Source organism: Microbacterium sp. SORGH_AS_0862, assembly GCF_030818795.1.
GTDB lineage: Bacteria > Actinomycetota > Actinomycetes > Actinomycetales > Microbacteriaceae > Microbacterium.
This window is the reverse complement of the sequence record NZ_JAUTAY010000001.1, coordinates 1,208,303-1,263,991: the sequence shown is the minus strand read 5'-3', so window position 1 is coordinate 1,263,991 and position 55,689 is coordinate 1,208,303. Positions and strand designations below refer to the sequence as shown.

Here is a 55,689-nt window from a genome sequence, read left to right as displayed (position 1 = left end):
GAGCGAGACGCCGAGCTGCGCACCCCCGCGGTGCGTTCCGCGATCGCGTGGTTCGATGCCAACGAGGAGAACCTGGCGGCCGCCACCCGCTGGAGCGGCGCGCGGACGCAGATGAGCGAGACGGCCGTCGAGCTCGTGCGGGCGCAGATCTGGGCGTGGATCATGCGCGAGCGCCTGGAGGCCTTGCGCGCCGCCCTCGACCTGGTCGGCGCCGATGCCACCCTCGGCTCCGAGGCGGGCGTGGTGATCACGGGAGTGCAGCTCATCTTCGCCTCCGCCGACGCACAGATCTCGGGAGGCTTCACCGCCGAGGACGCCGACCGGATCGCCGAGGCCGCGGCGGCGCATCCGTCCGAGCTGTCGCTGATCCTGCCCGTCCTGCTGAGAGCCCAGGCGCGAGCCATCGGCGACGGCCGTCCCGGGACGCCCTGGCTGCCGAACTTCCGCCTGGACCCTGCCGACCTCGAGGGCGCACCGACGTGGTCCCGTGGCGTCGTGGCCGCGATCGAGGCGGCCATCGCGCAGAACGGCGGCGACATCGAGCGCCTCGACCGCCAGAGCGAGGAGGCGCTGCGCCTGCTGCGCGAGGTGGGCGACACGTGGGGGATCGCGCTCGCGAGTCAGATGCGCTCCGAATGGCTCATGCTGCATGGCCGTCTCGAAGAGGCGCTGGAGATCACCGATGCGGCCAGCAGCGCGCTCGAGGGGCTGACCTCCGTCTCCGATCAGCTGCAACAGCAGGCCTTCGCCATCGTGCTGCTGGTGCGGCTCGGCCGCATCCGCGAGGCGCGGGAGCGCCTGGCGGGGATGCAGGACGCCGCGCGCCGTGACGGATCCGACCGCGCGGTGCTTCAGGCATCCCTCACGGCGGTGACCTTCGAGGTGATCGTCGGAGACGGGGACGCGGCGCTGGCCATCCTCGAAACGATGCCGCCCGCGCTGCGGGACGGATCCCTGCCAGGGATTCCCCCGCAGATCCACGCGTGGATGTCCTCGCGTCATGCCCAGGCGCTCGTGCTTGCGGACCGCTTCGACGAGGCGCGCGACGAGGTGCGCGTCGGCATCGAGCTCGCGATCGGATCGGGCGACCAGCCGATCATGGCGGATGCGGCGCTCGCCGCCGCGGAGCTGTTCGCCGCGACTGACCGCCCCGATGACGCGCGGCGCGCTCTGGCGCTCGCGGCGGTGCTGCGGGGCCGGTCCGACGAGACGGATCCCGTCGTGCAGCGCGTGCGGGCGAAGATCGGAACGGATGCGGGGCCGGACGCTTCCGCATCCGGCCCCGCAGATCTCGCCGACCTGGTGGCGCTGCTCTGAGTCAGGCCTTGCGCATGTAGGCGCGCACGGTCAGCGGGGCGAAGATCACCACGATGACGGCGGCTCCCGCGAGCGAGACGAACAGGTCGCCGCCCACGACGCCGGAGTTCGCGAGGTCGCGCACGGCGGTGATGAGGTGGGAGATCGGGTTGATCTCCGCGAACCACCGCAGCACGTCGGGCAGCGTGTCGACCGGGACGAAGGCGTTCGAGAGGAACGTCAGCGGGAACAGTGCCAGCATCGAGATGCCCTGCACGCTGGCCGCGGTGCGGGCGATCACGCCGAAGAACGCGAAGATCCAGCTCATCGCCCACGACGAGACGATCACGAGCAGGCCCGCGCCGATGACGGCGAGCACGCCGCCGCCGGGCCGGTAGCCCATGACGAAGCCCATCCCGAAGGTGAGGGTGGTGGCGATCGTGTAGCGCAGAGTGTCGGCCAGCAACGCGCCCGACAGGGGCGCGATGCGGGCGATCGGCAGGGAGCGGAAGCGGTCGAACACGCCCTTGTCCATGTCCTCGCGCAGCTGTGTGCCGGTGACGACGGAGGTGGTCACGACCGTCTGCACGAGGATCCCGGGGATCAGCAGCGGCAGGTAGTTCTGCACGTCGCCGGAGATCGCGCCGCCGAAGATGTACGCGAACATCAGGGTGAAGATGATCGGCTGCAGCGTCACATCGACGAGCTGCTCCGGTGTGCGCCGGATCTTCACGAGGCCGCGGTACGCCATCGTGAGGGTGTTGCTCACCGTCTGCGACAGGCTCGTGCGGTTCTTCAGTGTCCGCTCGGTCGCGGGCACGATGCGGTGGGGTGCGAGGGTGGTCATGCGCTCACCATCTCTTTCGTCTCGGTCTCGTCTGCGGTGCCCGCACCGGTGTCGTGTCCGGTGATGGTGAGGAACACCTCGTCGAGGGTGGGTTTCTGCACGCTCATCTCGGCCAGACGCACGCCGCCGGTGCGCAGGGCCAGGAGCAGGTCGGTGACGCGGTCCGCATCCGCCATGGGAGCCGTGATGCGGGAGGCCTCGGGGGAGAGCGTGGCGCGGACCCCGAGCACGGTCTCGACGATCTCGAGAGCGGATGCGGTGTCCGCCGTCTCCGAGACGCGCAGCTGCAGGCTCGCGGTCCCCACCGATGCCTTGAGCTCGTCCGAGGTGCCCTCTGCAACGACGCGGCCGTGGTCGATCACCGCGATGCGGTCGGCGAGCTGGTCGGCCTCGTCGAGGTACTGCGTGGTCAGCAGGACGGTGGAGCCGCCGGCGACGAGCTCGCGGATCGTGTCCCACATCTGCCCGCGGGTGCGGGGATCGAGGCCCGTCGTCGGCTCGTCGAGGAAGATGAGCGGGGGCTGGGCGATGAGCGAGGCCGCGAGGTCGAGGCGCCGCCGCATCCCGCCGGAGAACTTCTTCAGCGGGCGGCGGGCGGCGTCGGTGAGGCCGAAGCGCTCGAGCAGGTCGGTGGACTTCGCGCGTGCGTCGGCACGGCTGAGTCCCAGCAGGCGCGCGAAGATCATGAGGTTCTCGGTTGCCGAGAGGGTCTCGTCGACGGAGGCGAACTGGCCCGTGACGCCGATGAGCTGGCGCACGACCTGCGGCTCGGCGGTGACGTCGTGGCCGAAGATCTCGGCGCGACCCGCATCCGGACGCATGAGCGTGGCGAGCATGTTGATGGTGGTGGTCTTGCCGGCGCCGTTGGGGCCGAGCACGCCGTAGACGGTGCCGGTGGGAACGAGCAGGTCGACGCCGTCGACCGCGCGGTTGTCGCCGAACACCTTGACGAGGCCTTCGGCCCGGACGGCGGGAGGGAGTGAGTTGGTCATGGGGAGCCTTTCTGCTGGCGTGCTCCCAGAGTGCGCCGCTCCCGCCGTCATGCCGCTGTCACGTCGTCCCCGCCGCTGTCACCGCGCTGTCACGCCGCTAGCGCCTCCCGCGAGACTGCATTTCCGTCACGAGATCACGGGTAATGACAGTGATCTCGTGCTCCGAATGCAGTCTCGCGGGGGAGGGGAGGGGAGGGGGAGAGGGAGCGTGGGAGAGGGGGGATGCGCCGGCGTAGGGTGGCGGGATGGACCCGGACTGGACCCCGCACCGCCGCGACGACGGCGAACTGCTCGGCTGGATCCGGCCGGAGGGATCCGGCTGGGTCGCCGTCGACCTCCTCGGCCACGACATGACCGAGGCGATCGAGTGGCTCGACGCGGAGGAAGCCCTCGAAGCGCGCGGGCTCGGCTGGCTCGCCGACAAGTGGATGCTGGAACGCGAGGGCGCAGCGCCTCTGGCGGTGCGACTCGTGGAGGTGACGCCGGAGCGCATCGTGGTCAAGAGCGAGGACTTCGGCGCGATCGACGCGCCGCTTCGCACCTACGAGCTCGGTTGGCCGGCGCCGGCCGCGCTCCGCCCCCGTGTGCCCGGGGACACACCGCTCATTTTCTGACCACGCGGCGGCAGCACCGCGATGGCGACGCCGATCAGCAGCACGGCGCCGCCGACGAGCTCGGCGGGTGCGGGCGTCTCACCGAGCGCGAGCCATGCCGCCGCGATACCCACCGGCGGCACCAGCATCGTGAACGGGACGACGGCGGATGCGGTATGCCGGGCCAGCAGGGTGTTCCAGATGCCGTAGCCCACCAGGCTCGCCAGCCACGCCGTGTAGGCGGTGGACAGCAGCTGCGCCGGGCCGAGGTGGGTGAGCGCGGTGCCGACCGCATCCGGTCCGTCGAGCGCGACGGCGAGCAGCACCATCGGCACGGGGACGACGAGCGCCGACCAGACGGTGACCGAGAGACCCCCGAGCGCGCCTCCCCGGCCCGCGCCGCCGAGCCGGCGTGCGATGACGTTGCCGATCGCCCACGAAGCGGCCGCCGCGAGGGTGACCAGCAGGGCGAGTGCGGGGGTGGCCGCATCCCGCCCGGCGGCGACGATCCCGACTCCGGCGGCGCCGACGACCACGCCGACGACCTGCGCCCGACGGGGAGCTTCGCGCAGGGCCAGCGCGGCGAAGACGATCGTGAAGGCCACCTGAGCCTGCAGCACGAGGGAGGCGAGTCCCGGCGGCATCCCCATCGCCAGGGCCGTGTACAGCAGGCCGAACTGGCCGAGGCTCATGAAGAGCCCGATGAGCAGGACGTCCCGCATCCGACCGCGCGGCCGCGGGACGAAGAAGATCGCGGGCACGAGGACGGCCGCGAAGCGCAGTGCGACGAACAGTGCGGGCGGCATGCCGTCGAGCCCCGCGTCGATGACGACGAAGTTCACGCCCCAGATCACGGCGACGAGGGTGGCGAGGAGAGAGGAGCGAAGGGGCACCCGCCCATCGTGACCGAGTGCCTTCGTGCAGCACCAGCGCACAGTTCTGCACGGATCCGTGAAGCCTGGTGATACGGTCGACGCCATGATCGATCTGGCCGCCGTGGATGCGCTGCTCGCTCTCGCCCGCACCGGCACGGTCCACGCCGCGGCGGCCGAGCTCGACTACACGCCGTCCGCGGTGTCGCAGCAGATCAAGCGGCTCGAGCGCGACCTCGGGGCCCGACTCATCGATCGGCAGGGGCGGGGTGTGGTGCTCACGGCGGCGGGGCGTCGCCTGGTGGAGGAGGGGGCGCAGCTGCGGACCCAGGTGGAGCAGCTGCGGTCGCGGCTGCACGACGCCGGCGCCCGGCCCACGGGCACGTTGCGTCTCGGGGTGTTCTCGACCGCTGTGCGCGGCGTCGTCCCCGGCCTCGTGACACGAGCCGCGGCGGAGGCGCCTGACCTCCGCCTGACCGTCACGGAGATCGACCCGTGGGATGCGGTCGCGGCGGTCACCGCCGGCACGCTGGATCTCGCGATCGTGCACCACTGGGAGGGCGTCACGCTCACGCTGCCGCCGAGCGTGCGCAGCGCCGAGTTCCTCCGCGACACGGCGGACCTGCTCGTCCACCGGGACGACCCGCTCGCGTCGAGGGATGCGGTGAGCCCCGCCGACGTGCGCGATCGCGTGTGGTCCAGCACCCCCGACGGGACCATCTGCTACGAGTGGTTCTGCCACATGTTCCGCGGCGAGCCGCATCCGCCGCGCATCGACTTCTGGTGCTTGGAGTTCGCCTCGCAGATCGAACTCGTCGCCCACGGGCTCGCGGTCGCGCTGGTGCCGAAACTGGGGCGCGGGCGGCTCCCGGACGACGTCGTCGCGGTGCCGGTGCGCGACCCCGAACCGACGCGTCCTGTCGCCCTGGTGTGGCGCGCCAGCATGACCGACTCGCCCGCGGTGCGGCTCATTCGCGAGCTCCTGCCCGCATCCTGAGCCTGCCCGCGTCGCCGCCCTCCCCCTCTCCACGCCCGCGAGACTGCATCTCCGCCACGAGATCACGGGTAATGACAGTGATCTCGTGCGGGAAATGCAGTCTCGCGGGAAAAGTGCTGCGCGGAAATGGAGTGCCGCGAGGGCGACGCCGAGGGCTCAGTGGGTCGAGGGGGAGAAAGCGAGCTGGGCGGAGAGCAGACCCTGCTCGCGGCTCACGATCTGCGCGCGACCCGGTGCCGCAGGAGCGGCCTTGACGCGACCGATCAGCGGGCCCTCCTCCGGGTTTCCGCCGAGCAGGATGCCGGTGACACCCAGATCGGTGAAGCGCTGGATGATCGGGTCGTAGGCTGCGCGGCTCGCACCGCCGGTGCGTCGGGTCAGGATCACGTGCAGGCCCAGGTCGCCGGCTTGCGCCAGCAGCGGCTGCAGCACGGCGAGAGGGTTGCCCTGGCTCGTCGCGACGAGGTCGTAGTCGTCGACCAGCACGAAGCCCTCGGCGCCCTTCCACCAGCTGCGCTCCCGCAACTGTTCGGGGGTCACGTCCGGCCCGGGGATGCGGCTCGAGAAGAACTGGGCGAGCTCGGCGAGACCGCTCGTGGCGGGCTCGTGCGAGGTGAGGTAGGCGCCCAGGTACTCCTGCGGGATCTCACCGAGCAGCGAGCGACGGTAGTCGACCGCGAAGATCTTCGCCTCGGTCGGACCGTACTTGCGCATGATCTCCTGCGCGATGCCCCGCAGGAACGACGACTTGCCCATACCCGAGTCTCCGTAGAGGAACAGGTGGGCTTCCTTGCGGGGGTCGATGCCGAAGGGCGCGAGCTGCGCTTCATCGACGCCGAGCAGGATGCGGGCGTCGTCCGGCGTGGTCTGCGCGCGCACCTCGTCGAGGGTGATCATCTCCGGCAGCAGCCGCAGCTTCGGACCCGCCGGGCCCTGCCAGGCGGCGCCCACGCGGGCGACCATGTCGTCGACGCCGTCGACGAGGGCCGCCACATCCGAGGATCCGTCGATACGCGGCAGCGCGGCGAGCATCTGCAGACGCTTGGCGCTGAGGCCTCGCCCGGGCTGGCCGGCGGGCACGTTGGCCGCCTGCTTGCGGTCGATCTCGGAGTCCGTCGGGTCTCCCAGGCGCAGCTCGAGGCGGGTCTGGATCAGGTCCTTGAGGCTCGCACGGATCTCGAGCCAGCGGTTGGCTGTCACGATCACGTGCACGCCGAAGCTGAGGCCTCGTGCCGCGATGGTCTGCACGCGCGTCTCGAGCGCCTCGTAGTCGGCACGTAGCGTCGCCCAGCCGTCGACCACGAGGAACACGTCGCCGTAGCCGTCGTCGACGACGCCCTGGCTACGGCGCAGGCGGTAGGTGTCGATCGAGTCGATGCCGTTCTGGCGGAAGTAGCGCTCGCGGTCGTCGATGATCGACTCCACCTCCGCGACCGTGCGGCGGATGGCCTCCGCCTCGGTGCGCGTGGCGACGCCGGCGACGTGCGGATGGCGCTGCAGACCCGTGAAGGTACCGCCGCCGAAGTCGAGCACGTAGAACTGCAGCTCCAGCGGTGTCGCCGTCAGCGCGAGGGCCGAGACGAGCGTGCGCGCCAGCGTCGACTTGCCGCTCAGCGGGCTTCCGACGATCGCGACGTGACCGGCCGCGCCGCCGAGCGAGACCACGAGATTCTCGCGGCGCTGTTCCAGCGGAACGTCGACGATCCCGAGCGGGACCGTGAGGGCGCCGGCCGCACGCCAGGCGGGGGAGTGGAGCCCCATCCGCGGGTCGACGACCAGGTCGGGCATGAGCTCGTCCAGCGACGAGGGCTCCTCGAGCGGCGGCAGCCACACCTGGTGGGCGGCGGGGCCGCGACCCTTCATCCGCTCGACCGCGATCTGGAAGGTGGAGCGCTCCTCGACCGGCTGCGACACGATGTCGCGCGAGGTGTCGACGGGCTCCTCGATGAGCTCGAGCGGCTGAGGTGCAGCGGTGAAGACCTCGATGCGCGCGGCCTCACCGGATGTGTCGGCCGACTCGCTGGAGCGCCCCCCGGTGAGTTTCGTCTTGGGCGTTCCCGAGACGTAGGCGGCGCGGAACTGCACGAGGTTGTCGGTGTCGGCCTTGAGGTAACCCACCCCGGGTTCCTGCGGCAGGGTGTACGCGTCGGGGGTTCCGATGATCGTGCGCGACTCGGCGGCCGAGAAGGTGCGCAGACCGATGCGGTACGAAAGGTAGGTGTCGAGGCCGCGGAGCTTGCCCTCCTCCAGACGTTGCGACGCCAGCAGCAGGTGCACCTGAAGCGATCGGCCGACGCGGCCGATGTTGATGAAGCTCTCGACGAACTCCGGCTTCGCCGCCAGGAGCTCGCTGAACTCGTCGGCCACGATCAGCAGTGCCGGAAGCGGCGCGAGGTCGGTACGCCCGCCGCGGCGGGCCTTCTCGTAGTCCGACACGTTGGCGAAGTTGCCGGCGGCGCGCAGCAGTTCCTGGCGGCGCACGATCTCACCCTGCAGGGCGTCCTGGAAGCGGTCGACGAGGGCGAGCTCGCTGCCGAGGTTGGTGATGATCGCCGAGACGTGGGGCATCCCCGCCATGCCGGCGAAGGTCGCGCCACCCTTGAAGTCGACGAGCACGAAGTTCAGCTGCTCGGGCGAATGCGTCAGCGCGAGGGCGAGCACGAGCGTGCGCAGCACCTCGGACTTACCGGAACCCGTGGCGCCGATCATCACGCCGTGCGGACCCATACCCTGCTGGGCGGCTTCCTTGAGGTCGAGCACGAGCGGGGCGCCGGTGGTGTCCTGACCGATCGGGACGCGGAGGCGGTCGCGTTCCAGGCGTCCTGACCAGGTGCGGTCGAAGTCGATCTCGCGCACGTCGGGCATGCCGAGCAGCTCGACGAGCTCGCGCTGACCCTGCTGGGCGCCGGGCGTCTCGGCGAGCGCCGCCGGGTTCGAGTAGAGCGGCATGAGCCGACGCGCGGTGGCCTCGGCCACGGCGATCGAGGTCGTGTCGGGGGTGAAGGTGCGCGATCCCGAGACCACGTCGATGAGCTCGGCGTGACGGTCGGATGCGGCCGCCTCCGGCATGACGATGCGGAGGACGTCCGGGTTCTCGAGCTCGCCCCAGCGTCCGGGGAGCTCCACGACGGTCACGCCCAGCATCCCGTCGCCGCCGACGACGGGGTCGCCCATCGGCAGCTGCACGCCGTCGACCACGAGGACCACGTGCGGGCCGGCGCCGCCGCCGCGGGCGAAGCGCGCACGTTCGCGGAGTCCTGCAGGCAGAAGGTCTTCGAGGTCGTCCAGCGACGAGGCGATCATGCGGGCGGGGCCCAGCTTGTCGCTGGAGCGCGACGACAGCGCGTGCGGCAGCCACTTGGCCCACTCCCACGCGGGCAGCTGGTCGGGACCGGCGAGGATCGCGACGACGACGTCCTCGGGATCCTGCAGGGTCGCGGCGCCCACGACCATGGCGCGGGCGAGGGAGCGCACCGCATTCTCGTCGGGGCCGACGATCTCGATGCGCGCGTAGTCGGTCAGAGTCACGCCGAGGGGCAGATCCGGCTGGATCTCGTGCGTGAGCATGAAGCGGTGGGCCGCGGATGCGGCGACCGGGTCGAGCTGGGCGAGCGGCGGAAGGTCGGGGGCTTCGAGCGAGATGCACAACGGCTGATCGCACGCGCCGATGCGCGTGAGCAGGAAGTTCTCGTCCCCGGGCTGGCGCTCCCAGACGCGGGTGCGCTCCTCGGCGATGAACGGCAGTGCCGAGGGGGACGGTGTCACCCACGCGCCGTGGCGGCGCTGCTTGCGGGCGGCCGTGCGGACGGTCTCACGGAGATCGCTGAGATAGGCGAGGTACTCGCGGCGGTTGCCGAGCACCTGGGCGTTGCGCTGCGCGCGCTGGCGCCATCCGTTGACGGCGACGAAGCCGAGGGAGGACAGCAGGAACATGCCGCCGGTGATGAAGCCGGTCGGGCCCGCGTTGGAGATCGTCACCATGACGATCGCGCCCACACTGCCGAGCATCGGCAGCAGGGAGGTGAGCATGCTGCTGCCGCCCTCGTTCGGAACCAGCTCCGGCGGCGGCTGCACGACGATGCGACCACTCGGCACGGACGGCGGGGCCAGGCGTGGTCCCTTGCTCACGAAGCGGCTCCGATCAGTCGGCTGACGGTGAAGATGCGGTTCCCGATCCGGATGCGGGTGTCGTCGTCGACGAAGGTGCGCGCGTGGGGCGCGAGCGGCACCACCTGGCCGTCATCCTCGATGAGCTCGGTCCCGTTGGTCGAACCCGTGTCGGTGACCCACAGGCCCGCGTGATCGAACTCGAGGCGCAGGTGGGTCTTGGAGACGCTGGAGTCGGGGTCCGTCACCGTCACCAGCAGATCGGTCTGCTCGGTCTGCTCGGGGCTGCGGCCGAGGTTGACGGCGACGGGCAGCGGCAGGCGGGCGCGCTGACCGGTGTCGAAGATCAGCAGCAGCTCACCGGTGGGGCGCTCGCCCGACTCGGGCTGGTCGACGACCGGCACCGCGGCTGCGGGGCCCGCCCAGCCGGCGACCGCTGCGGCCGGAGCGGGAACCTCGGGAGCCGCGCCGGCGGCGACCGGTGCCGCGGGCGGCTCGGCGGGTGCCGGTGGGGCGATCGGTCCCCGAGCCCTGCCGGATTCGACGGGTGCGGGCGACCAGGGGCGCGCGATGACGGTCGGGGAGGGGACGGCGACGATCTCGTCGGCGGAGCGCCGTCTGCTCCGCCGCTCGGCCGCGGGGCGGCGGGGAACGGCGACGACGACGGTCTGCGCGGCGCGGTCGGCCCAGGAGCGGCGCAGGCCCGAACGGTCGGCGGATGCGGACCCCTCGACGACCCATGCTCCGGCGCCGAACACGAGCGAGCCGATCCCGACCAGCAGACCGCGCACGAAGCTCCGCCCCGCGCCGGGTGAGTACGGGGCGTCCAGGCGTGCGACGCGCAGCCCGAGCAGGGCTTTCCCGGGGCCGGACCCGGTGCGCGCTTGCAGGATCCACAGAGCCAGGATCGCCTCGGCGCCCACGAGCAGGCCGAAGACGGCCGACCCGCTCACGAGGGACACGGTGACGCTCAGCGCGACGACGATGGCGACGTCGATCGTGAAGGCGGCGAGTCGTGCTCCGACTCCGGCGGGTTCGCCCGTGAACTGCGGCGGCAGACTCATGCGCCCATCATTCCACGCAGGATATCGATGGTATCGGCGGCGAGCAGGCCGGCGGGGAGAGACAACGCGATCGCGATCCATTCGATGACGTCCCCGAACCGCGACCAACGCAGAGACTGCGCGCCGCGGCTCGTGGGGATGATGACCAGCGCGGCGATGGCGCCGACGGCCAGGAGGATGCCTGCCAGTACGGTCAGCAGCATGGCGTTCGCCTCACGGGTCGCGGTCAGCACCATGACGACGGCCACCGCGCCCGCGGCGAGCCGCGGCAACCACCGCAGCAGCGGGACCGAGAAGCGGCGAGCGCCCAGCAGGAGTGCCAAGACGACCGTGATCGCCAGGGCGATGCGCCCCGAGAGCACGAGCGGGTCGAAATCGTCCATGCCCGGCAGCGCGAAGGGGGCACTGAGAGCCACGGCGAGCGTCAGCACGAACGTCCCGGCGACGAGACGCCCGGTCGAGCGCGCCACGAGGTCGCGGGCGTCGGCGGCGCCGATGGAGTGGATCTCCTCGGGCAGCTGCTGGCGCACGCTCCATCGCGTGGTCTGGTAGCGCTCGTAGTCGATGAAGATGCCGGGCGGAACGTCCACGAGGGTGGCCAGCAGGATGCGCAGCGCCACGGGCGCAAGACCCAGCGTGAGGGCCGTGGGCGCAGCCAGGGGCAGCGAGAGGATGAGCGAGAAACCCCACACCCCGGCCAGTACGAGCAGCAGCGTCGTGGCGGCCGACAGCCGCGCGTGCAGCCCCGCGGGGCGTCCGACGAGCGCCAGCATTCCCGCCAGCACCGCTGCCGAGAGCAGGCCGACGAACACCTGCAGTGTGGAGGTTGCGGCGGGGAACGCGGGCACGATGCCGGCACCCGCGGCGAAGGCCAGTGTCAGGACCGCGACGAGAGCCGCATCGGTGCCGTTCGCGACACCCGTCGTCCGCACGGCGAGCGCCATTCCGGCGGTGACGGCGAAGACACCCATGGCGACCGCCAGCGGAAGACGCAGTGACTCGCGGACGGCGTCGGGGGCGATGAGTGAGAACACCGCGAGCACGAGAGCGATGCCGCCCAGCACCCACCAGGCTCCGGGCGCCTCGCCACGCGAGGGGTCGCGGCGTCTGCGACGGTCGTGCTTCACCTTCTGAGACAGGTCGACGAGCGCGAGCACGGTGCCGTCGCTGAGGTCGTCGACCCGCAGCAGCGGGCTCACCTCGCGGCCGTCGAGCTCGAGCAGGACGTCGCGGCCGACCTTCTGCCGGATTCCGATACTCGCGAGGGCATCGGCGATGCTGGCCGCCGGAGGGATGAGCAGATCGTGCCGCGCCGCCCCGTCGACGATGGCGATCCGACGGCGTTCCTCGGTGTCGGCGGGCGTCGTCACTGCCGCCCCCCAGCCGCGGTGTCTCGCCGCAGCGCCCCGTGTGCGCCTGCCATCGTCGTGCCGCCCCCACTTCTCACGTCTCGACAGCGTAACGTCCGGTGTCGCCCTGCGACGCCCGCGCGCGGATTCTCCACAGAACCGCTACGATTCCGCGCCCGCATCGATCAGGCGCTCAGCGCCGCCGCGGCGATCGCCCGGGTGGCCTCGACATCGCGCATCCACAGGGGCGCGACGACCGGCCGGATGCCGAGAGCCTCCACGGATGCGGCGGATGCCGCGTCTTCCTCCGCCAGCAGCCACGCATCGAGCACGCCGCCGGCACTGCGGCCGCGGTAGTGGGCGGCCACCGCCGCGGCGGAGGTCTCGACGCCGATCGCGGTGAGGCAGACGTCGGCCATGCCGCGCACGACGCGTCCGCCGATGATGGGAGAGACGCCGACGATGCGTGCCGAGGTCGCGGCCAGTGCCTCGCGGATGCCGGGGACGGCGAGCACGGGCCCGATCGAGACCACGGGGTTGGAGGGGGCGAGCACGACGACATCGGCCTGCGCGATGGCTTCGACAACCCCCGGCGCGGGAGCGGCCGCATCCATCCCCGGGTTCTCGAAGGCACGGGGTGCGAGGGTGGCGCGGTGGCGCGTCCACCATTCCTGGAAGTGGAGTCGGCCGCCGTCTTCGAGGAGCACATGGGTGTCGACCTCGGCGTCGGTCATCGGCAGCAGACGCACCCCGAGCGGCCACCGCTCCGACAGCCGAGCCACCACCTCGGACACCGTCGCGCCCTCGCGCAGCCAGCCGGTGCGTGCGAGGTGCGTCCCGAGATCCAGGTCGCCGAGGGTGAACCACGGCCAGCCGGCCCCCCACGCCTGCAGCTCGGCGTTGACCCGCTCGCTGTCGCCGGCGCGACCCCAGCCGCGGACCATGTCGTTCTGGCCGGCGAGGCGGTAGAGCACGGAGTCGATGTCCGGCTGCAGGCGCACGCCCGACAGCCACAGGTCGTCGCCGGTGTTGACGACGATCGTCGCGGGGCCTGCGCCGCGGCGGCCCAGCTCCTCCCGCATCCCTTCGCTGAACGTGGATCCGCCCACGCCGCCCGCGATGACGACGACGCGGGGCTGCTCGTTCTGTGCCATCCGACAAGTCTTCCAGAGCCGGTGACGCGGCGACGCTGCCCACATGCTGTTCGGGAGGAAGACCCGCGAGGCCGAGGCCGAACTCCGCAGGCTCTTCCCGCCGGATCGGGCGGGGCCGCTGTGCGGCCACGTAGCGCGACAGTGGCGAGCACGCCCGCCTCGGGCGGCTCCGTCGAATCGTGGCCCAGCCCATAGGTGCCCCAGAACCTGTCACGTACCCGACCGGGCGCGGTTACGCTGAGCGCATGCTGCCGTTCGGTTCCAAACGTCGTGAGGCGGATGCCGCCGCACGACGGGCCACGCGTCCGGAGTTCGAGGCTCGCGGGTGGCACTGGGAGGACGCCGCGCCGCCCCCGTCGATCGAGATCGCGGAGGCCGCCTTCCGCGCCACCCCGGCGAAGGAGATCTGGCCGACGGGGATGAGCGAAGTGGTCACCGGTCAGGCGCACGGTCACGACGTCACGGTCGCACGCCTGGTCGGCTATCTGCAGCGTCGCGGCAACAAGGGCAACGCGTGGGGTGACCGTTACGAGACGAACCTGATCTGGATGCGGCTGCCCGCGTCGTTGCCCGAGATCCGTTTCGGGGATCAGTCGCTGCGTGCCCGCGACGACTACGGCATCAAGCTGCCGCCGATCCCGCCCCTCGGCCCGGTCTGGCCGAGCACGCGCTGGAGCGTGGAGGGCTTCATCCCCGCCTTTGCGCAGGACCTGCTCACTCACGAGTTCGTGGCAGCCCTCGAAGCCGCCCCCGAGAGATCGCCGGTCGTGATCCGGGCGGGCGTCATCCTCACCTACGGCGCCGAAGCGCTCGACGCCGCCTCCGTCGACACCCGAATCACCCTGCTCGCCCGCCTCGTGGACGCCGTGCCCGCTGCTGCGTGGGGCCGGGCCGATGCTCTCGTCGCGGGCACGGGCGTCTTTCCTATCGTCATGAAGGACGGTGCGGCGCTCCGACTCGACGATCGGCTGATCGCGCGCGACTGGAAGGGCTACGGTCTACAGAAGGTCGACTGGCGGGACACGCCGACGGCCGAGGGCATGGTCTCGTTGAAGCTGGGCGAGGCTCGCGACGTGTGGGACGACGAACCGCCGAATGCCGCGCCCACCGGGCTGACCGTCCGGTTCGGTCGCACCCTGCTGGCGGGCGGACCGATCGACCGCGGCATCCCGACCGTGAAGTCGACGCTTCATCAACAGTGATGTCCAGCCCCCTGCGTGCGCGCACGCCGTTTGCCATGATGGTGTGCGTCCGTATCCTTCGTCATGACCAGGGAGTCGCGAATGTCTGATCACATCACCATCGACTTCGACCGGGTCGCGCAGTCGGTACAGGCGATCCAGCAGTCGTCGGCGGAGATTCGCAGAGTGCTCGACGAGATGGACGCACAACTCTCGCACCTCGACTCGGCGTGGCAGGGTCGCGCGTATCAGGCATACGTCGGGATGCGGGTGCACTGGGAAGCCCAGATGCGTGCCATGCAGCGCCAGCTCGACGCGTACGCGCGGGTGATGGAAGAGGCCGGCGGCGCCTTCGCCGAACAGGAGCGCTCGCTGGCCCGCTCGTTCTGATCTGCGGCCTCAGCGCTCGCGGATCTCCGACCCGTCGTCGTCCAACGAGGCGATCGGTGCGGCGAGACCGGCCCGGATCTCTGCGAGCATGGCGGAGCCGACCGCGCCACCATCGGCCTCGACGACGCTCTCGGCAGCGGCTTCCTCCAGGTTCAGAAGGGCCTGACGCAGCGTCGAGGTCAACAGCCGCGAGAGTCCGGCGGCCCCGAGGTCCAGTCCCCGCTGCTGGATGCGAACATCCTCCAGCAGCCCGGATGAGGCCACTCGCACGGTGACCTCTCCGCGAAGTGACGTGGCGGATGCGCCGCCACGAGCGGCCAACGACTCCTGCACCCGCTCCGCGGCGGCACCCTGCTCGACGGCACGGGCGTACTGGGCCTGATGGTCGGCGACCAGACGCCGGACGTCTTCGGGAACCCCGCTGAAATCGACAGAAGGATCCAGCATCACTTCTCTCCGTTGTTGTTCTCGGCCGACGTGCGTACGGCATCGACGATTCCCGGCAGATTGACGGTGATCTCCAGCGGTTCGGCGGCGCTGAGCACCTGAGAGATCGCCTTGCCGTTGATCTCGAACTCGTGCTGGAACATCGTCAGCTTGTCGACGATGTCGCTGATCTTCTTCATGACCTCCTGGATCTTCTCGACCCACTTGGCCACCTGAGGCACCCGCGTAGCGATCTTGCTGGAGCACTGCGCGACGACGGCGGGGAGGCCGACGCCCACCGTCGCCATGGCGATGACGACCGCTTGGATCAGCTGGCCGACGAGGTCGGAGATGATGGACTTCACGATCTCGTAGACGATCTCCACGATCATCGCGGCATTGCGCAGACCGTTCGCGACGCCGTGGCTCGCCTGTGCGACCGACTCGACGATCTGCGTGAGCCCCTCTGCCAACTTCGCGTAGGCATCGGCCGCGACGCCGGTCCAGCTCGCCAGGAGCGCCTGCACTGCGGGGCCCCGTGCGCTGGCCACCTCCTCCAGGGCGCCCCCCAGGTTGTCCCACGTCTCGCCCAACGCGCGCACCATCTCGGGGCTGCCGGTGAGCAGCTCGAGTGCTTGATGGAGTGGCGGCATGTAGTCGAGCAGGAACGATGCGCAGGAAGAGGCGAGGGTCGCGATGGGGTTCACCATCATGTCCACCACGTCCAGTGCGGTGCCGGCGACGTCGAGGATCCCACCGCCGATGTCCCCGCTGCCGAAGCTCTCCGCGGCGGATGCGATGTTGCCCGCGACGGGGACGGCGTCGAGCACGGCGGCGCCGCTGACTCCCTCATAGGACGGTGCGACGAACAGGTCTGCCATCTCAGCTCTCCATGCCGATCAAGCGGCGGATCTGATCCGCCAGCTCGGAGTCGGCCGCCCGATAACCCAGCGCTGCGGCCTTCATCGCCATCGACTCCGCCTTCACGGCTCCCGAGAGAGCCGCCATTCCGGCCAGCGCGCTCACCTGCTGCATCGAGACGATCGGAACGAGGAACGAGCACAGCAGCCCGAATGCGGCCGGCTGCAGGGCCACCGCGGTCAGCGCCGTGGAAGACACCTCTCCGATCCGCCCGCCGGCCTCATCGATCTTCGCCGCGTGCGTCTCCAGTGCCTGCGCCTGGACATCCAGTCTGGTCATCCCCGCTGCCCCCCGTTGTCGTCGTCGGCCGCCTCGTCGCCGCTGATGGTTCCGCGTTCGTACTCCTCGATGCGCTCGAAGAGCTCTTGGATCCGATCGCCCAGATCTTCCCGCATCGGCGTCGCCGTGTGCGGTTGCAACAGCGCGAGCCGAAGAGGCTCTGCCTTCTCCTGCACGTCCCGGATGGCGCGTTGGGTCGCTTCGAGCACCATCGCCGACACCTGTGCGCCGTCGTGGGCCAGCGCGTCGTCGTGCACGGTGATGTCGAGAGGGATGCCGTGATGGTCGACCGTGACCGTCACGCCCCCCTCCTCGCTCGATCCGACGCCCTGGAGTCGGGCGATCTCCGCCCCGACTTCCTCCGCTACCGCCGACAGCTGCGCAGCCTGCGCCAGCTGCGCCGTGATGGCCGTGATGATCTGTGCGGCAGTTTCCACGCAGAGCCCCTCCTGGACGCGATTTCCAGAGGGAGCCTACCCAGCTTCACGAAACGCCGTCGGGCCCTTGTGGATGCGGCCTCGCATGCGGCATATGACCCGATCGTCGCGGCGGGTCGGCGTGGCGTCGCGCGTGGGTCAGCCCTGCGGCGTGGCTTCGGCGGCCGCACGCGCGGCGGCGGGGAGCGCCGCCAGTACGGCGGCGAGGGCGTCGTCGTCGTGAGCGGCGGTGAGGAACCACGCCTCGTACACGCTGGGCGGCAGCGAGACGTCTGCATCCAGCATCGCGTGGAAGAACGCCGGGTACCGCCACGCCTCCTGCGTCTGCGCGGCCGCGTACGACAGCGGTGCCTCCGCGAGGAAGGCCACCCCGAACAGTGAACCCGCCCGCGGCACGGCGTGCGTCACGCCCGCCTGCTCCAAAGCGCCCGACAGCGCCGTCGCGATGGTGGATGCGGCGGCGTCCACCCGGGCATACACCTCGCCGGTGGCCAAGCGCAGCGTCGCGATGCCGGCGGCGACCGAGAGCGGGTTCCCCGACAGAGTGCCCGCCTGGTACACCGGCCCCACCGGAGCGAGAGTGTCCATCACCTCGGCGCGACCGCCGAGTGCGGCCAACGGCATCCCGCCGCCGACGACCTTGCCGAACGTGAAGATGTCGGGGGTGTAGCGCTCGCCCGCATCCTGCTGCAGCCCCCAGAACCCCGCCGGATGCACGCGGAAGCCCGTCAGCACCTCGTCGAGGATGAGGAGGGCGCCGTGCCGGTGGGCGATCTCGGCGAGCGCGGCGTTGAAGCCCGGCGCGGGAGGCACGACGCCCATGTTGGCCGCCGCGGCCTCGACGATGACGGCGGCGATGCGGTCGCCGTGCACCGAGAACACCTCACGCACCTGCGCGAGGTCGTTGTAGTCGATGACGAGCGTCTGCGCCGCGATGGGCGCGGGCACACCGGCGGAGCCGGGAAGCGCGAGCGTAGCGACGCCGGAGCCCGCCGCCGCGAGGAGCCCGTCGGAGTGGCCGTGGTAGTGGCCGGAGAACTTCACGAGCAGGTCGCGGCCGGTGTAGCCGCGGGCGAGCCGGATGGCGGTCATCGTCGCCTCGGTGCCGGTGGAGACCAGGCGTACGCGGTCGATCGGTGCGGCGTCGCCCACACGCACGCGGTCGGCGATCAGGGCGGCCAACTCGACCTCGGCCTCCGTCGGCGCACCGAAGGAGAGCCCGCGTGCGGCAGCCTCCTGCACCGCCTGGACGACCTCGGGATGCGCGTGGCCGAGCAGCGCCGGGCCCCACGACGCCACGAGGTCCACATACCGGCGCCCCGCCGCATCCGTCACGTACGGCCCCGAGGCCGACGCGAGGAAGCGCGGCGATCCGCCCACCGATCCGTAGGCGCGCACGGGGGAGTTGACGCCGCCCGGGATGACGTCGCGGGCGTGTGCGAAGAGTTCGTCGTTGCGGTCGGTCATGACTCGTCCTTCCGAGGATCTCGCCGCGCCCGGTGCGGTCCGGTCCGCGGCGGATGCGGACGCGTCGGGTGCGGTCTCAGAGGCTCTCGCGCAGCCACGCGGCCGCCTCGAGCGCCCAATAGGTGAGGATGGCGTCGGCGCCGGCACGGCGGATGCCGAGCAGAGATTCGGTGATCGCGCCTCGGCGGTCGATCCAGCCGTGCGCGGCAGCAGCCTCGATCATCGCGTACTCGCCCGACACCTGATACGCCCACACCGGGACCTCGACGGATGCGCGCACCTCGGCGAGCACGTCGAGGTAGGGCAGAGCGGGCTTGACCATGACGATGTCGGCGCCCTCGGCGACGTCCACGACGGCCTCGCGCACGCCCTCGCGGCCGTTGCCGGGGTCGAGCTGGTAGGTGCGGCGATCGCCCTTCAGCTGCGAGTCGACGGCCTCGCGGAACGGGCCGTAGAAGGCGCCCGCGTACTTGGCCGCGTAGGCGAGGAGGATGGTGTCGGTGAAGCCTTCCGCGTCGAGTGCGGCGCGCACGTGCGCGACCTGGCCGTCCATCATCCCCGACAGTCCCAGCAGGTGGCTGCCGGCGGAGGCCTGCGCGATGGCCATCGCGGCGTAGCGCTCGAGGGTCGCGTCGTTGTCGACCGCGCCCTGCGGGGTGAGCACGCCGCAGTGGCCGTGATCCGTGAACTCGTCGAGGCACAGGTCGCTCTGGACGACGAGGGCGTCGCCGACCTCCGCGACGAGTGCGGCCGTGGCGACGTTCAGGATGCCGTCCGGGGCGTCCGCCCCGGAGCCCACGGCGTCGCGCACGGTCGGCACGCCGAACAGCATCACGCCGCCGACACCGGCCGCCGCCGCATCCGTCGCCGCGCGACGCAGCGAGTCGAGCGAGTGCTGCACGACGCCCGGCATGGAGCCGATCGGCTGCGGCTCACGCAGTCCCTCGCGCACGAACATCGGCAGCACCAGCTGCGACGGTGCCAGATGCGTCTCGCGGACCAGGCGCCGGACAGCGGGCGACTGGCGGAGCCTGCGCAGGCGATGGGCGGGAAAGCTCACGGCTGGAACTCGTCGGCCGCGTGCGGGAGCGCGAAGTGCGAGACCGCTTCGATCAGCGCGTCGACGGTCTGACGGTCGGCGACGACCGAGACGCCGAGTCCCGCACGGCGCGCGTCGTTCGCGGTCTGCGGACCGATCGCGGCGATGACGGTCGATTCGGGGATGTCGGGGAACTGCAGCTGCACCTGCTCGGCGACCGACCCGCTCGTGACGAGGATCGCGTTGATGCGGCCCGACGCCACATCGTGGGCGATGCGCTCGGTGACGGGCACGCCGACCGTGCGGTACGCGACGACGCTGCGCACATCGTGCCCGGCCTCGGTGAGCTTGCGGGTCAGCACAGGCTTGGCGATCTCGCTGCGCAGCGTCAGGATGCGGCGCGGCTCGGGCTCGAGCGCGATCATCTGCTCGGCCATCCCGGCGGCGGAGTTGTCGCGGTCGGGAACCAGATCGACGCGGTAGCCGGCGGCCTGCAGCGCCGCCGCGGTGGTCTCGCCGACGGCGGCGACCTTGGTGGAGGGGGGGATCACGGCGCGGTACGCGAAGAGCACGTCGACCGTCGTGGCGCTGGTCATGGTGACCCAGTCGAAGCGGCCGGCGGCCAGGTCGGCGAGGGCCGCTTCGAGCGTCTGCTCGTCATTGGTCGGAGCGAAGTTGATGAGCGGCGCGACGACGGGCACAGCACCCTGCGAACGCAACGTCGCCGCCACCCCGTCGCCCCAGGGACCGCCGCGGGGCACGAGCACGCGCCAGCCCGTCAGGGGCTTGGCGGCTTCGTGCCGTCGGGGCTCTTCGTGCATGGCTTCGGCTTTCATGGTGAGACCTCGGCTGCTCCATGCTCGAGCAGCTCGCGTGCGACGTCACTCCCGGTTTCGCGTGCACCTGCGATCGGGTCGTCATCGCCGGCAGCTCTCGCACCATCGCTGCTGCCCGTCGGCCCAGCATACCCGTCCCTCACACACAGGTTTCTCTCAGCTTCGATCGTGCGGCTTCCGTCGGCGGCGTACACCGCGGCGCGCACGTGCAACCGATCCCCCTCGACCACGGCGTGCACCCCGACCGGTGCCGAGCAGCCCGCGTCCAGGCCCGCGAGCACCGCCCGTTCGATCGTCACCGCGACGCGGGTCGCGGCGTCGTCGAGGCGGCCGATCGCCGCGAGCAGGTCGGCGGGTGCGTCCTGACGTGCCTCGACGGCGAGCGATCCCTGCCCGGGAGCAGTGGGCCACTGTGCGAGCTCGAGCGGCTCGGTGAACAGGTCGGTGGCGACGCCTCCGAGGCGGGCGAGTCCCGCCGCGGCGAGGACGACCGCATCCAGCTCGCCGTCGCGCACGCGCGACAGACGCGAGTCGACATTGCCGCGCAGGTCCTGCGCCACGAGGCCGGGGTTGCGCCGCCGCAGCTGAGCGATGCGGCGAGGGGAGCCGGTGCCGATGACGCTGCCGGCGGCCATCTCGGCGATCGGGGTGCCGTCGCGGGTGATCACGACGTCGCGGGCGTCCTCGCGTCGCGGCGTGGCGGCGATCACGAGCCCCGGCGCGTCTGCGGTGGGGAGGTCCTTGAGGGAATGCACGAGCAGGTCGCATTCGTCCGCCAGCAGCGCCTCGCGCAGACGCGTCGCGAACACGCCGCGACCGCCCAGCTGCGACAGGGAGGCGCGCGAGACGTCGCCCTCCGAGGTGATGGGAACGAGCACGACCTCGCGCCCGGATACCGCCGCCAACAGGTCGGCGATCTGCTGCGACTGCGCGGTCGCGAGGGCGCTGCGCCGAGTACCCAGGCGCAGTGGTGCGCTCACACCCCGCTCCGGTGGTGATATTCGCGGGTCACGACAGAACCTCGGCGATGGCCGAGGTCGGGATGAGGCGCCCCGTGAAGAAGGGGACTTCCTCGCGCACGTGGCGACGCGCCTCGGTGTAGCGGAGCGCCCGCATCATGTCGACCAGATCGCTCAGTTCGTCCGCCTCCATGGGAAGCAGCCACTCGTAGTCGCCGAGGGCGAATGAGGCGACGGTGTTCGCGACGACGTTCGTGTACGCGGCGCCCTTCCGGCCGTGGTCGGCCAGCATGGCGCGGCGCTCCTCCTCCGGCAGCAGGTACCACTCGTAGCTGCGCACGAAGGGGTAGACCGTGAGCCACTCGCGGGCGTGCTCGCCGCGGAGGAATCCGGGCACGTGCGAGCGGTTGAACTCGGCGTCGCGGTGCACGCCCATCGCGTTCCACACCGGGAGCAGGTCCTGCAGGAGGTCGGTGCGTCGCAAGCGCCGCAGGTCGCGCTGCAGGTCCTCGGCGACCGGCCCGTGCATCCAGACCATCAGGTCGGCGTCGGCGCGCAGTCCGCTGACGTCGTAGAACCCGCGGATGGTGACGCCGCCCGCCTCGATCAGCTCGACGAGTGCGGCGAGCTCGGCGTCGTCCGTCGCCGTGACGGGCTTCGCGGGGTCGCGGCGGAAGACCGCCCAGAGGGTGAACTGCGTGGACGTCGACTCGGGTGCGGAGCTCATGACCTCCAGTCTCACCCCGTCGTCGTCAGACGCCAAACGGCTACCGTCGGTGCTATCCGCGATGCGTCGGTGCGGGGGAGGAGATCAGCGCACGTAGGCGCGGATGGCGCCCCACACGATGACGCCGACGGCAGCCGCCGTGCCGATGACAGCGAGCGTCGCCGCAGCCGGCTCCTCCCGCGCGAAGCGGCGGAACTGGGCGATGCGACGCTCGGCCGCCGTACCCACGCGGCGCGGGACGTTGGCCTTCTCCTCGATCGCGGCCAGCGTCGCCTTGAGCTCCGCACGCGCCTTCTCGACGGGATCGGTGATGCCCAGGGGGACACCGGTGCGGGGGACGGGAACCGGAGCGGTCATTCGCCTGCCTCCTTCACGACGCGCACGTCTTCGGCGATGTGGGATGCGGGGTTGTCCTTGCCGATCCTGCGGAAGCGCAGGTACCCGAGCAGGGCCAGGACGACGGCGATGAGCAGCATCGCGCCGAACAGCACCAGGGCGGCGACCCACGGCTGCCACCAGGACGAGAGCCCGATGATGATGAACGCGCCGAGCGCGGGGATCGACCAGAACAAGACGATCAGGGCGCCGAGCATGAGGCCGCCGCCGATGCCCGCGTTCTTGGCAGCCTTGCCGAGCCACTTCTTCGCGGAGTCGATCTCCGCCGTCACGAGGTTGCGGACGAGCTCGGGGACCTCGCCGACCAGGGTCAGCAGGCTCTTCTCCGACTTGTCACGGAAGCCGCGGGGGGTGGTCATGTCACTTCCCGCCCGACGAGGAGCTGCCCGTGCTGCGCTTGGCGGCGGGGCGCTTCGCGGTCGTGGAGGTCGTGGACTTCTTCGCGGCCGTCGCGGTGGTCTCGGCGGCGTCCGCGACATCCTCCGCCGCGTCGGCACCGGCGTCGAGCGCCGCATCCAGACGCTGACCGGGGGTGCCGTCGGTCGTGACGGCCTTGGTGATCTTCACCGCGCCGTTGAACAGGGCGCTGGGCACGGCGAGCAGCGCGGACTTGCCCACCTCCTGCAGCTTGCCGACCTGCTTCTGCACAGGCGCCAGGTTCCACACCTTCTGCGCCTGCGTCTTGATCTGTTCGTAGCGCTCACGGCCTGCGCGCGTTCCGAGCACGTAGCCCGCTGCCAGTCCGATGACGAGTCCAGCTTTGCCCCTCATGGGGTCTCCTCACGTTCGGGGTGGGTCAAGCGAGTGTGCGCCCAGCGTAGCGCTGTATGCCGTTCGGGTTATCCGGTTGACATGAGCGCTCACTCCTGAGAACGCGGCGACCCCCACAGCGCCGAACGGCGCAGTCGATCCGTCTCTTCGCGAGCGTCGGGGACGACCTGGGCGAGCCCGGTCCCCGACAGCCACGCACCGACCGCGCCGAGGCCGGGCACGGCCCGGATGGCGCCGCGCGCGGCCGCCGTGTGTTCCGCGCGCCCGATGACGGATGCGGGCTGCGACTGCACCCAGCGGGCGCGGTGCGAACCCCGGACCGAAGCCGGGTCCAGACGGACGCCGAGCAGGGCGGACGCCTCTTCGAGCGCGAGCGCCGCGGCGGCATCGTCGCTGAGCGCGGCCGTCGCCGGATCTTCTCCCTGGGCGCCGAACGAGACGCGGACGACGTGCACGCCGGGGCCGGCCGCCTCCGCGATCCACTGCCACTTCGCGCTCGCGTGCGTGAGGGCTTTCGCGCGGTGGGAGCCCGGCACCGTGAGCACGCCGGTTCCTCGCGGCGGGATGTCCAGCCCGGGCTCGCGGACGACCAGGGTGATGATCTCGACCACGGGCGGCGCGGTCGTCATCGGCTCGAGGGCCGGCACGACCGGCACGAGCAGGCGGCGCGCCTCGTCCTCGGTGGTCGCGACGACCACGAGGTCGGCGTCGAGGCGTTCCTCGTCCAGGTGCAGGGACCACAGGTCCCCGTCACGCTCGAGTGCGGTGACGGCCGCATCCGTGCGCACGTCGACGCCCAGCTCCTCGACGCGGGCGACGAGCGCCCGCACGAGGCGGGTCATGCCGCCGCGAAGCCCGGCGACGGCGCTCCCGGGGGTGCCGGTGCTGCGGCCGCGCAGGTCGCCGACGGCGCCGCTGAGCGAACCCGCGCGGGTGAGAGCGGCATTCAGGCCGGGGGCTGCGAGGTCCACGTCGATGTCGTCGGGGCGCGCCGAGTAGACGCCGCTGGTGACGGGGGCGACGAGGCGGTCGAGCACGGCCTCGCCCATGCGGCTGCGCACGAGGTGACCGAGGCTGCGGTCGTGGCCGATCGTCAGCGGCGGGCGCAGGCGATCCAGGTAGGCGCGCCAGGCGCCCGGCCAGCCGATGACGCGCCGCACGCTCGGATCGAACGGGTTCTCCGGAATGCCCAGCACGCCGCCGCGCGGCAGGGGCGCGGCCCGGCCACCGGGAAGGCCCGCGACCCAGGCGCCGCCGGCGGCCGGGGTCACCACCTCGTCACCGATGCCGAGCTCGTCGATCAGGGCGCGTACGGTACCTCCGCGCGTCGCGTAGCTCTCCGCTCCCACATCCACCGGGAGTCCTGCGACCTCGGCACCGCGCAGCACGCCGCCGGGCTGCGCGGATGCTTCGAGCACCATGACGCGGAAGCCGAGCTTCGCGAAGTCGAGGGCTGCGACGAGGCCGGCGACGCCGCCGCCGACGACCGCGACACGGGTGGATTCCGCCCGTGCGGCGAGATCGTCGAGATCCGCCGCGCTCACACCTGCTCCTCGTGCGCCAACTCCACGATGCGTGTCAGCACGTCGGGGTCCGTCTCGGGCGGGACGCCGTGCCCCAGGTTGAGGATGTGGGCGCGCGCCGCACGCCCGCGCGCGATCACGTCGCGCACGTGCTCCTCCACGATCTGCCACGGCGCCTGCAGCAGGGCAGGGTCGATGTTGCCCTGCACGGTGACGCCCTGTCCGAGGATCGCGGCCGCGTCGTCGAGCGGCGTGCGCCAGTCGACGCCCACCGCATCCGTCGTGCCGTCCAGCCGCATGTCGGTGAGCAGATGTCCCGTGCCGACGCCGAAGTGGATGCGGGGTGCGTCCGCACCGGCCAGGGCCGCCCGCGAGTGGGGGGCGACGTAGGTGCGGTAGTCGGCGACCGACAGTGAGCCGGCCCACGAGTCGAACAGCTGTACGGCGGAAGCGCCCGCATCCGTCTGCGCGGCGAGGAAGGTGCGCGAGACCTCCGCGAGCCAGCCGGCCAGCGCGTGCCACGATGCCGGATCGGCGTGCATGAGCGCCCGGGCGCGCAGGTGCTCCTTCGACGGGCCGCCTTCGACGAGGTACGCGGCGAGGGTGAAGGGTGCGCCCGCGAAGCCGATGAGCGGGGTGCCGCCGAGCTCGTCCACGACGATGCGCACGGCCTCGCGCACCGGTTCCGCCGCGGCGGCGACCGCCTGCGGGTCGATGTCCACGATGCGGGCGACATCGGATGCGGTGCGCACCGGGTCGGGGAACACCGGGCCGCGTCCGGGTTCGATCTCCACGGCGATGCCGGCCAGGCGCAGCGGCACCACGATGTCGCTGAAGAAGATGCCCGCATCCACGCCGTGGCGGCGCACGGGCTGGAGGGTGATCTCGGCCGCGAGGTCAGGGGTCAGGCAGGCGTCGAGCATGCGGGTTCCCACGCGCAGGTCGCGGTACTCGGGCAGCGACCGCCCCGCCTGACGCATGAACCAGACCGGGAGGCGGTCGGTGCGCTCACCCTTGAGGGCGCGGATGAGGGGGGAGGAAGCGGGTCCGGTGGAGCTCACCCCGACATCCTCGCATCCGGCGGGTGAGCGCCACATGTCGAGCACCTGCACGTTCGTGCGCAAGCTCCCGCGGCCGGTGATTTCGACGCGGCGTACAATCGACATGTGCTGTTGTGTGTCAGCGCGAGTCACAAGACCGCGTCCTTCGAGCTCCTCGAGCGACTCAGCATCCACACCACCCGCGTCGCACCTCTGATCGCCGAGCACGACGAGTGCGTGCAGGGTGCCGTGGTCGTGGCCACCTGCAACCGCTTCGAGGCGTACGTCGACATGGACGAGCCGGTGACCGCGGCCGAGGCCGTGGGGCTCGAGGCGGCGCTGGCGGCGATCGAGTCTGCGACGGGCGTCTCGGCCGAGGAGTTCTCCGGATCGTACGAGGTCATCTCCGGCCCTCGCGTCGCCCAGCACCTGTTCGCGGTCGCGTCCGGTCTCGAATCGGTCGTCGTCGGTGAGGGCGAGATCGCCGGTCAGGTGCGCCGCGCGCTGACCGAGGCGCGGGGCGACGGCACGACCTCGCCCGAGCTCGAGCGTCTGTTCCAGCGCGCGTCCGAGACGCAGCGCGGCGTCAAGAACGGCACGGCTCTCGGTCGCGCCGGCCGCTCGCTCGTGCGTCTCTCCCTGGATCTCGCGTCGGCACGCTTCGCCGATTGGGCGACGTTGCGCGTCCTGCTCGTGGGCACCGGTTCGTACGCGGCCGCCACCCTCGCCGCCCTGCGCGAGCGCGGCGTCACCGACATCACGGTGCACTCGCCGTCGGGTCGCGGTGAGCGCTTCGCGCGCAAGCACGGCCTCGCCGTCGCGGATGCGGCGGGCTTCGCCACGGCCGCCAAGCTGTCGGACCTCATCATCACGTGCACCAGCGTCGAGCACCCCGTGCTCAGCGCCGCGACGTTCGGTGACGAGGCGTCCGTCGCGCGGACGGCTCCCGGTCACGACCGGCACCGTCGCCTCGTGATCGACCTGGGGCTGCCGCGCAACGTCGACCCCGACGTGGCGACCGTCAGCGGCACCGACCTGCTCGATCTCGAGACCATCCGCGTGCACGCGCCGCTGGAGGAGCTGCAGGCGACGGATGCGGCGCGCGCCCTCGTGGCCGACGCCGCCCAGCGCTTCGCGGTCGTCGGCGAGCGCCGCACGGTCGCGCCGGCCGTCGTCGCCCTGCGCACGCACATGTTCGAGCTCCTCGAGGCGGAGATCGCTCGCGGACGCCGCCGCGGGGACGACGAGCGCACCGAGCAGGCGCTGCGCCACCTGGTGGGTCGCCTGCTGCACACCCCCACGACCCGCGCGCACGCGCTCGCCGAGCGGGGCCGCGCCGACGAGGTCTTCGCCGCGCTCGAGGTGCTCTACGGTCTCGCGCCGGAGGATGCCGCAGCCGAGGACGACGGCGACGACTCCGCATCCGAGCTCGCCGGCTGACCCACCCGCGCATTGCGGGGTCACCCGCCCGCCCAGCACCCGATCCTGCCCGCACGTCCCCGTCCCACCCGTCCCCGTCCCGCCGGCCGCCCGGTCGGCCTGGCTAGCGCGGCCCACCTGATCAGCTCGCCTGTCAGAGATCGACGCTTCGGCGTCGATCTCTGACAGGCGAGCGTGGCGGGCTGATGTTCCCCTGTCGCAGATCGACGCGTTGGCGTCGATCTGCGACAGGGGAACAGGTCGGGGGTGCACCCGGAGCGCCCCGGCATTCGTCCCCAGCCCCACGCGCCCATTCCTGCCGCCGCGGCCCGGGGGCTGGCACCATGGAGGCATGAGCGCCGAACCGCCCGCCGCCTGGGCGCCGGATGTCCGCGAAGCCATGAAGGGCGTCGCGAACTTCAGGGTGAGTGCGCCGATCACGCTGATCGCGGGGTGCCTGTGGGACTTCGGGGAGGACGAGCTCGCCGAACGTGCCCTCGCCATGAGCGCCGACGATCACGCCGCCATCCTCCGGATCGCCGCGGTCTACGAGAACCCGCGCTACCCGCTTCCCGTGGTGGGGCGGAACATCACCCATGGCCATGTGGATGCCCTGGCGGCGATCGCCTACTTCGAGGGCGCATTGCGGCCGCTCGCGCAGAACCGGCGCCGGCCGCAGAAGAACCGGCCGGATCGCTTCCGCACGCCTCTCCCTGTCCGCGATCACGAAGGAGACGCATGAGCGCCGACCTGCACATCACCGCCGACGAGAACGCCGACGCGCTGCTGACGCGCGACCCCTTCGCCCTGCTGATCGGGATGCTGCTCGACCAGCAGGTGGCGATGGAGACCGCCTTCGCCGGCCCGCTGAAGATCCTCGACCGCGTCGGCACGCTCGACCCGGCGTCGCTCGCGGCGTACGACCCGGAGGCCTTCGCCGCGGCGTTCGGGCAGACCCCCGCCGTGCACCGGTTCCCCGGGTCGATGGCGGAACGTGTGCAGAAGCTCAGCGCCGAGGTCGCCGACCGGTGGCACGGCGATGCGGCAGCCATCTGGACCGACGGCGAACCCGACGGCCGTGAGGTGCTGAAGCGGCTCAAGGCCCTCCCGGGCTTCGGCGAGCAGAAGGCGAAGATCTTCCTCGCGCTGCTGGGCAAGCAACGCGGCTTCACCGGCGCCGGGTGGCGCGAGGCGTCCGCTCCGTACGGCGAGGAAGGCTCGTTCCGCTCGGTCGCCGACATCACGAGCCCCGAGTCCCTCGCGAAGGTCCGCGAGACCAAGCGGGCCGCGAAAGCCGCCGCCAAGAGCTGAGCGCTCAGGGAAGCCATAGGCACCCCCCGGATACAGTGCAGGTATGCCGAATGGGGGAGATGCCGCGTCCGCGAGGCCCGGGCGCCGTGGGGCGGCGCGCACGGGGGCGACGGCAGCGGCGCTGCTCATCGGGGCTCTCGCGCTCGCCGGATGCGGCGCGCAGCCTCGACCGGCGCCCAGCGCTACGGCGCTTCCCTCCGGAATCACCGCGACCCTCCTGCCGGCGACACCCGCTCAGAGCGCCGACGAAGTGCGACTGTGGGTCGAGAACACGACCGACGAGAATCTCGCGCTCACCCGCATCCGCATCGACGCTCCTGGCTTCGCCGGCATCGGCCGCAAGGTCGGCTCCGGGAGCATCGAGGTCGAGGCGGGGCAGAGCGCGGAGATCGTGGTCTCGCTGCCGCAGATCCGTTGCGAGGCGGACGCGAGTGCGCCCGCGGGGGCGGATGCGGCGCCGCTGCCCACTCCCTCGCCGTCGGCGAGTGGTGCGAGCGAAGACCCCACCGCGACGATCGGGTTCGCCCTCGGTGCGGCCATCGGCGTCGCCGTGACGCCGCTCGCCGACCCCGAGGGCGTCGTGGCGGCGCGGATCGCCGCCGCGTGCGCGGCCGCGCCCGCCGGCTGACCCTCGCAGAACACGCGGCGGAGCGCCGCACCGGCGCGGATAGAATCGGATGATCCCGCGCCGCATCCCCTATGCGTCCGCGCGCCCTTCGCACAGCGACCATTGGAGCCACCGTGGCCGAGCAGTCCCGTCTCGACAAAGTCATCGCCCTCGCCCGCCATCGCGGGTTCGTCTTCCAGGCGGGCGAGATCTACGGCGGATCGCGTTCCGCCTGGGACTACGGCCCTCTCGGCACGGAGCTCAAGGAGAACATCCGCCGCGAGTGGTGGCAGACCTTCGTCCGCGGTCGCGGCGACATGGTGGGCCTGGACTCGTCGATCATCCTTCCCAAGCGCGTGTGGGAGGCATCCGGCCACGTCGCGACCTTCACCGACCCGCTGGTGGAGTGCCTGCACTGTCACAAGCGGTTCCGCGCCGACAACCTCATCGAGGACTTCGAAGCGCGCAAGGGACGTCCGGCGGAGAACGGGCTGGCCGACATCCCGTGCCCGAACTGCGGCACCAAGGGGCAGTACACCGAGCCGAAGGCCTTCTCGGGCCTCGTGAAGACCTACCTCGGCGTCGTCGACGACGAGTCGGGGCTGTACTTCCTGCGCCCGGAGACCGCGCAGGGCATCTTCATCAACTTCTCGAACGTGCTCACGGCGAGCCGCAAGAAGCCGCCGTTCGGCGTCGGCCAGGTGGGCAAGGCGTTCCGCAACGAGATCACACCCGGCAACTTCATCTTCCGTACGCGCGAGTTCGAGCAGATGGAGATCGAGTACTTCACGCCGCCGGCCGAGGCGAACGAGTGGTTCGAGCACTGGGTCGAGGCCTGCTGGAACTGGTTCATCGGCCTCGGCATCGATGCCGACAACATGCGTCGCCTGGATGTCCCCGAGGAGGACCGCGCGCACTACTCCGCCGGAACGATCGACGTCGAGTACCGCTTCGGCTTCCAGGGCAAGGAGTGGGGCGAGCTCATGGGTGTCGCCAACCGCACCGATTACGACCTGTCGAGCCACGCCGAGGCTTCGGGCACGAAGCTCGCGTACTTCGACCAGTCGTCGAACACCACGTACACGCCGTACGTCATCGAGCCCTCGTTCGGCCTCACCCGCGCGATGATGGCCTTCCTCGTCGACGCCTACCGCGAAGAAGAGGTGCCGAACGCGAAGGGCGGCGTCGATACCCGCACGGTGCTCAAGCTCGACCCGCGTCTCGCCCCCGTTAAGGTCGCGGTGCTGCCGCTGAGCCGGAACGAAAACCTGTCGCCCCTGGCTCGGCGTGTGGCGGATGAGCTGCGCGGACGCTGGAACGTCGACTTCGACGATGCGGGCGCCATCGGCCGCCGCTACCGCCGCCAGGACGAGATCGGCACTCCGTTCTGCGTCACCGTCGACTTCGACTCGCTCGAAGACGACGCCGTCACAGTGCGCGACCGCGACACCATGACGCAGGAACGCGTGCCGTTGGAGACGCTGCACGGCTATCTGGCGGAGCGTCTGCGGGGCGCCTGACGGGGGCTGTGCAAGACTCCCGGCGTCTTTTCGCGTCTGTGGCTACCATGGCCATTCACGCGCGGATGCGGAGAGATCCCCCGCGGATCGAAGGGAGTCTCGGTGACAGCAGTGGCGGTCAGCTATGTCCAACTCAGTCAGGCATCGACGCTCCTGCAGCGGCAGAGAGCGCACACCGACCAGATGGCGACGTATCTCGAATCCCACTGTCGCCTGACCGCCGGAGATCTCGGACTCGTCCTTCGCGTGATGCAGCCCATCACCGACCTGATCACGGATGCGGGTGCCTTGGCCATCCGCACGGTCGGTCAGGTGTCCGACTGGGCGGCTGAGACCGCGACCCGGACTCTCGACGACTACGTGCGAAGCGATCAGGAGGCGTACGAAGCCGCGCGCGCCCTTCTCGCATCCCTCGGCGGAGGATCGCTCCCGCCGTTCTCCGACCCGCGCGGCAGCATTCCCGCGCTCGGCGGGCCGACCGGGTCGGCCGATGCCGGCTACGGCAACGACCCGAGCGAGTACAACGGCCTGGCCGACGCGATCGTGACCAGCGGCAACGTGCTGGGCAGCGGGTACGACCTCATCTCGGGCACCGTCGAGACCGCTGTGGACCGGCTGTCCACGCTCACCTCGCGGGGCGGGGTCGAGGAACGCACCGACCCGACGAGCTACCTGGTGACGCCTTCGTCGGACGTCAACATGATGGAGGATCTCCGCTGGAAAGCCGGCCTCATCCTCGGCAGTGTCGACTACGTCGCCGAACTGATCCTCGGCTTCAGCATCCTCCAGGAGTACGTGTACAAGCCGCTCGCCGGCGATTGGAAGCGCATCGACGGGGCATCTCAGGCGTGGACGCACGAGGGGCGGGCGATGATGGAGCTCGCCTCGAACTTCTCCGGTCTGCCGGGACAGATGGACCAGTGGGAAGGCGAGGCGTCGCTGCGGTTCGGCGCCACGGCCGGGCTCGTCAGCGGGGGAGCGGTCGGGCTGAGCTATGCGTTCGATGCGATCAGCGGCCTCATCGACAAGGTGGCCCTCGCCTCCAACCTGGCCGCGTCGGGCATCGGGGCGGCGCTGCAGTGGATCGCGAACAAGCTGACGCGGCTGCTGATCGAGAGTTCGATCCCCGTGGCCGGTTGGATCGTCGCCGGCGTGGAGATCATCGAGGGGATGCAGAAGGTGATGTTCTACCTGCGTCTGATCAACACGCTCATCACCGCCATCCTGGACGCGATCTCCGACATGGTCGCCGGGCGCGAGAAGCTCGTGCAGGCGGCGGCGATCGTCGAGGACCTGGCGAACGCCGCGGTCACGAAGGCGGTGCGCTGATGGACCCGCTCGAGCGCATCAACGACACCATCCGCGTGATGAACGAGGCGATCGCCGCTGATGCGGCGGCCGAGAAGGCTGCGGACGAGAGGCGTGCGGAAGCCGCTCGTCGGGGCGAGCTCGGCCCCGAGTGGCGCCGGCTGCAGGCCCGGATCGATCTGGAGGAGACGACACTGGAGGATGTCTTCGACGGCACCGACACGTCCCCGGAAGCCGAAGCGCTGCGCGCGCAGGCATCGGTTCGTCTGCGCGCGACCGTGGAACAGCTCGAGGCGGAGGCGGCTGTCGATCCGACAGCGCCGAACCCTCGGGCGGATGCGGCGGAGGCGCTCTCCGAGCTGCAGCGACAGATCGAACAGCTCACGCGTCGGATGGGGGACCTGCGATGAGCGACAGCATCCGTTTCGACACCGACGGTCAGCGCCAGGTCGCCGGGGGGATCTCGCAAGCCGTCGAGGCGATCCGGACGATCCTGGACACCTTGGACGGGCAGGCCGCAGCGCTCGCGGGTCAGTGGAGCGGTGACGCTCAGGAGGCGTACGCGAGCGCGCAGCGTGACTGGAGTCGACAGCTCGGAGTTCTGGTCTCACTCGCCTCCGACGCCGCCGGTGCCCTGGAACGCGCCAGCTCCACCTACGATGCCACCGAGCGGCGAAACGCCCAACGGTGGGCTTTGTGAGCGCGTCCGAACCTCGCTTCGCGTTCGAGGGCGGCCCCTTCATCAAGCCGACCTGGATCGTGTCGACCTCGGCGCCGGCATCCATCGCGCTCGACGCACTCACCGCAGCGCTGCTCGGCGCGAAGTACCGAATGACCGACTCCTCGGGCTCGACGCGCCGGTTGAAGGCCGGCTCCGCGCTGCGTTTCATCGCCTCGAACGTGGTCGGCGTCGAACTCATCCCGGGGATGCGATCCTGGGGGTTCGAGGCGCGCGCGACGATGACGGCCGGGTCGGACGCCGCTCGGACCCGCATCGTGATCATGCTCGACCGCCTCGCGCACGGAAGCATGATCGCGGTGCCCTACACGGCCGACGCCCTCGATCGAGGGGCGGCGGCGTTGGTCGAGGCCGGTCACGACCTCGTGGTCGCTCCGTTGACGGAAGGCAAGGGGCTGCATCCCTCGGATGCGGGCCGGTAGCGTTGACAGAGGGCCCTCGAGCGTGAGGCCCGAGGGGAGACGGAGAATCCGTGGATGACAGCTCGGTCGTGCTGACCGTCGTGATCGTCGCCGCCGTGCTCGGCGGCATCGTCGCCGCCGGTTGGCATGTCTGGTACGCCATCGGACTCTCTCGGGTGCTTCAGGAGCGCGAGACCGAGCCCTGGCGGGCCTGGGTGCCCATCATGAACGAGGCGGAGCTCTTCCGGCTCGGCAACGTCGATCCCGTGAAGGCCGCGCTGCTGCTCGTCCCCTTCGTGAACGTCTACGCGCTGATCCTGAAGATCATGGCCGTGCACCGGATCAACAGTGAGGCGGGCCGCGGCGCGGGAACGACCGTGCTCGGAGTGCTGCTGCCCCCGGTGTGGGCCGCGGTGCTCTCCGGGGGTCGCGCTCCTGTCGCACCCCAGCAGCCCGCGGTCGCACCCGGCCGACCCGCACCCGTGTTCGCCGTCGCCCCGCCGGCACAGCGCCCGCCCGGCATCCCTGATGCGGTCGTCGCGCCGCCCGTGCCGCCGGTCGCGCCCACTCCGATGGCTCCGGGCGCAGCCCCCGCGGTCGCACCCCCGGCGCCGGCCGCGGGCGGATACGGCCCCATGCGCCGCGGAGCGAGCCCGGGAGTTCCCGCGGCTCCCGCTGCAGCAGTGCCGCCCGTGCCGCCTCCCGCGGCTGCGCCCTCGGCCCCCGCGCCCGCCGTCTCGCCGGTGCCGCCGCCGGCACCCGCCGCTGCGGTGCCGGCGACTCCGGTCGTCCCGCCGCAGATCACGCCGTCGCCTGCCCAGCCCACGCCGGTGCTTCGCGCGGGAGCGGTCGAGCCCGAGCCGGCACCTCTCACGCGGCGCGCACGGCGCGGCGCCGAGGAGGCCCCTGCGCCCATCGGATGGTCGCTCGCGCTGCCCTCGGGCGAGGTCGTCGCCGTCGCCGCTGCGGCTCTCGTGCTCGGACGCAACCCGCGCGCAGCCGAGAGCGGCGTGCAGTACGTCGCGGTGACGGATGACGCCCGCACGGTGTCGAAGGAGCACGCGCGCCTCGTCTGGGACGGCGCCGCGTGGACCATCACCGACCTCGGCTCCACGAACGGCGTCAGCTTGCTGGACGCATCCGGCGTGGAGCAGGCGCTCGAGGCGGGCGGCTCGGCCCCGGTGACGGAGCGCTTCGTGCTCGGAGACGCCGTCGTGCACCTCCGCCGCGCGAGCTGATTTTCAGTCGCGCGGCGCGTCGTCGCGGTAGAGCCCGCCGCCGCGCCGCACTTGCTGGGCGGACGTCGCCGCCTGCCGGCGCCGTGAGACGAACACCCCGAGTGCCCCGGCGCCGCCGATCGCGATGAGCGCGCCGACGGCGGCCGTGGTGCCGAAGAGGATCGCCTCCTCGTCGGGCGCGGGCTTGTGCACCACGGTGACGGGATCGGCCGCCGGCTGCTCCGGTGCGGCGACTTCGCTCCCGGGGAACGGACTCGCAGGTCCGCGCAGCCCCGGGCCCGGCTGCATCACGATGGCGTCGTAGGGCTGCACCACACCCCAGCCGGCTCGGTCGTCACGGCTGTCGGGGTCGCTGCGGACAGCGGTCGCCGTGAGGCGGTAGGCCCACTCGGCGGGGGTCTCGTCGGGGTGCGCGGCGGCGACGAGCGCCGCCGCCGCTGAGACGTATCCCGCGGAGTAGCTGGTGGCCGGGGCGCTGTCGGCGTACACGCAGTCGCCGCCGAGCTGGGATGTCGTGATGATGCTCTGTCCGGGAGCGGCGATCGCCACATGCGAGCCGTGGATGCTGTCGTCGGTGACGACGCCCTGCAGATCCGTGGCGGCGACTCCGAGCACCCCGGGGTAGTTCGCCGGGTAGCGGGGGACGTCCGCCTCGGTCTGCACGAGCGAGAGGACGTTGTTGCGGTTTCCGGAGCTGCCGATCACGAGGCTGCCGCGCGAGGTCGCGTAGGCGACCGCATCCGCCACTTCGGGCACGTCGTCGGTCGTGCTCATAGACACGTTGATGATCTGCGCGCCGGCGTCGGCCGCCCAGCGGATGCCGGCGGCCAGCTTGCCGATCTGCGGCCCGAAGCCCGCTTCCGCGGTCTGCTTGTCGTCGCCGGCGAAGACCCGCACCGAAAGGATCTTCGCTTCCGGGGCGAGGCCTTCGACACCCGAGGCGTCGAGTTTGCGTGCGGCGATCTGCCCGGCGATGGCCGTGCCGTGACCGTACACGTCGGTCGATCCGTCGGGCGCCTGGCCGTCGCCGACGAGATTCACTCCGCCCGCGAACGCGTCGACCAGATGCGGGTTGATCGCCAGGACGCCCGAGTCGACGACCGCGACCGTCACGCCCGCGCCTCGCGTGATGTTCCACGCCAGCTCGCTCTGCAGCATCGACAGGGCCGGAGGTGCTGCGCCGATGCGCGTCGCCGCATTGCAGCCCTGTGACGACTGTGCGGATGCGGCGGGTGCCTCCACCGGGACGGCGCCCAGCAGCACACCCGCCACGGTCGCAGCGGTGACCGCTGCCGCGAGCCGTCGCAGGGGACGCGGACTCATCGCGTGTGCGGGGCGCACGCGATCAACCTCCTGCCGTCGGTGTGGGCATCGGTTGCGAACCGTCGGTCGACATGCCGGCAGCGGCCTCGGTCAGGGCCGGGCCGGTGCGCAGCAGGTCGATCCACACGTCGGCGGCGGTGCCGATGTCGTCGGGCGTGAAGCCGAGTCGTGCGATCGTCTCCTCGGTGGCGCCGGGCAGTGCGTACGAGGTGCCGGTGGCATCGACGAGCGTCACCAGTGCGGTGTTCTGATCGCCGCGGCCCCCCGAACGTACGAGAGCGCCGGCGCCGGCGGTCACGCGCACCTGGGCGGTGACGTTGTCCGAGCGCGGCTGGGTGGCCAGCACGGTGCGGGTCTCGGCGTTGTCGCCGACGAGCGCGGCGCAGGGTCGGTCAGCGGTGTCGATGGCAGTGAAGCTCTGCGTCGGCCAGTCCGCGCCGCCGGCGCGCTGGGCGGCCGACGGGAGGCCGCCGGTTTCGGCCTGCGTGACCTCGCGCACCTGCGAGGTCTGGCCGCCGAGCTGATAGAGCTGCCAGGCGAGGGGGGTCAGCTCGGCGAGAGTGCCGTCCGACTGCACGAGAGAACGCTTGTCGTCGGGCTCGCCTGTGGCGTGGACGACCTCGCCGACTCGCAGCGACGTGCCCTGCACCACCGCGCCCGCGTTCGAGACGCGCAGCGGTGCGAGATCCGTTCCCGGCGTGAAGAGGTTCAGCCAGTCGACCGGGACCTTCACGGGGTTCAGCGTTCCGATGCCGGCGGCGCGCAGCACCGCGTCGCCGTCGTTCGCGGAAACCGCGAAGCGCAGGCCGTCGGAGATCACGTAACGTGAGCCGGCGGCATCGACGACGACCGCGCGCCCGCTCGCCTCCTGGGGCGCAGCGCCGCCGATGCGCACATCCAGGGCGGCGTCGTCGGTGACGCAGGCGCCCCAGCCGCTGTTGGTCAAGCCCGCGGGAGTGGGGATCTCGTCGGGCGCGCCGACGATGCCGAGCGTGGGTCCGAGACGGACTCCCTCGAGATTCTGTTGATCGGTGTCGATCACCTGGAAGTCGCTGGAGGGGAGGATGAGGCGGGCGCTGGCGGTGTTGATGACGGGATAGAGCACGCCGTCCTGGGTGATGAAGCGCGAGCCGGTGTCTTTGACGATGATGAGCTTGCCGTTGTCCCAGCCGTTGGGCAGTCCAGGGCGGATGAGTCCGTAGAACACCCCGACGAGGATGACGCCGACGGTCAGCGCGATGGCGGCGATGACCGCACGCAGCGGAGCGGTGGGCTCGAGCTCCTTACCGCCCGGCGCGCCGCTGACGAAGGCGGTGAGCAGGCGGCGGCGCGAGAAGGTCTGCGCCTCGATGAGGTCGTTCTTGGTCGCCATGGATCAGGCCAGCCCCGCCGCGATGACGCCCAGGGGCAGCAGCAGCGCGAGCAGCACGAGCTCGACCGTGTCGGACACCCGCGCGAGACGCGTGCGCGCCTTGGGTGAGAGCAGCGTGACGGTCACCACGATCGCAGCGGCCACCCCCAGCGCGATCAGCAGCGCGGTGCGCAGCGCGGGCTGCGTGAGCGAGATCGTCAGACCGGACGCGGCGAGTCCTGCCGTGCCGACGGCCATGATGGCGAGCACGCCCGAGCGGGCGTAGGTCTGGCGCGAGGGGAACATCATGCCGAGAAACGCGAGCGTGCAGAGGATCGCGCCCACGACGCCGTCGGAGGCGACGAGGGGCGTGGCGGCGAGCACGGCGATACCGAGCGCGACGCGCAGGGCGACGAGCGTGCGCTGACCGCGCGCCGTGCGCGCCCGTACGTCGGCGGCGTCGATGGGTTGGGGGTCGGCGAACATGTCCGCGTCGCTCTGAGGGGAGATGACGCGCAGCCGCGTCGAGCTGAGCACGAGCCACGGCAGGGTGCCGGAGAGCGTGCCCACGATGCCGATCATGAGCGCGTAGGGGGCGATCGTCCCCTCGGGAAGCAGGGCGGTGACGGCGGCGGCGATACCGACCACCCCGCCCAGCGCGACGGGCACGAGCTGCACCTCGGCTCTGTCGGGCATGAGCGCGAGCGTGGCGCCTCCCACGACGAGCATGCCGAGACCGGCAGCGGCCAGCGGCCAGCCCCACAGGTCCAGCGACGGCGGCACGGCGAGATATCCCGAGAGGGCGGCGAAGACGGATGCGGCGATGCCGAGCCCCTGGCCCGCCTCGAGCTGGCCGAGTCGGGCGACCACGGCGGCGACGGTCGCGAGGATGACGGCTCCGCCGCCGGCGATCAGGGCGCCGAGTCCCAACGAGGGGCCCGCCGCCAGAAGGAGAAGTGCGCAGAGTCCGAGGAGGGTGAGGCTTACCGCCAGAGCCGTGCGTGCGTTGTCTCGCGCGGTCCAGGGCCGGTTCTGCTGTCCGGTGGCGTCGATGACGGCCTCGACGATGTCGTCGTACACCCGCGGCTGGGCGATGAGTCCGCCGCGCGCGAGCGTCAGCACGTCACCGTCCGAAACGCCCTGGGGCGCCGCGCCCTGGGCCGCATCCAGCACCGTGCCGTCGGCCTTCTGCAGCGCGTAGCCCGCGTAGGTCATGGTCGGATCGAGCACACCGAGGCTCCGGGCGAAGCCGGGCATGAACTCGATGAGCGGCACGTGCGCCGGCACGCCGATGTCGAGTCGGCGTCCCTCGCTCTGCACGGAGATACGCAGTAGTGCGCGCGGCGCGCTGATCGTCTGGGCCACGGTGCGGGCTCCCCCTCCGGCTCGGGCGAATGATGCGCTGTCCTCGCGCGCGGCCATTCTATGGTCCCGCATGCCCCAGCCACCGCTGCTGGACGCCGCACGGGCGGTGGGTTATAACGTGAGAGAAGTCTCATGGCAATGCCCTGTGGAGAGCTTGCCGACCCCTCCGAAACCTCCCTAGCTTTAGATCGGTCGGTTTCCTACGCCCTTCACCTCAAGAAGAGCGGCCGGCTGGCGGGAACGCCGATGATGAGGGATGAGGGGGAAGTCGTGGCAGATGTGATCTCCGCTGAAGAGGGTGCTCTCAAGCGCGGCGCCCAGGCAGTCAACACGGCCAAGGCCGGTGTCGACCAGCAGGTCAAGAAGGTCCGTTCCGAGATCGAGCAGGTCTCCGGATTCTGGACGGGCGCCGCAGCCGGCGCTTACACGCAGCTCATGGCGCGGTGGAACCAGGAGACCACCAAGCTCAACGAGGTGCTGGTGACGCTCGAGGAGGCCCTGTCGGGTACCGAGCGCGACCAGGCCGCCTCGGAAGAATCGCACCAGCAGACGATCTCCGGTCTCAACTCGATGATGGGCGCCTGACGCTTCGGCGCAGGCTTTCGGAAAGGAAACTTCCATGCAGTCCATGTCCGTCCGTCCCGAGCAGGTCATCGCGCTCTCGCAGCAGATCCGCGGCGGCGCCAACGGGATCAAGTCTCAGCTCGAGACCCTCGAGTCCGAGGTCGGCAAGCTCCGCGCTTCCTGGAATGGTGAGGCGCAGAACGCCTACGACGACGCTCAGCGCAAGTGGAACCAGTCGCTGATCGCCCTCAACACGCTCCTCGAGCAGATCGCGGCCAAGACCGAAGAGATCTCGCAGGGCTACGTCTCGACCGACCGTTCGGCTGCCGGGCGCTTCGCGCTCTGACACCCCTCGTGTTGCGGGTCGGCCGGTGATCACCGTGCCGGCCCGCATCCGACTTTCACATACAGACTTTCCGGGGGAAAACCATGAGCTCCATCACTCAGATCGCGCTGGACCTCGCGCAACTCGCGCAGAACATCACTCGTCTTCAGGAGCAGGCGGCAGCCATCCCTGAGCGCGCGCGGGTGGCGCAGGTTGAGGGGGCCAACCAGGAGGACGCGCAGCGCACCTACTTCCGAAGCCTGGAGGTGCTGGCTATGCGCATCGGGCAGAGGACCGAGGTTGTGCGCCGCTACGTCGACACCAATGCCGAAGCCCTTCAGAAGGCGGCTGACGCGCTGCAGAACACGGATGGCGACACCTCGGCCGAGGCGCGGCGCGCATCGGCCTTCATCGAGGCCTCGATCGCCAGTGCCCCCCCGGCTCCTGGAGGGTCTTCCTCCACTCCCGCTCCCGCTCCGACCTCCGGCGCGGCCCCTACAGCCTGGTGAACCGCTCCGACCGGCGAGTTCGACCTCGCCCGCTTCTCAACGGTCTCCTCGCTCTCTCTTGCGTCAGCGTTCTGGCCTTCGGCGCCGCGGCGCCATCATCCGCTGCGGTCGCCGACGATGGTCAGTGGTGGTACCAGGCGTACGGTGTTGCCGACGTGCACGCCGAAGGGTGGACCGGCGAGGGTGTGAAGATCGCTGTCGTCGACACGCAGATCAACCCGGACCTTCCCGACTTCGCGGGCACGGCTCTGACGGTGGCCGACGGCTCGGCCTGCGTGGGAGCGAGTCCGTCGACGTCCGAAGCGACCGCGGGTGCGCAACACGGGTCGACGGTGACGGCGATGCTCATCGGCAACGGAACAGGTGTCGCCGGGACGAAGGGGATCGTGCCGGATGCGTCGGTCACGTTCTACGGGGTCGGGGCCACAGCTGACTGCGATCCGCTGCCTGAGGTAGCCGAATCGAAGCTGACGCCGATCGTGTGGATGATCAAGAGGGCGATCGACGACGGTGCCGATATCGTGTCGGTCTCCATGGTCGAGGGTGATGCCACCCTTCCGGGCGATCAGGTTCTCGCGGAGGCTGCGGCGAAGAAGGTCCCCGTCGTCGCGGGAAATCCGAATGATGTCTTCAAGGAAGGCCTCAATCCGGCCGGACTCAACACCGTTGTCGGCGTGAGCGCCGTCGACTCGGAGCAGAAGCTCCCGATGGGTGCGCTCGGTGTGGAGAACCAGGTCGCCTTCACGACAGTGGTGGCGCCGGGAGCGAACCTCGCAACGATCGGCGATGGTTCGGATCCGGGGTCATGGGAGGTGTCGGGTCGTGCAACGGGTTCCTCGTTGGCGACGCCTCTCGTCGCGGGGATTCTGGCAGCGGCCAAGCAGAAGTACCCGGACGCGACCGGCAACCAACTGATCCAGTCGTTGACGCGCAACACGGGCGCCGAGGATCACGAGGTTCAGTACAGCGACAGTGACGGGTTCGGATACGGTGTCGCATCACTGCGACACACGCTCAGCAAGGACCCCACGCAGTACGAGGACGTGAATCCCCTCATGGGCAAGGGAATCGGGCCGACCGAGGAGGACATCCAGGCGGCGGCCGCATCCCTCGCGTCGCCGCCCGAGACCGAACAGCCTTCCTCGCCCGATAACGGCAGCGGCGCGTTGGCGCCGGTTCTCATCGGAGTCGGAGTGGGTATCTCAATCCTGATCATCGCGGGGGTCATCGTGACCGTCGTGCTCGTTCGAAGAAGTAATCGCGCCCAGCGAAAGGGGCAGTCATGAGCGAATGGGAGCAGCGCCTTCGTAACCTCGCGGAGGGCCCGGCGTGGCAGATGCCGAATCTCTCGGCCGTGGGGCCGGCGTTGACCTCGCTGACAACGCTGATGAATCGCGTGGCCAGCGAGACGGGATTCACCGGGCAGACCGAACGTGACGCCGTCGACCAGATGCAGAAGGCCAAGGCGGACATCGAGGAGCTGAGAAGTTACGTCGAGGAGCTTCCCCGGCTGATCAACGCAGCCAACACCCGGAAACAAGAAGCGCAGCGCTACCTCGACGCCCTCGACTCCGGGTCGCTGAGTGCGGAGGCGCAGCAGACCATCCGCACTGCCGCGGCGGGTGCGACGATCGTCTTCCCCGGCTTCTCGGTCATCGCCGGAGAGGGCGCCATCGCGGCAGCCAACTGGTTCCTCGGCTCCCAGCGAGAGGCCCAGGCGAGGTCGGGCGTCGAGGCAGTGAGCAACGCGCTCGATCAGGATTCCGCCGCGTTCCCGGATCTGCCGCCCATGGAGAACGTCTACGGCAGCATTCCGAACCTCCCCGATGAACTGCGTGACACGAACATCGAGACCGGTGGTCCTTCGACGCCGAGTTTCCAGAACTACCCCGACTACAACGTGCCTCCGGGTGTTCCGCCGGGGCAGGGCGGTGTCATCATGCCGGGTCCCGACGGGGGCACCCCGAGGTTCGTGCCTGACGATCCCGACGCAGGCGGCCCTCAGGGCACGGCGCGGCCGCCGATCTACAACGCGCTGCCGGCTCCCGGTGTCATCGTGCATCCCGACGGCCCAGTAGGAAATGGCATCGGCACCTACCCCGGCGGCGGACAGACGCCCCTTCTTCCGGGCGGTTCCGGAGGTGTAGGGTCGGGTGGATTGGGCTCCGGCGGATTGGGCTCCGGTGGTCTGTCGAGCGGCTTCGTGGCGGGCGCCGGTGGCGCTGCTGCTCTCGGCGGTCTCGGCAAGGCAGCCGCAGCTGGAGGCCTCGGAGGCCTGCGCGGAGCTGGTGGTCTCGGCGGCGGTGCGGGGCTCGCTGCACGCGGCGGTGCCGGTGGCCTCGGCGGTGGCCTCACCGCCAACGCCGGTGGCGGCGCCGGCGGCGGGCTGCTCGGCAAAGGCGGTGCCGGTGGTGCCGGTGTCGGTGCAGGGGCTGCGGGTGAAGCCGCGGGCGGCTCGCGCGGTGCGACGGGCATGATGGGCGGCGGCGGTGCCGGTGCGGGCGCCGGTGGTGGCGGTCGTAGCGACAAGAAGGGGCGCGGTCTCGGCGGCCCCATCGCGCCGTCGATCGAAGACGATGCAGAGTTCGGCCCTCGCTCCGAGGGTGCGGGCGCAGGGGGAAGGGACTGACACATGAGCGAGAAGATCTCCGCAGAAGAGGGAGCGCTGCTGCGCGGTGCCGAGGCGGTCTCAGCGACCTATCTCGACATCGCCGACAGCACCCGGCGCGTGATCGCCGAACTCGACCAGATCCAGTCGATCTGGCAGGGCGAGGCCTCGCAGTCCTACGCGCAGATGATGCAGACGTGGACGGCGGGCGCGCAGAAGATCAACCAGACGCTGGTCCACCTGGAGGAGGCGCTGCGGTCGACGGAGCGTTCGCAGAACGCTCTCGAGGAGCAGCACCAGTCCACCATCGGTGGCCTGGGCGCGATGATGGGAGGCGCGTGAGATGGGCGATCTGAGCATCACTCCGGCGGCACTGACCGCATCCGCGGGCGAGCTTCGCCGCGAGTCGCAGCGGATCGAGGGCGCCTTGCGCGCCCTCGAGCAGGAGGCGAACCGTCTCCGCGGCAACTGGGATGGCGCTGCGCGCGTCGCGTACGACAACGCGCAGCGTGCCTGGTCGATGGAGTTCGAGCACATGAAGACGGTGCTCGCCCGCATCGCCTCGGCGACTGAGTCGATCGCAGAGGACTACGTCACGACCGACCGCAACTCGGCGAAACTGTTCCAGCGCTGAATGCCAATATGAGAGCCCGCGTCGAGGCGGGCTGAACTCGGTATCGGGGAGCGAACGGAATGGTTCGCTCCCCGATACCTCTTCCGGGGGAGACGAGATGCGCACTCGAGCGTCTCGCGGACACATCTTGACCGCGCTGCTGATCGTTGACCGCGCTGCTGATCGGTGTGGTCGTGCTGAGCAGCACGACCACTGCCGCCGCATCCGCTGCGGACGACGGGCAGTGGTGGTACGACGCGTACGGTGTGGCGGATGTGCACGCTGAGGGGTGGACGGGCAAGGGCGTGAAGATCGCCGCCGTCGACACGCAGATCAACCCTGATCTGCCGGACTTCCAGGGTGCCGATCTGACCGTCGCTGAGGGGTCGGCGTGTGTGGGGACGGAACCGACCTCATCGGTTGCGAGCGCGGGGGCTCAGCACGGGGGATCGTCCCGGATGCGTCGGTGCCGTCGTTGCGGGTAATCCGAACGACACCTTCAAGGAAGGCGCCTTCCCGGCCGGATTGAACTCAGTCATCGGTGTGGTCCGCAATACGGGTGCTGAGGATCATGAGGTGCAGTACAGCGACACCGGCGGGTACGGCTACGGCGTCGCGTCGCTGCGGCACACGTTGAGCAAAGACCCGACACAGTACGAAGACGTCAACCCGCTCCTGAACAAGGGGCCGGGCCGACGCAGGAGGACATCGATGAGGCGGCTGCGGCGTTGGCGTCGCCGCCGGCAGCGGGTCAGCCCTCGCAGGACGGGATCGGTGCTTTCCTGCCCGTGATCATCGGGGTCGGTGTGGGCGTGCTCGGACTGGTCGTGGTGGGTGTGATTGTGACGGTGGTGCTGGTGCGGCGGAGCAACCGGTCACGCCGAACGACCCCTTAGCGGCGCGGGCCGCGTCCGGGTCAGGACGGGGCGAGACCCCGTGCGGCGTCCAGCTCCTGGCGGAAGGCGGCGAGGCCCGCTGCGGGAAGCTCGAAGCCGACGCTCGAGCCCGCGTTCACGACGAGGCCTTCGCCTGCCGGCATGCGGCGGATGAGGTCGGCACCGGTGAACGTCACCATCCACGGCGCGAGGGCGTCGAGCTCGCTCGCGAGGTCGGGGTCGGTGAACACGGCCAGCACGCGCTCGGAGGCCCCCGGGTAGTACACCGGCTGGAAGCCCCGGAAATCCTCGCCGGGGTCGCCGCCGCTGGGCGCGTAGACGGTGGATGCGGCGAACGTCCACAGCACGGTCTGCATCGTCAAACGCTGCTCGCGCGCCTGCAGGATCGCCAGATCGACGACGGTCGGTTCAGTCATTGCCCACCTCGTTCGGGAAACGCTCGCGCGCCTCCTCGTCTGTCATCGGACGCAGCCCCCGACTGTTGTCGAACCACCACGTGCGGCACACCTCGCAACGATAGAGCAGGTCGACCGGGGAGGTCGACGTCACGAACCGCGGCTGCCCGCCGCTGTACGCACCCTCGTGGCACACCGGGCACCCGAGCTCCGTCGCGGCGCTCAATACCGCCTCACGAGCACCCACGCTCCATTCTCCAGCTTCGTCAGCACCGCGTTGCTGCGCATCGCGTCGCCGCCGGCGATGAGCGTCTCACGCGTGGAGTTCACCAGGTACGCGCCCGTCCCCGTGTTGACCGCGGTGTGGCCGTACGTGGTGCTCATGTTCGTGGGGTCGGGGTAGAAGTGCTCCCACCCGCCCGGATCCGCGACCGTCGGGCGGCGCAATTCGCTCGAGTCGACCGGGAAGTGCACGGCGTAGATGTCGCCGCCGTTGAGGTACGCATCCTGCGCCATGGGCGCCATGCCGGTCTCGCGCGCCGCCTGCGCGGGCGTGTGGATCCTGGCGGCATCCTCGGTCGGCATGGCCCACACATCCGAGCCCGACCGACCGAGCGTCGCCGCCGAGTGGTCGTAATGCTGCACGACCTTGTCGCTGAAGATCGACGCGTGATACCCCTCGTCGATCATGCTCTTCAGGTCGGCGGGCGAGAGCGGCTCGCCGACGCGGGCATGGATGGCGGGGCCGTCCGGCACGCGCACCGAAGGCCCCGAGCCGCCGCCCTTCAGCACGCTGCTGAACAGATCCCCCGCCCGCTGCAGCAGCCCCTTGAGGTCGTCGAGCAGCTTGCCGAGGTTCTTGCACGAGCGCAGCACTTTCGTCACCGTCTCGCCGACCGTGGTGGCCAGTTGGCTGACGCGAGTGGTGACCTGCCCGATGACGACGGGCGTGGCCAGCCCCACCGTGACCACCAGTTCGGCGACCCACGAGATGATCGCCCCGGCCAGCTGCGACAGCACATCGCGGACGAGATCGTGCACGATCTGCACGATCGTCGAGGCCATCTGCAGACCCGTCGACATCGCCCCTGCCCAGGATGCGGCCCCCGAAAGATGCTGAGCGACATCCTGCTGGAATCGGCGGTAGGCCTCCATCGCCTCGCCCGCCATCTCGTCGACCTGACCGACCACATGGGCGAGCTCCTGCGCCGAGGTCTCCAGCTGGGTCTGGATGTTCGACCAGGTCTGCGCGAAGGCGGCGACCTCGCCCGCGTTGCCCGCGAAGTCGTTGAGCCAGCCCTTCAGCGGCTCGAGGTGGTCGATGATCCAGCCGAGGCCCGCCCCGATCAAGGAGCCCAGCGGGTCGATCGCCGTCGCGGCCACATCGATCGCGAAGCCGACGCCCGCGAGCCCGCCCTCGACCCAGGATCCCGAATCCACCGCGGCGACGAGCTGACTGCCCGAATCGAGCAGGCCCGCGCCGCTGAACGGCGTCGCCGTGTCGACGGGCGCCGCCACCAGCACGTTAGCGGTGCTCAACCGAGTCCCTGACCGAGCGCGTTGATCCCCTGGACCACGTCATCCTCGAACGAGGCCATGTCGTCGCCGACGCCGCGCAGCTCGGTCGCCGACCGACGCAGCATCTGTTCGGCCGAGCCGATCGCCTGCTGCGCCATCGCGGCCGCGATCTGGGCAGGCGGAACGAGGAACGCGCACAGCACCCCGAAGGCGCCGCCGCCCATGTTCGTGGAGCCTGCCGCGTCCCGCGCCACCGAGACGTCCGAAGCGACGAGTTCTACCCGGGAGGCCTGCGCGGCGATCAGGTCGCCGTCGAGGGCGATGCGACCGGCCATCACGACCACCGTACGTTCGTCCCGCCACCCTGCGGCAGGGCGTCGGCTATCTCGGCGCGCAGCCGTTCGGTGGCGCCGGCCTGTTCGCCGAACAGCTCCGCGGCGATGCGCACCGCCTGCTCACCCGCTTGGCGCTGCGCGACGCGGGCCGTGTCGACGAGCAGGCGGGACAGCGCCTGCGGCGCGAGTTCCATAGCCGCGTCCGACAGGTCCGCATCGAGCAACCGGCCCGACGCGTCGACCGTCACACGAAGTTCGCGCCGGGGCGAGCTGGCGGTGGCGCGCACCTCCGCGACGTCGCGCTGGAACTGCTGACCGCGCTTCGCCTGCTCCTGGGCAGCCGCGATCTGCTGCTCGACGCGTGCGATGGACGCGTCCGCATCCCGCATGAAATCGTCGCTCACCTTTGGCACGTTACGCCTCTCGGTGGGGGCCTCCCTGCGAAAGGGCGCTACCTGTGGAGAACCGAACGGAGCGAGGTCCGAGACCCAACGCGGCAGCCTCCGCGAGCTGCGCGACCGTGTCCACGTCGCGGCGCAGGGAGGAGTGCTCCGACACGTCGAGGCGCTCGCAGCCGAGCGCCAGATGGCGGGCCAGGGAACCCGCACCGAACGCGCTCTGCCACGCCACCCCCGCCCGCGCGGTGACCAGGGTCGAGCCGGTGCCCTCGGCATCTGCCACCACGGCGCGATCGACGGATGCGGCCGCATCCAGTGCTCTGCGGAGGTCGTCGGGGCGGAGCGCCGGCAGGTCGCCGAGCAGCGCCGCGCGAGGCGTATCCGATGCGGGCATCCCGAGGGCGATCGCCGCGTTCAACCCGTCGGGCTCCTCTTCGACGACGACCGTCGCGCCGCTGATCGCGGCCGCGTCCGCTGCCGTCTGTCGATCCGCCGTGACGACGACCACGCGCGCGACTGCGGCGGCAGCCGCCACCGTGTCGAGACCGATTGCGCGCACCAGCTCGGTGCTCGCTCCCAGCCGTGACTTGCCGGATGCCGCCGCCTTCAGCGGGACGACGACCGTCCAGTCGAGGTTCACGCGAAGCGTGCGCGCAGACGCGGAAGGATCTCCTCGCCGTAGGTGCGCAAGAACTGCTCCTGATCCTCACCCGGGTCGTGGAACACCAGGTGCCGGAAGCCGAGGTCGACGTAGCGGGCGATCTGCTCGACGTGCTCGTCGGGATCGGTCGAGACGATGAAGCGGGATGCGGCGCGCTCGATCGGCAGCTCGGCCGCCCGACGCTGCATCTCGATCGGGTCGTGGACGCCCATCTTCTCTTCGGCGCTGAGCGCCAGCGGAGCCCAGAAGCGCGTCTTCTCGAGCGCGGTCTCGCGATCGGCGGCGTACGACACCTTGACCTCGATCAGGGTGTCGACGTCGTCGCTGGAGCGCCCCGCCTTCTCGATGCCCTCGGCGAGGGCTGGGAGGAGCGTGTCCGTGTAGAGCTTCGGATCCTTGCCGCTCGTCGTGATGAAGCCGTCGGCGATGCGCCCGGCCAGACGTGTCGCCGCGGGTCCCGCCGCACCGATGTAGATCGGCACGGGCGTCGTCGGGCGGTCGTAGACCGTCGCGTCGCTCACACTCCAGAAGTTGCCCTCGTAGGTGACGCGCTCGCCCGCCCACAGCTTCTGGATGAGGGTGATGGCCTCCTTGAGACGCTGGAAGCGTTCGGGCGGATCGGGCCAGTCCAGCCCGAGTGTCACCTCGTTGAGCGCCTCACCCGTGCCGACGCCCAGGATCACGCGGCCGGGGAACATCACCCCGAGCGTCGCGAACGCCTGCGCCACGACGGCCGGGTGATAGCGGAACGTGGGCGTGAGCACGCTGGTACCCAGCAGCACCCGCGAGGTCCGCGCCCCCACGGCCCCCAGCCACGGCAAGGCCGCCGGAGCATGCCCGCCCTCATGCATCCAGGGCTGGAAATGATCGGAGATGAAGACCGAGTCGAACCCGACCTCCTCCGCCAGCACGGCGAAGTCGGCGAGTCGATCGGGGGAGAACTGCTCGGCCGAGGCCTTGTAGCCCAGACGCAGGGGAACGGTCATGACTCTCCTCTCGCCCGCGACGCGTCGCGGTGCAGCGGGGCCGGCAGGAACTCCGACCCATCGGTGGAACCCAGCATGGCGCGGAACGCGTCGACGGTGTCGGGCCACAGCAGGGTGAGCCTTCCCGACCGCGCGTCGACGTACCAGTTGTCGCAGCCGCCTGTGAGCCAGGGGCGGGATGCGGCCGCCGCATCGATGCGGGCGGTGTAGGCCTTCTCCGCATCCGGACGGAGCCGCAGGACGTCGTCGCCAGCGCGGTCCAGACAGCGCGTGACGTACTCCGCCTGCGCTTCCAGCATCAGCAGCGACGAGTTGTGTCCGAGTGAGGCGTTCGGGCCGTTGAGGACGAACAGGTTCGGGAAACCGGCCACGACGGTCGACGCGTACGAGGTCATCCCTTCGCCCCAGTGCTCGGCGAGCGTCGTTCCCTCCTCGCCCGTCACGAGCGGTGCGTACGGCTGCTCGGATGCGGCGAACCCGGTCGCGAGCACGAGCATGTCGGCGCGGTAGCGGGCGCCGGATGCGGCGACCAGCTCGCCGCCGTCCACGCGCGCGAGCGCCGACGGCTCGAACGCGACCGCATCCGAGGCGACGGCCGGGTAGAACTCGTCCGACAGCAGCACGCGCTTGCAGCCGAATGCGTAGTCGGGGGTCAGCGCGCGGCGGAGGGTCGGATCCGTCACCTGTGCCTCGAGATGAGCGAGCGCGACCGCGCGGGCGGCACGCGCTGCATCCTCATCGCCCGAGCGCGAAGCGAAGCGCTCCTCTCCCTCGCGGTACAGCTGGTCGCGCAGCCGGGTCAGCTCGTCCGGATGCTGCGCGAAGCGGCGCCGCTCGGCGGCCGTGTAATCCACGTCGCCCCGCGGCACGATCCACGCGGGCGTGCGCTGGAACAGCACGACCTCGGCGCCCTGTGCGACGAGCGCTGGCACCAGCTGCACGGCCGAGGCGCCCGTGCCGACCACGGCGATGCGCCGGCCGGCGAGGGGCGCCGTGTGATCCCAGCGCGCGGAATGGAACAGGGGCCCCTCGAAGCTCTCGAGCCCCGGGATGTCGGGGATGGACGGCTCCGTGAGTCGTCCGCACGCGAGCACGAGCCGGCGGGCGCTCACATCCTCGCCGCGTCCGGTCTCCACGGACCAGCGCTCGCCGTCCCACGCGGCCGACTGCAGCGGGGTCTCCAGCAGCAGGCGCTCGCCGAGCTGCTCCGCCTCCGCGATGTGCTGCAGGTAGCGGTGGATCTCGTCACCGCGGGCGAACAGCCCCGACCAGTCGGGCCACGGGTGGTTCGCGAGTCCGTAGAGGTGCGAGGGCACGTCGCACGCGACGCCCGGATACGTGTTGTCGCGCCAGGTGCCGCCGACCGAGCTGCCCCGATCGAGCACGGCGAACGACTCCCGTCCTGCCCGCCGAAGCGCCGACGCCATCGCGAGCCCGCCGAAGCCCGCGCCGACGATGGCGACCTCGACCTCGCGCGTCATCGCACCGCCGCCTTGCGCTCGTCGGACGGTTCGCCGTACACCGTCGTGCGCTGACGCAGCGGTCGGAAGAGCCGACGGGCGAGCTTCGCCGCATCCGGGAGAGGGAGCTGATTGCCCGCCTCGATCCCGGCCTCGGAGCGCACGCGACCGTCGAGCAGCGTGCCGCCGAGGTCGTCGCCGCCTGCCTGCAGCAGTACGGCGCTCGTCTCGAGCCCGTGCCGCGTCCACGGGATCTGGATGTGGGGGATGCTGCCCGACAGGAACAGGCGCGCGACCGCGACCATGGCGCGGTGCTCGTCGAGCGCCGACCGGCCGGCAACGAGACCGACTCCGCCGCCGGGACCGGGGAGCGGGATCGGAACGAACTCCGTGAAACCGCGCGTCTGGGACTGGATGCGCCGGAGCGCGCCGAGATGCGCGATGCGCTCGGCCGCGGTCTCGACGTGGCCGTAGAACAGAACGCTCGTGGAGCGGAACCCGGCGCGGTGGGCGGCTGTGATCGTCTCGACCCAGCGGTCGATCTCGAGGTCGCCGGGGGCGATGAGGTCGCGCACCCGCTCCGACAGCACCTTCACCCCGGTGCCCGGAACGGTGTCGACACCCGCATCCCGCATCGCGGCGAACGCGTCCGCGAGCGTGAGGCCGGCGCGCGCGGCGAGGTCCTGCACGTCCTGCGGACGATAGGCGTGCAGGTGGATGCCGGGCGCTCCGGCGCGCGCGGCGCGGATGATGTCGAGGTACGCGGTCGCGTCCTCATCCGACCCGATCAGGCCCTGGACGCAGAGCTCCGTCGCGCCGAGGTCCCACGCGTCCGCGGCGATCGCCGCCGCATCCGCGAGGTCGAACTGGTCGGGTGTCTGCGCGCCCGCGGAGCGGTAGCCGGTGGAGGTGAGATTGCGGTTGACCGCGATCGTGATCGCCTCGCCGACCGTGTAACGGCGCACGTCGTCGGCGATGTGCGCGAGGTCGTCGAGAGCGGTGCCCGTCGCCTCGAGCAGTCGCTGCCATTCGGCGTCGTCGAGCGCCAGCGGGTCGGCCGCCGCGCGCTCCGCGAGCCCCCGCCCGGTCTTCGCGCGCGCATCCCCGCCCGTGTTCCTTCGAACATGGGTGGCGGTGCGGGCGAGGTGGGTCTCGGGGTCGGCGAGCGCGGCGACCGGCGCGTGCATCGCGGGGTCGAGCCACGTGTCGGCGTCGGCGAGGTACTCGGGGTGAGCCGTCAGGCGTTCACGCAACTCGTAGCCGAGGGACGCAGTAGCCGCCGCCAGGTCGTCGACGTGAGGCCACGGGCGCTCGGGGTTCACGTGGTCGGCGGTCAGTGGCGACACCCCGCCCCAATCGTCGATCCCCGCGCCGACGAGCAGGGCGAACTCGGTCGGGTCGGACAGGTTCGGGGGCACCTGGATCCGCATCCGCGCGCCCATCACTATCCGCGCCGCCGCGACGACGGTCGCGTACTCCAGCAGGTCTGCGTCGGGAGCGTCCTGCATGGCCGTGCGCGGCTTCGCGCGGAAGTTCTGCACGATCACTTCCTGGATGTGGCCGTGTCGCTCCTCGGCGTCGCGCAGCGCGATGAGCGATTCCGCGCGGTCGAGGGGTGTCTCCCCGATGCCGACGAGGATGCCGGTGGTGAACGGGATGCGGGCGGCTCCGGCATCCTCGATCACCTGCAGTCGGAGCGCGGGATCCTTGTCGGGGGAGCCGAAGTGCGGTTGCCCCGGCGTCTCGAAGAGCGCGCGAGAGGTCGTCTCCAGCATCATGCCCATCGAGGGGGCCACGGGTCGGAGGGCGTCGAGTTCGTGCGCGTGCATGACCCCAGGGTTCAGATGTGCGAGCAGGCCCGTCTCGGCCGTGACGAGCCGGGCGATGGCGGCGACGTAGTCGAGCGTCGACGCGTACCCGTGCTCGTCGAGCCAGACGCGGGCCTCGGGCCAGCGATCCTCCGGGCGGTCGCCGAGGGTCAGCAGCACCTCCTTGCACCCGAGCGCCGCGCCCTGGCGCACCACCTGAAGCACCTGCTCGGGCGACATGTACGCAGGCTTGTTCTTCTTCAGCAGCTGGCCGGGCGTGTCGACGAAGATGCAGTAGTGGCACCGGTCGCGGCAGAGGGTCGTCAGAGGCACGAACACCTTGCGCGAGTAGGTGATGACCCCGGGGCGCCCGGCGAGAGCGAGGCCCTCGTCGCGCAGAGCGGATGCGGCGGCGAACAGGAGATCGCGGTCGGCGCCGTCGGCGGTGACGAGGGCGAGCACCTCGTTCACGCCCAGTCGTGCGCCCGAGCGGGCACGGTCGATCGCGTGGGCGACGAGCACGGGAGCGGTCTCGGGCCCCACATCTGACCGGAGGTCGGTACGAGGCGTGGGCACCGGTACAGTCTTCCACCGCCGTGCGGGGTCGGGGTCGCACGAAGCCTGCGGATCGTTGTCCGTCTGTGAGCAAATTCGCTGCCGCGGCCGAAGGGTCGCTGGCAGACTTGGATCATGGTGACGCTCATGCTCGACTCGGGACACCTCGAGATCGTGCTCTCGGGCGCCGAGAAGGCGCTGGCATTCCGCAAGCGGAATGTGACGCTCGATCGTGCCGCGATCTCGCGGGTGCAGCTGACCGACGACCCGTGGACGTGGCTGCGCGGCGTCCGTTCACCCGGCACGTTCATCCCCGCGACGCTCGCGATCGGGACCTGGCGTTACGCCGGGGGCAAGGACTTCGCCGTCATCCGTAAGAACCGCCCCGGCGTGGTCATCGATATCGAGGGCGACGCCGAGTTCCAGCGCCTCGTGCTCGGCACCCGGCACGGCGAGGCTCTCGTGAGGGCGCTGCGCGTCGACGCGGGCGAAGAGCCGACCGATATCGTCGAGCTCGCCTCCAACTGAGCACCGGCCGGCATCCGCGCCCGGCGCGAGGGTCAGCCGACGTCGCGGCGCCAGCTCGCGGAGTATCCGAGCACGGTGAGCAGCAGGCCGTAGGCGAGCAGCACGAGACCGCCGACCCACCACTCGAGCGGCGCACCCGCATCCCCTCCCGCGCTGGCCGAGAACAGGCTCGCGCCGACGAGGGTGTCACTGGCGGCGCCCGGCAGGAATCGGGCCGCGTCGCTCAGCCCGGAGACGAAGCCGCCGCCGAAGCGCAGCAGGGGCTCGACGAACTGCGTGAAGGCGAGCACGATCACGACCGCCGCGACCTGGTTGCGCACGACGAGGCCCACGCCGATGCCGACCACGACCCACAGCACGAAGGCGATCACGATGCGTCCCAGCATCGCCCACGTGTCCGACGAGTCGAGGCCCGTGCGCTGCCCGAACCCGGCCAGGACGCCGGCGGCGGGGCCGACGGTGACGATCAGTGCCAGCGCGGCGTAGACCAGACCCATGACGGCGCCGGCCAGGACCTTCGCGGCAAGTACCCGTCCGCGCTTCGGTGTGGTGAGGAACGTGGGCGTGAGCGTGTTGTGGCGGAACTCGCCGGTGACGAGCAGTGTGCCGATCAGCAGCGGGAACACGTAGCCGACGGATGCGGCGAGGCTGTAGATCAGGGAGCTGACGTCGCCCGGTACGCCCGTCGCCGTGAGGCCGCCTCCGCTAGAGGGCAGGGCGCCGCTCGCGGCGAGCGCGAACACCACGGACAGGCCCGCTGCCGTGAACCCCACGTATCCGGCGAGCACGATGCCGAGGATCCACCAGATCGAGGTGGTGAACTGCTTGGTCAGTTCGGAGCGGGTGACGTTCACGAGGCTCATGCCCGGCCCCCTTCCTCGCGGTCGTCTGCTTCGGGATGCGGCTCGGCGTCATGCACCGGCTCGGTGATCCGGATCGCCTCGGTCGGCGCAGGATCGGCGTCGTCCGCCGGGGCTTCCGCCGGCTCGGCGTCGGATGCGGGATCGGTGGGCGCGGGCTCGTCGAGCGGCTCGATCTCGTCGACCGGCGCGTCCTCGGCGGCAGCGGCCGCATCCTCGCGAGCAGCCTCGGCGGCACCATCGGGAACGGGCGTGTCCAGCGACACCTCGACATCGGGCGCCTCGGCGATCTCCGACGTCTCCGGCGCGGGGTCGTTCTCGGGTGCGAGCGGGGCGTCCTCGTCGACCGCGGGGATCGCTGCGACCTCGCCCACCGGCGGGTGCACCCGCGTGCCGTCGACCAGCGCGAGGAAGATCTCTTCGAGCTCGGGGCCGCGGCGCTGCAGGCCCGACAGGGCGATGCCGGACGCGGCGGCGAGTGCGCCGACCTCGACGGGCTCCGCTCCGCGCACCGTGAGTCCCGAGCGCAGCACCTCGAACGAGTGCCCCGCGGCGGTGAGGGCCGCCTCGAGGGCGGCGCGATCGGGGGCATCGACGACCGTCGCGTACTCGTCGGGGTCGGCGAGATCTTCGATGCCGCCGTCGAACACGAGCTTTCCTCGGGCGAGGATCAGCAGACGATCCGCGGTCTGCTGGATCTCCATGAGCAGGTGCGAGGAGACGAGTACCGTCCGGCCCTCGTCGGCGAAGGCGCGCAGCAGCATCCGCATCCACTTGATGCCCTCGGGATCGAGTCCGTTCGAGGGCTCGTCGAGCACCAGGACGCCCGGGTCGCCGAGCAGCGCCGTCGCCAGGCCCAGTCGCTGCCGCATTCCGAGGGAGTAACCGCCGACCTTGCGGCCTGCGGCGTCCGAGAGGCCGACGAGGGCGAGCGTCTCGTCGATACGGCTGGTCGGCAGGCCCGCCGCCTGCGCGTACACCTTCAGGTGGTTGGCGCCGCTGCGCCCGGGGTGGAAGCTCGACGCCTCCAGTGCGGCGCCGACCGTGCGCAGCGGATCACGCAGTTCGCTGTAGTGCGATCCGCCGATCGTCGTCGTGCCCGATGTGGGCCGGACGAGCCCCAGCAGCATGCGCAGAGACGTGGTCTTGCCGGCGCCGTTCGGGCCGAGGAATCCGGTCACGAGGCCGGGCTCGATACGCGCGCTCAACCGGGATACGGCGTCGACCGCGCCGAATCTCTTGGTGACCTCGGAGAACTCCAGGATCTGGCCGTCGGGCATGGGAACCTCCGTCAAGGTCAGAACGTTTCTCCATTCTGGCGGAAATCCGCGGAAAATCGGGGATCGACTCTCGCCGATCCCGTGCCGGCCCTCCGGCGGCGCTAACGTGGCGGGCATGAGCGGTACGGATGCGACGGTGCTGGTGCGGTCGGATCAGGGGGTGGGGCGGCTGACGCTGAACCGTCCGCGCGCGCTCAACGCGGTCGACATCGAGATGGTCCGCCGGCTCGCCGAGGCCCTCGATGCGTGGGAGCACGACGCCGATGTCGAGGTCGTACTGCTCGACGGTTCGGGAGAGCGCGGCTTCTGCGCGGGCGGCGATGTGCGTCTGCTGCGCGAGCAGGCGATGAGCTCAGATGCGGAGCGCACCGCCGACTTCTTCCTCGCGGAGTACGCGCTGAACGCCCGCCTCGCCGAGTATCCGAAGCCGGTCGTGACGATCGCCGACGGGATCACGATGGGCGGCGGCGTGGGGCTCGCTTCCCACGCCGGGCACCGTGTGGTCACCGAGCGCTCGCAACTGGCGATGCCCGAGACGCGTATCGGCTTCACCCCGGACGTCGGGGGCACGTGGCTGCTCGCGCATGCGCCCGGGCGCATCGGCGAGTATCTCGCGCTGACCGGGGGCACGATGGATGCGGCCGACGCGATCTACGCCGGGTTCGCCGACCACCTCGTTCCCTCCGACCGAATCGACGCCTTCCGCGACGCGCTCGAGACGCGCGCCGACCCGCAGGGACCGGCGGAGCTCGTGCTCCTGTTCGACGAGACGCCCGACACCTCGCGCCTCGAGGCGGCGAGAGCGTGGATCGACGACGCGTTCTCTGCCGATACGGTGACCGAGATCCTCGCGCGGCTGCGCGCGCATCCCGAACCGGATGCGGCCGCCGCCGCCGAGCTGATCGCCTCGCTCTCGCCCACAGCGCTGAGCGTGACGCTCGAGGCCGTGCGGCGCGCACGGCGCAAGCGGTCGCTCCGCGAGGTACTGGAGCAGGAATACGGGCTCGTGATGTGGTTCGCCCTCACCCAACCGGACCTGGTCGAGGGCATCCGCGCGCAGCTCGTGGACAAGGACCGGTCCCCGCACTGGGATCCCGCCTCGCTCGACGATCTCGATCCCGGGACCGTCGATCAGGCCTTCGCCT

General features: G+C 71.0%; 59 protein-coding genes and 1 pseudogene (2 of these 60 only partly in view). 25 read left to right on the top strand and 35 right to left on the bottom strand.

The features are described from left to right. Positions 1-1,317: the 3' end of a transcriptional regulator gene (locus QE377_RS05835; RefSeq protein WP_307320512.1), read on the top strand. It extends 1,509 nt beyond the left edge of the window; 1,317 of the gene's 2,826 nt are visible here — the last part of the coding sequence; its start codon lies beyond the left edge, outside the window; it ends in the stop codon at positions 1,315-1,317. A gap of 1 nt (position 1,318) precedes the next feature. Here QE377_RS05835 and QE377_RS05830 read toward each other — a convergent pair whose 3' ends face one another. Both QE377_RS05830 and QE377_RS05825 read right to left on the bottom strand, forming a co-directional pair. Continuing rightward, the gene (locus tag QE377_RS05830; RefSeq protein WP_307320510.1) at positions 1,319-2,143 is read right to left on the bottom strand and encodes an ABC transporter permease; all 825 of its coding nucleotides are present in this window, start codon (positions 2,141-2,143) and stop codon (positions 1,319-1,321) included. Next, positions 2,140-3,135 carry an ATP-binding cassette domain-containing protein gene (locus QE377_RS05825; protein ID WP_307320506.1) on the bottom strand — a complete coding sequence of 332 codons (996 nt, stop codon included), beginning with the start codon at positions 3,133-3,135 and terminating at the stop codon, positions 2,140-2,142. Before QE377_RS05825 ends, QE377_RS05830 begins: the two co-directional genes overlap by 4 nt. A 245-nt stretch (positions 3,136-3,380) precedes the next feature. On the opposite strand from QE377_RS05825, the gene QE377_RS05820 reads away from it, so the two are divergent. Further along, on the top strand, positions 3,381-3,749 hold the full coding sequence (locus QE377_RS05820; protein WP_307320503.1) for a hypothetical protein: 369 nt from the start codon (positions 3,381-3,383) through the stop codon (positions 3,747-3,749). Here the strand turns inward: QE377_RS05820 and QE377_RS05815 are convergent. Next, a complete protein-coding gene (locus tag QE377_RS05815) occupies positions 3,677-4,621 on the bottom strand; it encodes an EamA family transporter (protein WP_307320500.1) in 945 nt (314 codons plus the stop codon). The two genes, QE377_RS05820 and QE377_RS05815, sit on opposite strands and share 73 nt — an antisense overlap. Before the next feature lie 85 nt (positions 4,622-4,706). Here QE377_RS05815 and QE377_RS05810 point away from each other — a divergent pair, with 85 nt between their 5' ends. Continuing rightward, on the top strand, positions 4,707-5,597 hold the full coding sequence (locus tag QE377_RS05810) for a LysR family transcriptional regulator (RefSeq protein WP_307320497.1): 891 nt from the start codon (positions 4,707-4,709) through the stop codon (positions 5,595-5,597). A gap of 156 nt (positions 5,598-5,753) precedes the next feature. Here QE377_RS05810 and eccCa read toward each other — a convergent pair whose 3' ends face one another. The 4 genes from eccCa to cofD form a co-directional block, all read right to left on the bottom strand. Next, a complete protein-coding gene (gene eccCa / locus QE377_RS05805; RefSeq protein WP_307320494.1) occupies positions 5,754-9,725 on the bottom strand; it encodes a type VII secretion protein EccCa in 3,972 nt (1,323 codons plus the stop codon). Next, complete coding sequence (locus tag QE377_RS05800) at positions 9,722-10,768, bottom strand: RDD family protein (RefSeq protein ID WP_307320491.1); 1,047 nt, start codon at positions 10,766-10,768, stop codon at positions 9,722-9,724. Before QE377_RS05800 ends, eccCa begins: the two co-directional genes overlap by 4 nt. Continuing rightward, a complete protein-coding gene (locus QE377_RS05795; RefSeq protein ID WP_307320488.1) occupies positions 10,765-12,138 on the bottom strand; it encodes a hypothetical protein in 1,374 nt (457 codons plus the stop codon). The genes QE377_RS05800 and QE377_RS05795 overlap by 4 nt, the downstream gene beginning before the upstream one ends. 164 nt (positions 12,139-12,302) lie before the next feature. After that, positions 12,303-13,271, bottom strand: coding sequence for a 2-phospho-L-lactate transferase (gene cofD, locus QE377_RS05790; RefSeq protein ID WP_307320485.1), 969 nt, complete (start codon positions 13,269-13,271; stop codon positions 12,303-12,305). Between the two features lie 245 nt (positions 13,272-13,516). Between cofD and QE377_RS05785 the strand changes: the two genes are divergently transcribed. Then, the gene (locus QE377_RS05785; protein ID WP_307320482.1) at positions 13,517-14,473 is read left to right on the top strand and encodes a hypothetical protein; all 957 of its coding nucleotides are present in this window, start codon (positions 13,517-13,519) and stop codon (positions 14,471-14,473) included. 81 nt (positions 14,474-14,554) lie between these two features. Beyond that, positions 14,555-14,842 (top strand): WXG100 family type VII secretion target, encoded by a 288-nt coding sequence (locus tag QE377_RS05780; RefSeq protein WP_307320479.1) that lies wholly within the window; start codon positions 14,555-14,557, stop codon positions 14,840-14,842. A gap of 9 nt (positions 14,843-14,851) precedes the next feature. Here the strand turns inward: QE377_RS05780 and QE377_RS05775 are convergent, their stop codons facing one another. From QE377_RS05775 to hemE, 14 genes are all read right to left on the bottom strand, one after another. Continuing rightward, the gene (locus QE377_RS05775; RefSeq protein ID WP_307320476.1) at positions 14,852-15,289 is read right to left on the bottom strand and encodes a YbaB/EbfC family nucleoid-associated protein; all 438 of its coding nucleotides are present in this window, start codon (positions 15,287-15,289) and stop codon (positions 14,852-14,854) included. Then, on the bottom strand, positions 15,289-16,149 hold the full coding sequence (locus QE377_RS05770; RefSeq protein WP_307320473.1) for a WXG100 family type VII secretion target: 861 nt from the start codon (positions 16,147-16,149) through the stop codon (positions 15,289-15,291). Before QE377_RS05770 ends, QE377_RS05775 begins: the two co-directional genes overlap by 1 nt. A gap of 1 nt (position 16,150) precedes the next feature. Continuing rightward, positions 16,151-16,468: a type VII secretion target gene (locus tag QE377_RS05765; RefSeq protein WP_307320471.1), complete on the bottom strand. Its 318-nt coding sequence runs from the start codon at positions 16,466-16,468 to the stop codon at positions 16,151-16,153. Further along, complete coding sequence (locus QE377_RS05760; protein ID WP_307320469.1) at positions 16,465-16,905, bottom strand: YbaB/EbfC family nucleoid-associated protein; 441 nt, start codon at positions 16,903-16,905, stop codon at positions 16,465-16,467. The genes QE377_RS05765 and QE377_RS05760 overlap by 4 nt, the downstream gene beginning before the upstream one ends. 138 nt (positions 16,906-17,043) lie before the next feature. Then, positions 17,044-18,372: a glutamate-1-semialdehyde 2,1-aminomutase gene (hemL, locus tag QE377_RS05755; protein ID WP_307320467.1), complete on the bottom strand. Its 1,329-nt coding sequence runs from the start codon at positions 18,370-18,372 to the stop codon at positions 17,044-17,046. Between the two features lie 76 nt (positions 18,373-18,448). Continuing rightward, positions 18,449-19,432 carry a porphobilinogen synthase gene (hemB, locus tag QE377_RS05750; protein WP_307320465.1) on the bottom strand — a complete coding sequence of 328 codons (984 nt, stop codon included), beginning with the start codon at positions 19,430-19,432 and terminating at the stop codon, positions 18,449-18,451. Continuing rightward, positions 19,429-20,247 (bottom strand): uroporphyrinogen-III synthase, encoded by an 819-nt coding sequence (locus tag QE377_RS05745; protein ID WP_274287092.1) that lies wholly within the window; start codon positions 20,245-20,247, stop codon positions 19,429-19,431. Before QE377_RS05745 ends, hemB begins: the two co-directional genes overlap by 4 nt. Further along, on the bottom strand, positions 20,244-21,227 hold the full coding sequence (hemC, locus tag QE377_RS05740; RefSeq protein WP_307320460.1) for a hydroxymethylbilane synthase: 984 nt from the start codon (positions 21,225-21,227) through the stop codon (positions 20,244-20,246). The genes QE377_RS05745 and hemC overlap by 4 nt, the downstream gene beginning before the upstream one ends. 28 nt (positions 21,228-21,255) lie before the next feature. Next, entirely contained in the window at positions 21,256-21,933 is a 678-nt protein-coding gene (gene hemQ, locus QE377_RS05735) for a hydrogen peroxide-dependent heme synthase (RefSeq protein WP_307320458.1), read from the bottom strand. An 84-nt stretch (positions 21,934-22,017) separates the two neighbouring features. Then, positions 22,018-22,290 carry a DUF3618 domain-containing protein gene (locus QE377_RS05730; RefSeq protein ID WP_234073821.1) on the bottom strand — a complete coding sequence of 91 codons (273 nt, stop codon included), beginning with the start codon at positions 22,288-22,290 and terminating at the stop codon, positions 22,018-22,020. Continuing rightward, entirely contained in the window at positions 22,287-22,688 is a 402-nt protein-coding gene (locus QE377_RS05725) for a phage holin family protein (protein WP_307320454.1), read from the bottom strand. The genes QE377_RS05730 and QE377_RS05725 overlap by 4 nt, the downstream gene beginning before the upstream one ends. A gap of 1 nt (position 22,689) precedes the next feature. Further along, a complete protein-coding gene (locus QE377_RS05720) occupies positions 22,690-23,100 on the bottom strand; it encodes a hypothetical protein (RefSeq protein WP_307320449.1) in 411 nt (136 codons plus the stop codon). A gap of 89 nt (positions 23,101-23,189) precedes the next feature. Continuing rightward, positions 23,190-24,644, bottom strand: coding sequence for an NAD(P)/FAD-dependent oxidoreductase (locus tag QE377_RS05715; RefSeq protein WP_307320446.1), 1,455 nt, complete (start codon positions 24,642-24,644; stop codon positions 23,190-23,192). Continuing rightward, on the bottom strand, positions 24,641-25,720 hold the full coding sequence (hemE, locus tag QE377_RS05710; protein ID WP_373459559.1) for a uroporphyrinogen decarboxylase: 1,080 nt from the start codon (positions 25,718-25,720) through the stop codon (positions 24,641-24,643). The genes QE377_RS05715 and hemE overlap by 4 nt, the downstream gene beginning before the upstream one ends. A gap of 69 nt (positions 25,721-25,789) precedes the next feature. On the opposite strand from hemE, the gene QE377_RS05705 reads away from it, so the two are divergent. The 10 genes from QE377_RS05705 (at position 25,790) to QE377_RS05660 (ending at position 34,206) form a co-directional block, all read left to right on the top strand. Beyond that, complete coding sequence (locus tag QE377_RS05705) at positions 25,790-27,103, top strand: glutamyl-tRNA reductase (RefSeq protein ID WP_307320440.1); 1,314 nt, start codon at positions 25,790-25,792, stop codon at positions 27,101-27,103. A 331-nt stretch (positions 27,104-27,434) separates the two neighbouring features. After that, positions 27,435-27,824 (top strand): hypothetical protein, encoded by a 390-nt coding sequence (locus QE377_RS05700; protein WP_307320435.1) that lies wholly within the window; start codon positions 27,435-27,437, stop codon positions 27,822-27,824. Next, complete coding sequence (locus QE377_RS05695; RefSeq protein WP_307320432.1) at positions 27,821-28,393, top strand: HhH-GPD-type base excision DNA repair protein; 573 nt, start codon at positions 27,821-27,823, stop codon at positions 28,391-28,393. Before QE377_RS05700 ends, QE377_RS05695 begins: the two co-directional genes overlap by 4 nt. Positions 28,394-28,436: 43 nt before the next feature. Then, on the top strand, positions 28,437-29,021 hold the full coding sequence (locus tag QE377_RS05690) for a hypothetical protein (protein ID WP_307320430.1): 585 nt from the start codon (positions 28,437-28,439) through the stop codon (positions 29,019-29,021). Between the two features lie 113 nt (positions 29,022-29,134). After that, positions 29,135-30,520, top strand: coding sequence for a glycine--tRNA ligase (locus QE377_RS05685; RefSeq protein WP_307320427.1), 1,386 nt, complete (start codon positions 29,135-29,137; stop codon positions 30,518-30,520). A gap of 102 nt (positions 30,521-30,622) precedes the next feature. Then, positions 30,623-31,849: a hypothetical protein gene (locus QE377_RS05680; RefSeq protein WP_307320424.1), complete on the top strand. Its 1,227-nt coding sequence runs from the start codon at positions 30,623-30,625 to the stop codon at positions 31,847-31,849. Further along, positions 31,849-32,238, top strand: a complete 390-nt coding sequence (locus QE377_RS05675) for a hypothetical protein (protein WP_307320421.1) — start codon at positions 31,849-31,851, stop codon at positions 32,236-32,238. Before QE377_RS05680 ends, QE377_RS05675 begins: the two co-directional genes overlap by 1 nt. After that, positions 32,235-32,528: a WXG100 family type VII secretion target gene (locus QE377_RS05670; RefSeq protein ID WP_307320417.1), complete on the top strand. Its 294-nt coding sequence runs from the start codon at positions 32,235-32,237 to the stop codon at positions 32,526-32,528. Before QE377_RS05675 ends, QE377_RS05670 begins: the two co-directional genes overlap by 4 nt. After that, positions 32,525-32,989: a hypothetical protein gene (locus tag QE377_RS05665; protein ID WP_307320415.1), complete on the top strand. Its 465-nt coding sequence runs from the start codon at positions 32,525-32,527 to the stop codon at positions 32,987-32,989. The genes QE377_RS05670 and QE377_RS05665 overlap by 4 nt, the downstream gene beginning before the upstream one ends. A 50-nt stretch (positions 32,990-33,039) precedes the next feature. Next, positions 33,040-34,206 carry an FHA domain-containing protein gene (locus tag QE377_RS05660; protein WP_307320414.1) on the top strand — a complete coding sequence of 389 codons (1,167 nt, stop codon included), beginning with the start codon at positions 33,040-33,042 and terminating at the stop codon, positions 34,204-34,206. Positions 34,207-34,209: 3 nt separating this feature from the next. Here the strand turns inward: QE377_RS05660 and QE377_RS05655 are convergent, their stop codons facing one another. From QE377_RS05655 to eccD, 3 genes are read right to left on the bottom strand one after another with little or no spacing between them, the layout of a single operon-like run. Beyond that, positions 34,210-35,529 (bottom strand): S8 family serine peptidase, encoded by a 1,320-nt coding sequence (locus QE377_RS05655; RefSeq protein ID WP_307320412.1) that lies wholly within the window; start codon positions 35,527-35,529, stop codon positions 34,210-34,212. Between the two features lie 22 nt (positions 35,530-35,551). Next, positions 35,552-36,901 carry a type VII secretion protein EccB gene (eccB, locus tag QE377_RS05650; protein WP_307320409.1) on the bottom strand — a complete coding sequence of 450 codons (1,350 nt, stop codon included), beginning with the start codon at positions 36,899-36,901 and terminating at the stop codon, positions 35,552-35,554. Positions 36,902-36,904: 3 nt separating this feature from the next. Further along, positions 36,905-38,245, bottom strand: coding sequence for a type VII secretion integral membrane protein EccD (eccD, locus tag QE377_RS05645; RefSeq protein ID WP_307320407.1), 1,341 nt, complete (start codon positions 38,243-38,245; stop codon positions 36,905-36,907). A 270-nt stretch (positions 38,246-38,515) separates the two neighbouring features. On the opposite strand from eccD, the gene QE377_RS05640 reads away from it, so the two are divergent. The 8 genes and pseudogenes from QE377_RS05640 (at position 38,516) to QE377_RS05605 (ending at position 43,349) form a co-directional block, all read left to right on the top strand. Beyond that, positions 38,516-38,830: a WXG100 family type VII secretion target gene (locus tag QE377_RS05640; RefSeq protein WP_137418805.1), complete on the top strand. Its 315-nt coding sequence runs from the start codon at positions 38,516-38,518 to the stop codon at positions 38,828-38,830. 43 nt (positions 38,831-38,873) lie between these two features. Continuing rightward, the gene (locus QE377_RS05635) at positions 38,874-39,155 is read left to right on the top strand and encodes a WXG100 family type VII secretion target (protein WP_137419266.1); all 282 of its coding nucleotides are present in this window, start codon (positions 38,874-38,876) and stop codon (positions 39,153-39,155) included. Positions 39,156-39,238: 83 nt separating this feature from the next. Continuing rightward, on the top strand, positions 39,239-39,643 hold the full coding sequence (locus QE377_RS05630) for a hypothetical protein (protein ID WP_307320403.1): 405 nt from the start codon (positions 39,239-39,241) through the stop codon (positions 39,641-39,643). Further along, positions 39,640-40,623 (top strand): annotated as a pseudogene (locus QE377_RS05625) (S8 family serine peptidase); the annotation flags it as partial. The gene QE377_RS05630 and the pseudogene QE377_RS05625, both read left to right, overlap by 4 nt. A 302-nt stretch (positions 40,624-40,925) precedes the next feature. Beyond that, complete coding sequence (locus QE377_RS05620) at positions 40,926-42,272, top strand: hypothetical protein (RefSeq protein ID WP_307320399.1); 1,347 nt, start codon at positions 40,926-40,928, stop codon at positions 42,270-42,272. 3 nt (positions 42,273-42,275) lie between these two features. Continuing rightward, positions 42,276-42,593 (top strand): WXG100 family type VII secretion target, encoded by a 318-nt coding sequence (locus QE377_RS05615; protein WP_137418809.1) that lies wholly within the window; start codon positions 42,276-42,278, stop codon positions 42,591-42,593. A 1-nt stretch (position 42,594) separates the two neighbouring features. Continuing rightward, positions 42,595-42,885, top strand: coding sequence for a WXG100 family type VII secretion target (locus QE377_RS05610; RefSeq protein ID WP_243226584.1), 291 nt, complete (start codon positions 42,595-42,597; stop codon positions 42,883-42,885). A 146-nt stretch (positions 42,886-43,031) separates the two neighbouring features. Continuing rightward, on the top strand, positions 43,032-43,349 hold the full coding sequence (locus QE377_RS05605) for a hypothetical protein (protein WP_307320395.1): 318 nt from the start codon (positions 43,032-43,034) through the stop codon (positions 43,347-43,349). Between the two features lie 431 nt (positions 43,350-43,780). Here the strand turns inward: QE377_RS05605 and QE377_RS05600 are convergent, their stop codons facing one another. The 9 genes from QE377_RS05600 to cofG all read right to left on the bottom strand — a co-directional run bounded on the left by QE377_RS05600 (position 43,781) and on the right by cofG (position 51,897). Next, positions 43,781-44,176 (bottom strand): SseB family protein, encoded by a 396-nt coding sequence (locus QE377_RS05600; RefSeq protein ID WP_307320392.1) that lies wholly within the window; start codon positions 44,174-44,176, stop codon positions 43,781-43,783. Further along, the gene (locus tag QE377_RS05595) at positions 44,169-44,309 is read right to left on the bottom strand and encodes a hypothetical protein (RefSeq protein WP_307320390.1); all 141 of its coding nucleotides are present in this window, start codon (positions 44,307-44,309) and stop codon (positions 44,169-44,171) included. The genes QE377_RS05600 and QE377_RS05595 overlap by 8 nt, the downstream gene beginning before the upstream one ends. Positions 44,310-44,377: 68 nt before the next feature. Further along, a complete protein-coding gene (locus tag QE377_RS05590) occupies positions 44,378-45,694 on the bottom strand; it encodes a hypothetical protein (protein ID WP_307320388.1) in 1,317 nt (438 codons plus the stop codon). Next, complete coding sequence (locus QE377_RS05585; RefSeq protein ID WP_307320384.1) at positions 45,691-46,008, bottom strand: hypothetical protein; 318 nt, start codon at positions 46,006-46,008, stop codon at positions 45,691-45,693. The genes QE377_RS05590 and QE377_RS05585 overlap by 4 nt, the downstream gene beginning before the upstream one ends. After that, on the bottom strand, positions 46,008-46,412 hold the full coding sequence (locus tag QE377_RS05580; protein ID WP_307320382.1) for a YbaB/EbfC family nucleoid-associated protein: 405 nt from the start codon (positions 46,410-46,412) through the stop codon (positions 46,008-46,010). Before QE377_RS05580 ends, QE377_RS05585 begins: the two co-directional genes overlap by 1 nt. Before the next feature lie 10 nt (positions 46,413-46,422). Further along, a complete protein-coding gene (cofC, locus tag QE377_RS05575) occupies positions 46,423-47,046 on the bottom strand; it encodes a 2-phospho-L-lactate guanylyltransferase (protein ID WP_307320379.1) in 624 nt (207 codons plus the stop codon). Continuing rightward, positions 47,043-48,053, bottom strand: coding sequence for a glucose-6-phosphate dehydrogenase (coenzyme-F420) (gene fgd / locus QE377_RS05570; RefSeq protein WP_307320376.1), 1,011 nt, complete (start codon positions 48,051-48,053; stop codon positions 47,043-47,045). The genes cofC and fgd overlap by 4 nt, the downstream gene beginning before the upstream one ends. After that, positions 48,050-49,534: an NAD(P)/FAD-dependent oxidoreductase gene (locus tag QE377_RS05565; protein WP_307320373.1), complete on the bottom strand. Its 1,485-nt coding sequence runs from the start codon at positions 49,532-49,534 to the stop codon at positions 48,050-48,052. Before QE377_RS05565 ends, fgd begins: the two co-directional genes overlap by 4 nt. Then, entirely contained in the window at positions 49,531-51,897 is a 2,367-nt protein-coding gene (gene cofG / locus QE377_RS05560; protein WP_307320370.1) for a 7,8-didemethyl-8-hydroxy-5-deazariboflavin synthase CofG, read from the bottom strand. The genes QE377_RS05565 and cofG overlap by 4 nt, the downstream gene beginning before the upstream one ends. A 114-nt stretch (positions 51,898-52,011) precedes the next feature. Between cofG and QE377_RS05555 the strand changes: the two genes are divergently transcribed. Then, entirely contained in the window at positions 52,012-52,404 is a 393-nt protein-coding gene (locus QE377_RS05555; protein WP_307320368.1) for a hypothetical protein, read from the top strand. Positions 52,405-52,436: 32 nt separating this feature from the next. Here QE377_RS05555 and QE377_RS05550 read toward each other — a convergent pair whose 3' ends face one another. Together QE377_RS05550 and QE377_RS05545 are read right to left on the bottom strand one after the other, a co-directional pair. Further along, positions 52,437-53,267 carry an ABC transporter permease gene (locus QE377_RS05550; RefSeq protein ID WP_307320366.1) on the bottom strand — a complete coding sequence of 277 codons (831 nt, stop codon included), beginning with the start codon at positions 53,265-53,267 and terminating at the stop codon, positions 52,437-52,439. Then, positions 53,264-54,544 carry an ABC transporter ATP-binding protein gene (locus tag QE377_RS05545; protein ID WP_307320363.1) on the bottom strand — a complete coding sequence of 427 codons (1,281 nt, stop codon included), beginning with the start codon at positions 54,542-54,544 and terminating at the stop codon, positions 53,264-53,266. The genes QE377_RS05550 and QE377_RS05545 overlap by 4 nt, the downstream gene beginning before the upstream one ends. 115 nt (positions 54,545-54,659) lie before the next feature. Between QE377_RS05545 and QE377_RS05540 the strand changes: the two genes are divergently transcribed. After that, positions 54,660-55,689: the 5' portion of an enoyl-CoA hydratase/isomerase family protein gene (locus QE377_RS05540; protein ID WP_307320359.1), read on the top strand. 29 nt of this gene lie beyond the right edge of the window; 1,030 of the gene's 1,059 nt are visible here — the first part of the coding sequence; the start codon lies at positions 54,660-54,662; the stop codon falls past the right edge of the window.

What these genes read in the sequence shown, in the direction of transcription:
- QE377_RS05830 (WP_307320510.1), bottom strand. Translation starts at nt 2,143, where the DNA reads ATGACCACCCTCGCACCCCACCGCATCGTGCCCGCGACCGAGCGGACA.
- QE377_RS05690 (WP_307320430.1), top strand. Translation starts at nt 28,437, where the DNA reads ATGCCGAATGGGGGAGATGCCGCGTCCGCGAGGCCCGGGCGCCGTGGG.
- QE377_RS05600 (WP_307320392.1), bottom strand. Translation starts at nt 44,176, where the DNA reads ATGACTGAACCGACCGTCGTCGATCTGGCGATCCTGCAGGCGCGCGAG.
- hemQ (WP_307320458.1), bottom strand. Translation starts at nt 21,933, where the DNA reads ATGAGCTCCGCACCCGAGTCGACGTCCACGCAGTTCACCCTCTGGGCG.
- QE377_RS05670 (WP_307320417.1), top strand. Translation starts at nt 32,235, where the DNA reads ATGAGCGACAGCATCCGTTTCGACACCGACGGTCAGCGCCAGGTCGCC.
- QE377_RS05655 (WP_307320412.1), bottom strand. Translation starts at nt 35,529, where the DNA reads ATGAGTCCGCGTCCCCTGCGACGGCTCGCGGCAGCGGTCACCGCTGCG.
- QE377_RS05615 (WP_137418809.1), top strand. Translation starts at nt 42,276, where the DNA reads ATGAGCGAGAAGATCTCCGCAGAAGAGGGAGCGCTGCTGCGCGGTGCC.
- QE377_RS05725 (WP_307320454.1), bottom strand. Translation starts at nt 22,688, where the DNA reads ATGACCACCCCCCGCGGCTTCCGTGACAAGTCGGAGAAGAGCCTGCTG.
- QE377_RS05675 (WP_307320421.1), top strand. Translation starts at nt 31,849, where the DNA reads ATGGACCCGCTCGAGCGCATCAACGACACCATCCGCGTGATGAACGAG.
- QE377_RS05765 (WP_307320471.1), bottom strand. Translation starts at nt 16,468, where the DNA reads ATGACCAGACTGGATGTCCAGGCGCAGGCACTGGAGACGCACGCGGCG.
- QE377_RS05745 (WP_274287092.1), bottom strand. Translation starts at nt 20,247, where the DNA reads ATGAAAGCCGAAGCCATGCACGAAGAGCCCCGACGGCACGAAGCCGCC.
- QE377_RS05555 (WP_307320368.1), top strand. Translation starts at nt 52,012, where the DNA reads ATGGTGACGCTCATGCTCGACTCGGGACACCTCGAGATCGTGCTCTCG.
- QE377_RS05550 (WP_307320366.1), bottom strand. Translation starts at nt 53,267, where the DNA reads ATGAGCCTCGTGAACGTCACCCGCTCCGAACTGACCAAGCAGTTCACC.
- hemL (WP_307320467.1), bottom strand. Translation starts at nt 18,372, where the DNA reads ATGACCGACCGCAACGACGAACTCTTCGCACACGCCCGCGACGTCATC.
- QE377_RS05770 (WP_307320473.1), bottom strand. Translation starts at nt 16,149, where the DNA reads ATGGCAGACCTGTTCGTCGCACCGTCCTATGAGGGAGTCAGCGGCGCC.
- QE377_RS05720 (WP_307320449.1), bottom strand. Translation starts at nt 23,100, where the DNA reads ATGAGGGGCAAAGCTGGACTCGTCATCGGACTGGCAGCGGGCTACGTG.
- QE377_RS05610 (WP_243226584.1), top strand. Translation starts at nt 42,595, where the DNA reads ATGGGCGATCTGAGCATCACTCCGGCGGCACTGACCGCATCCGCGGGC.
- cofD (WP_307320485.1), bottom strand. Translation starts at nt 13,271, where the DNA reads ATGGCACAGAACGAGCAGCCCCGCGTCGTCGTCATCGCGGGCGGCGTG.
- hemE (WP_373459559.1), bottom strand. Translation starts at nt 25,720, where the DNA reads ATGTGGCGCTCACCCGCCGGATGCGAGGATGTCGGGGTGAGCTCCACC.
- QE377_RS05800 (WP_307320491.1), bottom strand. Translation starts at nt 10,768, where the DNA reads ATGAGTCTGCCGCCGCAGTTCACGGGCGAACCCGCCGGAGTCGGAGCA.
- QE377_RS05775 (WP_307320476.1), bottom strand. Translation starts at nt 15,289, where the DNA reads ATGCTGGATCCTTCTGTCGATTTCAGCGGGGTTCCCGAAGACGTCCGG.
- QE377_RS05635 (WP_137419266.1), top strand. Translation starts at nt 38,874, where the DNA reads ATGTCCGTCCGTCCCGAGCAGGTCATCGCGCTCTCGCAGCAGATCCGC.
- QE377_RS05545 (WP_307320363.1), bottom strand. Translation starts at nt 54,544, where the DNA reads ATGCCCGACGGCCAGATCCTGGAGTTCTCCGAGGTCACCAAGAGATTC.
- QE377_RS05730 (WP_234073821.1), bottom strand. Translation starts at nt 22,290, where the DNA reads ATGACCGCTCCGGTTCCCGTCCCCCGCACCGGTGTCCCCCTGGGCATC.
- QE377_RS05785 (WP_307320482.1), top strand. Translation starts at nt 13,517, where the DNA reads ATGCTGCCGTTCGGTTCCAAACGTCGTGAGGCGGATGCCGCCGCACGA.
- eccB (WP_307320409.1), bottom strand. Translation starts at nt 36,901, where the DNA reads ATGGCGACCAAGAACGACCTCATCGAGGCGCAGACCTTCTCGCGCCGC.
- fgd (WP_307320376.1), bottom strand. Translation starts at nt 48,053, where the DNA reads ATGACCGTTCCCCTGCGTCTGGGCTACAAGGCCTCGGCCGAGCAGTTC.
- QE377_RS05585 (WP_307320384.1), bottom strand. Translation starts at nt 46,008, where the DNA reads ATGGCCGGTCGCATCGCCCTCGACGGCGACCTGATCGCCGCGCAGGCC.
- QE377_RS05630 (WP_307320403.1), top strand. Translation starts at nt 39,239, where the DNA reads ATGAGCTCCATCACTCAGATCGCGCTGGACCTCGCGCAACTCGCGCAG.
- QE377_RS05695 (WP_307320432.1), top strand. Translation starts at nt 27,821, where the DNA reads ATGAGCGCCGACCTGCACATCACCGCCGACGAGAACGCCGACGCGCTG.
- QE377_RS05825 (WP_307320506.1), bottom strand. Translation starts at nt 3,135, where the DNA reads ATGACCAACTCACTCCCTCCCGCCGTCCGGGCCGAAGGCCTCGTCAAG.
- QE377_RS05810 (WP_307320497.1), top strand. Translation starts at nt 4,707, where the DNA reads ATGATCGATCTGGCCGCCGTGGATGCGCTGCTCGCTCTCGCCCGCACC.
- QE377_RS05565 (WP_307320373.1), bottom strand. Translation starts at nt 49,534, where the DNA reads ATGACGCGCGAGGTCGAGGTCGCCATCGTCGGCGCGGGCTTCGGCGGG.
- QE377_RS05780 (WP_307320479.1), top strand. Translation starts at nt 14,555, where the DNA reads ATGTCTGATCACATCACCATCGACTTCGACCGGGTCGCGCAGTCGGTA.
- QE377_RS05820 (WP_307320503.1), top strand. Translation starts at nt 3,381, where the DNA reads ATGGACCCGGACTGGACCCCGCACCGCCGCGACGACGGCGAACTGCTC.
- QE377_RS05620 (WP_307320399.1), top strand. Translation starts at nt 40,926, where the DNA reads ATGAGCGAATGGGAGCAGCGCCTTCGTAACCTCGCGGAGGGCCCGGCG.
- QE377_RS05700 (WP_307320435.1), top strand. Translation starts at nt 27,435, where the DNA reads ATGAGCGCCGAACCGCCCGCCGCCTGGGCGCCGGATGTCCGCGAAGCC.